The 54400-nt window shown below is 67.3% G+C and carries 65 protein-coding genes and 1 pseudogene (2 of these 66 running past the window's edge); 52 read left to right on the forward strand and 14 right to left on the reverse strand.

Annotation, left to right across the window (positions count from 1 at the left end; all coding sequences use genetic code 11):
• The 4 genes from tuf to TL10_RS02920 all read left to right on the forward strand — a co-directional run.
• Window positions 1-48, forward strand: the final stretch of a protein-coding gene (tuf, locus tag TL10_RS02905) for an elongation factor Tu (protein WP_043401684.1). 1143 nt of this gene lie to the left of the window's left edge; only the last 48 of its 1191 coding nucleotides appear in the window; its start codon lies beyond the left edge, outside the window; the stop codon is at window positions 46-48.
• A 226-nt stretch (window positions 49-274) separates the two neighbouring features.
• Window positions 275-994, forward strand: a complete 720-nt coding sequence (locus TL10_RS02910) for a PP2C family protein-serine/threonine phosphatase (protein WP_043401687.1) — start codon at window positions 275-277, stop codon at window positions 992-994.
• A 53-nt stretch (window positions 995-1047) separates the two neighbouring features.
• The gene (locus TL10_RS02915) at window positions 1048-1875 is read left to right on the forward strand and encodes an SHOCT domain-containing protein (RefSeq protein ID WP_043401689.1); all 828 of its coding nucleotides are present in this window, start codon (window positions 1048-1050) and stop codon (window positions 1873-1875) included.
• Window positions 1876-1965: 90 nt separating this feature from the next.
• Window positions 1966-2817, forward strand: a complete 852-nt coding sequence (locus tag TL10_RS02920) for a mycofactocin-coupled SDR family oxidoreductase (protein ID WP_043402174.1) — start codon at window positions 1966-1968, stop codon at window positions 2815-2817.
• Between the two features lies 1 nt (window position 2818).
• Here the strand turns inward: TL10_RS02920 and TL10_RS02925 are convergent, their stop codons facing one another.
• From TL10_RS02925 to ddaH, 3 genes are read right to left on the reverse strand one after another with little or no spacing between them, the layout of a single operon-like run.
• Complete coding sequence (locus TL10_RS02925; protein WP_110788937.1) at window positions 2819-3595, reverse strand: hypothetical protein; 777 nt, start codon at window positions 3593-3595, stop codon at window positions 2819-2821.
• 9 nt (window positions 3596-3604) lie between these two features.
• Entirely contained in the window at window positions 3605-4852 is a 1248-nt protein-coding gene (gene rocD / locus TL10_RS02930; RefSeq protein ID WP_043984439.1) for an ornithine--oxo-acid transaminase, read from the reverse strand.
• The gene (gene ddaH, locus TL10_RS02935) at window positions 4846-5724 is read right to left on the reverse strand and encodes a dimethylargininase (protein ID WP_192830164.1); all 879 of its coding nucleotides are present in this window, start codon (window positions 5722-5724) and stop codon (window positions 4846-4848) included. The genes rocD and ddaH overlap by 7 nt, the downstream gene beginning before the upstream one ends.
• 121 nt (window positions 5725-5845) lie before the next feature.
• On the opposite strand from ddaH, the gene TL10_RS02940 reads away from it, so the two are divergent.
• From TL10_RS02940 to TL10_RS02950, 3 genes are all read left to right on the forward strand, one after another.
• Window positions 5846-6310, forward strand: a complete 465-nt coding sequence (locus TL10_RS02940) for an Rv2324 family transcriptional regulator (RefSeq protein ID WP_043402182.1) — start codon at window positions 5846-5848, stop codon at window positions 6308-6310.
• A gap of 89 nt (window positions 6311-6399) precedes the next feature.
• The gene (locus TL10_RS02945; protein WP_043984440.1) at window positions 6400-7575 is read left to right on the forward strand and encodes an NAD(P)/FAD-dependent oxidoreductase; all 1176 of its coding nucleotides are present in this window, start codon (window positions 6400-6402) and stop codon (window positions 7573-7575) included.
• A 73-nt stretch (window positions 7576-7648) separates the two neighbouring features.
• The gene (locus TL10_RS02950) at window positions 7649-8725 is read left to right on the forward strand and encodes a tellurite resistance/C4-dicarboxylate transporter family protein (protein ID WP_043984441.1); all 1077 of its coding nucleotides are present in this window, start codon (window positions 7649-7651) and stop codon (window positions 8723-8725) included.
• On the opposite strand, the gene TL10_RS02955 is transcribed toward TL10_RS02950, so the two are convergent.
• Genes TL10_RS02955 through mftR form a run of 3 tightly spaced genes read right to left on the reverse strand, consistent with a single transcriptional unit; the run spans window position 8707 to window position 11180 of the window.
• On the reverse strand, window positions 8707-9981 hold the full coding sequence (locus tag TL10_RS02955) for a VOC family protein (RefSeq protein WP_043984511.1): 1275 nt from the start codon (window positions 9979-9981) through the stop codon (window positions 8707-8709). The two genes, TL10_RS02950 and TL10_RS02955, sit on opposite strands and share 19 nt — an antisense overlap.
• A gap of 2 nt (window positions 9982-9983) precedes the next feature.
• Entirely contained in the window at window positions 9984-10499 is a 516-nt protein-coding gene (locus TL10_RS02960; protein WP_043984442.1) for an RNA polymerase sigma factor, read from the reverse strand.
• A 48-nt stretch (window positions 10500-10547) separates the two neighbouring features.
• Window positions 10548-11180, reverse strand: a complete 633-nt coding sequence (gene mftR, locus TL10_RS02965; protein WP_043984443.1) for a mycofactocin system transcriptional regulator MftR — start codon at window positions 11178-11180, stop codon at window positions 10548-10550.
• 101 nt (window positions 11181-11281) lie between these two features.
• On the opposite strand from mftR, the gene mftA reads away from it, so the two are divergent.
• The 7 genes from mftA (at window position 11282) to mftG (ending at window position 17950) form a co-directional block, all read left to right on the forward strand.
• A complete protein-coding gene (gene mftA / locus TL10_RS29955; RefSeq protein ID WP_071287456.1) occupies window positions 11282-11377 on the forward strand; it encodes a mycofactocin precursor MftA in 96 nt (31 codons plus the stop codon).
• Window positions 11378-11403: 26 nt separating this feature from the next.
• Window positions 11404-11769 carry a mycofactocin biosynthesis chaperone MftB gene (gene mftB, locus TL10_RS02970; RefSeq protein WP_423136053.1) on the forward strand — a complete coding sequence of 122 codons (366 nt, stop codon included), beginning with the start codon at window positions 11404-11406 and terminating at the stop codon, window positions 11767-11769.
• Window positions 11766-12956: a mycofactocin radical SAM maturase gene (gene mftC, locus TL10_RS02975; protein WP_043401704.1), complete on the forward strand. Its 1191-nt coding sequence runs from the start codon at window positions 11766-11768 to the stop codon at window positions 12954-12956. Before mftB ends, mftC begins: the two co-directional genes overlap by 4 nt.
• 2 nt (window positions 12957-12958) lie before the next feature.
• Window positions 12959-14134, forward strand: coding sequence for a pre-mycofactocin synthase MftD (gene mftD / locus TL10_RS02980; RefSeq protein ID WP_043984444.1), 1176 nt, complete (start codon window positions 12959-12961; stop codon window positions 14132-14134).
• 138 nt (window positions 14135-14272) lie between these two features.
• Window positions 14273-15043 carry a mycofactocin biosynthesis peptidyl-dipeptidase MftE gene (mftE, locus tag TL10_RS02985; protein WP_043401709.1) on the forward strand — a complete coding sequence of 257 codons (771 nt, stop codon included), beginning with the start codon at window positions 14273-14275 and terminating at the stop codon, window positions 15041-15043.
• A gap of 13 nt (window positions 15044-15056) precedes the next feature.
• Window positions 15057-16475, forward strand: coding sequence for a mycofactocin biosynthesis glycosyltransferase MftF (mftF, locus tag TL10_RS02990; protein ID WP_043401712.1), 1419 nt, complete (start codon window positions 15057-15059; stop codon window positions 16473-16475).
• Window positions 16472-17950 (forward strand): mycofactocin dehydrogenase MftG, encoded by a 1479-nt coding sequence (mftG, locus tag TL10_RS02995; protein ID WP_043984445.1) that lies wholly within the window; start codon window positions 16472-16474, stop codon window positions 17948-17950. Before mftF ends, mftG begins: the two co-directional genes overlap by 4 nt.
• On the opposite strand, the gene TL10_RS03000 is transcribed toward mftG, so the two are convergent.
• Window positions 17947-19512, reverse strand: a complete 1566-nt coding sequence (locus tag TL10_RS03000; RefSeq protein WP_082067819.1) for an MFS transporter — start codon at window positions 19510-19512, stop codon at window positions 17947-17949. The genes mftG and TL10_RS03000 overlap by 4 nt on opposite strands.
• 83 nt (window positions 19513-19595) lie before the next feature.
• Here TL10_RS03000 and TL10_RS03005 point away from each other — a divergent pair, with 83 nt between their 5' ends.
• Entirely contained in the window at window positions 19596-20237 is a 642-nt protein-coding gene (locus TL10_RS03005) for a TetR/AcrR family transcriptional regulator (protein ID WP_082067820.1), read from the forward strand.
• Here TL10_RS03005 and TL10_RS03010 read toward each other — a convergent pair.
• Complete coding sequence (locus TL10_RS03010; protein WP_043984447.1) at window positions 20203-21453, reverse strand: cytochrome P450; 1251 nt, start codon at window positions 21451-21453, stop codon at window positions 20203-20205. The genes TL10_RS03005 and TL10_RS03010 overlap by 35 nt on opposite strands.
• A gap of 124 nt (window positions 21454-21577) precedes the next feature.
• Here TL10_RS03010 and TL10_RS03015 point away from each other — a divergent pair, with 124 nt between their 5' ends.
• Together TL10_RS03015 and TL10_RS03020 are read left to right on the forward strand one after the other, a co-directional pair.
• Window positions 21578-23215, forward strand: coding sequence for a carboxylesterase/lipase family protein (locus tag TL10_RS03015; protein ID WP_043984448.1), 1638 nt, complete (start codon window positions 21578-21580; stop codon window positions 23213-23215).
• A gap of 59 nt (window positions 23216-23274) precedes the next feature.
• Window positions 23275-23628: a nuclear transport factor 2 family protein gene (locus TL10_RS03020; protein ID WP_043401718.1), complete on the forward strand. Its 354-nt coding sequence runs from the start codon at window positions 23275-23277 to the stop codon at window positions 23626-23628.
• A 59-nt stretch (window positions 23629-23687) separates the two neighbouring features.
• On the opposite strand, the gene TL10_RS03025 is transcribed toward TL10_RS03020, so the two are convergent.
• Window positions 23688-24161, reverse strand: coding sequence for a hotdog fold domain-containing protein (locus TL10_RS03025; RefSeq protein ID WP_043984449.1), 474 nt, complete (start codon window positions 24159-24161; stop codon window positions 23688-23690).
• A 594-nt stretch (window positions 24162-24755) separates the two neighbouring features.
• Here TL10_RS03025 and rpsJ point away from each other — a divergent pair.
• The 28 genes and pseudogenes from rpsJ to rplO all read left to right on the forward strand — a co-directional run bounded on the left by rpsJ (window position 24756) and on the right by rplO (window position 42025).
• Window positions 24756-25061, forward strand: a complete 306-nt coding sequence (gene rpsJ, locus TL10_RS03030; protein ID WP_003883485.1) for a 30S ribosomal protein S10 — start codon at window positions 24756-24758, stop codon at window positions 25059-25061.
• Window positions 25062-25074: 13 nt separating this feature from the next.
• Entirely contained in the window at window positions 25075-25728 is a 654-nt protein-coding gene (rplC, locus tag TL10_RS03035; protein WP_043401723.1) for a 50S ribosomal protein L3, read from the forward strand.
• Complete coding sequence (rplD, locus tag TL10_RS03040) at window positions 25728-26375, forward strand: 50S ribosomal protein L4 (protein WP_043984450.1); 648 nt, start codon at window positions 25728-25730, stop codon at window positions 26373-26375. Before rplC ends, rplD begins: the two co-directional genes overlap by 1 nt.
• The gene (gene rplW / locus TL10_RS03045) at window positions 26375-26677 is read left to right on the forward strand and encodes a 50S ribosomal protein L23 (RefSeq protein ID WP_043401728.1); all 303 of its coding nucleotides are present in this window, start codon (window positions 26375-26377) and stop codon (window positions 26675-26677) included. The genes rplD and rplW overlap by 1 nt, the downstream gene beginning before the upstream one ends.
• Before the next feature lie 29 nt (window positions 26678-26706).
• On the forward strand, window positions 26707-27546 hold the full coding sequence (rplB, locus tag TL10_RS03050) for a 50S ribosomal protein L2 (RefSeq protein WP_043401731.1): 840 nt from the start codon (window positions 26707-26709) through the stop codon (window positions 27544-27546).
• A gap of 18 nt (window positions 27547-27564) precedes the next feature.
• Window positions 27565-27846 (forward strand): 30S ribosomal protein S19, encoded by a 282-nt coding sequence (gene rpsS / locus TL10_RS03055; protein ID WP_043401734.1) that lies wholly within the window; start codon window positions 27565-27567, stop codon window positions 27844-27846.
• On the forward strand, window positions 27846-28310 hold the full coding sequence (rplV, locus tag TL10_RS03060) for a 50S ribosomal protein L22 (protein WP_043401738.1): 465 nt from the start codon (window positions 27846-27848) through the stop codon (window positions 28308-28310). Before rpsS ends, rplV begins: the two co-directional genes overlap by 1 nt.
• Window positions 28310-29125: a 30S ribosomal protein S3 gene (rpsC, locus tag TL10_RS03065; RefSeq protein WP_043401741.1), complete on the forward strand. Its 816-nt coding sequence runs from the start codon at window positions 28310-28312 to the stop codon at window positions 29123-29125. The genes rplV and rpsC overlap by 1 nt, the downstream gene beginning before the upstream one ends.
• A 2-nt stretch (window positions 29126-29127) precedes the next feature.
• Complete coding sequence (gene rplP / locus TL10_RS03070) at window positions 29128-29544, forward strand: 50S ribosomal protein L16 (RefSeq protein ID WP_020101406.1); 417 nt, start codon at window positions 29128-29130, stop codon at window positions 29542-29544.
• Entirely contained in the window at window positions 29544-29774 is a 231-nt protein-coding gene (gene rpmC, locus TL10_RS03075) for a 50S ribosomal protein L29 (protein WP_043401744.1), read from the forward strand. The genes rplP and rpmC overlap by 1 nt, the downstream gene beginning before the upstream one ends.
• A 2-nt stretch (window positions 29775-29776) precedes the next feature.
• Window positions 29777-30073 (forward strand): 30S ribosomal protein S17, encoded by a 297-nt coding sequence (gene rpsQ / locus TL10_RS03080; RefSeq protein WP_043401747.1) that lies wholly within the window; start codon window positions 29777-29779, stop codon window positions 30071-30073.
• A gap of 119 nt (window positions 30074-30192) precedes the next feature.
• Window positions 30193-31365: pseudogene (locus tag TL10_RS03085) on the forward strand (cytochrome c biogenesis protein/redoxin); the annotation flags it as partial.
• A gap of 30 nt (window positions 31366-31395) precedes the next feature.
• On the forward strand, window positions 31396-31959 hold the full coding sequence (locus tag TL10_RS03090) for a sigma-70 family RNA polymerase sigma factor (protein ID WP_043984452.1): 564 nt from the start codon (window positions 31396-31398) through the stop codon (window positions 31957-31959).
• The gene (locus tag TL10_RS03095) at window positions 31956-32642 is read left to right on the forward strand and encodes an anti-sigma factor (protein WP_043984453.1); all 687 of its coding nucleotides are present in this window, start codon (window positions 31956-31958) and stop codon (window positions 32640-32642) included. The genes TL10_RS03090 and TL10_RS03095 overlap by 4 nt, the downstream gene beginning before the upstream one ends.
• A gap of 117 nt (window positions 32643-32759) precedes the next feature.
• Window positions 32760-35108: an arylsulfatase gene (locus TL10_RS03100; RefSeq protein ID WP_043984454.1), complete on the forward strand. Its 2349-nt coding sequence runs from the start codon at window positions 32760-32762 to the stop codon at window positions 35106-35108.
• Window positions 35109-35118: 10 nt separating this feature from the next.
• Window positions 35119-35829 carry a hypothetical protein gene (locus tag TL10_RS31595; protein WP_234711354.1) on the forward strand — a complete coding sequence of 237 codons (711 nt, stop codon included), beginning with the start codon at window positions 35119-35121 and terminating at the stop codon, window positions 35827-35829.
• A 175-nt stretch (window positions 35830-36004) separates the two neighbouring features.
• Window positions 36005-36130, forward strand: a complete 126-nt coding sequence (locus TL10_RS31910) for a hypothetical protein (RefSeq protein ID WP_260971229.1) — start codon at window positions 36005-36007, stop codon at window positions 36128-36130.
• A gap of 4 nt (window positions 36131-36134) precedes the next feature.
• Window positions 36135-37274, forward strand: coding sequence for a YeiH family protein (locus TL10_RS03110; protein ID WP_043984455.1), 1140 nt, complete (start codon window positions 36135-36137; stop codon window positions 37272-37274).
• Between the two features lie 227 nt (window positions 37275-37501).
• Window positions 37502-37870 (forward strand): 50S ribosomal protein L14, encoded by a 369-nt coding sequence (gene rplN / locus TL10_RS03115; protein ID WP_020101420.1) that lies wholly within the window; start codon window positions 37502-37504, stop codon window positions 37868-37870.
• Entirely contained in the window at window positions 37870-38187 is a 318-nt protein-coding gene (gene rplX / locus TL10_RS03120) for a 50S ribosomal protein L24 (protein WP_043401761.1), read from the forward strand. Before rplN ends, rplX begins: the two co-directional genes overlap by 1 nt.
• A 1-nt stretch (window position 38188) precedes the next feature.
• Window positions 38189-38752: a 50S ribosomal protein L5 gene (rplE, locus tag TL10_RS03125; protein ID WP_043401764.1), complete on the forward strand. Its 564-nt coding sequence runs from the start codon at window positions 38189-38191 to the stop codon at window positions 38750-38752.
• A 2-nt stretch (window positions 38753-38754) separates the two neighbouring features.
• Window positions 38755-38940, forward strand: coding sequence for a type Z 30S ribosomal protein S14 (locus TL10_RS03130; protein WP_005197641.1), 186 nt, complete (start codon window positions 38755-38757; stop codon window positions 38938-38940).
• A 402-nt stretch (window positions 38941-39342) separates the two neighbouring features.
• The gene (rpsH, locus tag TL10_RS03135; RefSeq protein WP_043401769.1) at window positions 39343-39741 is read left to right on the forward strand and encodes a 30S ribosomal protein S8; all 399 of its coding nucleotides are present in this window, start codon (window positions 39343-39345) and stop codon (window positions 39739-39741) included.
• A gap of 12 nt (window positions 39742-39753) precedes the next feature.
• Window positions 39754-40293 carry a 50S ribosomal protein L6 gene (rplF, locus tag TL10_RS03140; protein ID WP_043401772.1) on the forward strand — a complete coding sequence of 180 codons (540 nt, stop codon included), beginning with the start codon at window positions 39754-39756 and terminating at the stop codon, window positions 40291-40293.
• 2 nt (window positions 40294-40295) lie between these two features.
• Window positions 40296-40697: a 50S ribosomal protein L18 gene (gene rplR, locus TL10_RS03145; protein WP_043401775.1), complete on the forward strand. Its 402-nt coding sequence runs from the start codon at window positions 40296-40298 to the stop codon at window positions 40695-40697.
• 34 nt (window positions 40698-40731) lie between these two features.
• The gene (rpsE, locus tag TL10_RS03150; RefSeq protein WP_043401777.1) at window positions 40732-41400 is read left to right on the forward strand and encodes a 30S ribosomal protein S5; all 669 of its coding nucleotides are present in this window, start codon (window positions 40732-40734) and stop codon (window positions 41398-41400) included.
• Window positions 41401-41402: 2 nt separating this feature from the next.
• A complete protein-coding gene (rpmD, locus tag TL10_RS03155; RefSeq protein ID WP_020101428.1) occupies window positions 41403-41582 on the forward strand; it encodes a 50S ribosomal protein L30 in 180 nt (59 codons plus the stop codon).
• Window positions 41582-42025 (forward strand): 50S ribosomal protein L15, encoded by a 444-nt coding sequence (rplO, locus tag TL10_RS03160; protein ID WP_043401780.1) that lies wholly within the window; start codon window positions 41582-41584, stop codon window positions 42023-42025. Before rpmD ends, rplO begins: the two co-directional genes overlap by 1 nt.
• A gap of 121 nt (window positions 42026-42146) precedes the next feature.
• Here the strand turns inward: rplO and TL10_RS03165 are convergent, their stop codons facing one another.
• Window positions 42147-43373, reverse strand: coding sequence for an EstA family serine hydrolase (locus tag TL10_RS03165; RefSeq protein WP_043984456.1), 1227 nt, complete (start codon window positions 43371-43373; stop codon window positions 42147-42149).
• 107 nt (window positions 43374-43480) lie between these two features.
• Between TL10_RS03165 and sppA the strand changes: the two genes are divergently transcribed.
• A complete protein-coding gene (gene sppA, locus TL10_RS03170) occupies window positions 43481-45268 on the forward strand; it encodes a signal peptide peptidase SppA (protein WP_043984457.1) in 1788 nt (595 codons plus the stop codon).
• A gap of 9 nt (window positions 45269-45277) precedes the next feature.
• On the opposite strand, the gene TL10_RS03175 is transcribed toward sppA, so the two are convergent.
• Genes TL10_RS03175 through TL10_RS03190 form a run of 4 tightly spaced genes read right to left on the reverse strand, consistent with a single transcriptional unit; the run spans window position 45278 to window position 48982 of the window.
• Window positions 45278-46198, reverse strand: coding sequence for a class I SAM-dependent methyltransferase (locus tag TL10_RS03175; RefSeq protein ID WP_043984458.1), 921 nt, complete (start codon window positions 46196-46198; stop codon window positions 45278-45280).
• 5 nt (window positions 46199-46203) lie between these two features.
• A complete protein-coding gene (locus TL10_RS03180; RefSeq protein ID WP_043401790.1) occupies window positions 46204-47115 on the reverse strand; it encodes a class I SAM-dependent methyltransferase in 912 nt (303 codons plus the stop codon).
• Window positions 47116-47129: 14 nt separating this feature from the next.
• On the reverse strand, window positions 47130-48032 hold the full coding sequence (locus TL10_RS03185) for a class I SAM-dependent methyltransferase (protein WP_043984459.1): 903 nt from the start codon (window positions 48030-48032) through the stop codon (window positions 47130-47132).
• A 20-nt stretch (window positions 48033-48052) separates the two neighbouring features.
• Window positions 48053-48982 carry a class I SAM-dependent methyltransferase gene (locus TL10_RS03190; RefSeq protein ID WP_043984460.1) on the reverse strand — a complete coding sequence of 310 codons (930 nt, stop codon included), beginning with the start codon at window positions 48980-48982 and terminating at the stop codon, window positions 48053-48055.
• Between the two features lie 328 nt (window positions 48983-49310).
• Between TL10_RS03190 and secY the strand changes: the two genes are divergently transcribed.
• The 6 genes from secY to TL10_RS03220 form a co-directional block, all read left to right on the forward strand.
• Complete coding sequence (secY, locus tag TL10_RS03195) at window positions 49311-50633, forward strand: preprotein translocase subunit SecY (RefSeq protein WP_043401798.1); 1323 nt, start codon at window positions 49311-49313, stop codon at window positions 50631-50633.
• Window positions 50630-51175, forward strand: a complete 546-nt coding sequence (locus TL10_RS03200; RefSeq protein WP_043401800.1) for an adenylate kinase — start codon at window positions 50630-50632, stop codon at window positions 51173-51175. The genes secY and TL10_RS03200 overlap by 4 nt, the downstream gene beginning before the upstream one ends.
• Window positions 51176-51203: 28 nt before the next feature.
• Window positions 51204-52007 (forward strand): type I methionyl aminopeptidase, encoded by an 804-nt coding sequence (gene map / locus TL10_RS03205; protein ID WP_043984461.1) that lies wholly within the window; start codon window positions 51204-51206, stop codon window positions 52005-52007.
• A gap of 51 nt (window positions 52008-52058) precedes the next feature.
• The gene (locus tag TL10_RS03210; protein ID WP_043401806.1) at window positions 52059-52583 is read left to right on the forward strand and encodes a sigma-70 family RNA polymerase sigma factor; all 525 of its coding nucleotides are present in this window, start codon (window positions 52059-52061) and stop codon (window positions 52581-52583) included.
• Complete coding sequence (locus TL10_RS03215) at window positions 52580-53308, forward strand: anti-sigma factor family protein (protein ID WP_110788940.1); 729 nt, start codon at window positions 52580-52582, stop codon at window positions 53306-53308. The genes TL10_RS03210 and TL10_RS03215 overlap by 4 nt, the downstream gene beginning before the upstream one ends.
• 73 nt (window positions 53309-53381) lie before the next feature.
• Window positions 53382-54400 carry the 5' portion of a thiamine pyrophosphate-binding protein gene (locus TL10_RS03220; RefSeq protein WP_043984462.1) on the forward strand. The gene runs 697 nt beyond the window's last position, so only the first 1019 of its 1716 coding nucleotides appear in the window; its start codon is at window positions 53382-53384; the stop codon falls past the right edge of the window.

Raw genomic sequence — 54400 nt, forward strand, 5'->3', positions numbered from 1 at the left:
GGCGGTCGTACCGTCGGCGCGGGTCGCGTTACCAAGATCATCAAGTGATCTAGTTTTTCCAAGCGGAGCGCCGCTCACCCGAAAGGGTGGGCGGCGCTTTGCTTTTGCGTCGCCATCGTCGGCGTCGACTCGGCGGCTACGGCGCACCACGGTGAGTCCGGAGCGCCGCCGGCGAAGTCTCACCGGAGAGAAAGCGGTGTCGGCGCTCGGTAGTTGCGGGCAAGATGGCAGGATCGTTCGCGATGGAGGGGAACGCGATGAGGGGTGGCCTGTCGTGCGGGTGAACGTGCGGGCATTCACCGACACCGGACTACGTCGGAAGCGCAACGAAGATGCGGTGATGGTCGGCGGCTGGGTCAGCCAGACGCACAACGGTGTGCTGGTGGACATGCGGATGCAGCCGGGGTCCCCGTTCGTCTGCGCGGTGTGCGACGGCATGGGTGGGCACGTCGGCGGTGATGTCGCGAGCCGGACGGCGCTGAGCATGATCGCGACCATGTCGCCGGGCTGGACGGGTGGCGATGACATCACGTCGTCGCTGTCGTACGTCAGTGACTGGCTGTACGACATGGGCCGCGACACCGAGCTGGCCGGGATGGGCACCACCATCGCCGGCGTCTGCCTGACGGCCGACGAGGTCATCGTCTTCAACGTCGGGGACAGCCGGGTGTATTCGGTCGCCGGTGAGACGTTGACGCAGGTGTCGGTCGACGACGCCGTGCTCGACGCGGCGGGCCGGCCCACCAACATCATCACTCAGTCACTCGGCCAGGGCGTGCCGATCGCTGCCCACCTGACCGCGACGCCGCTGCAGCCGGGTAGCTACCTGATGTGCTCGGACGGGGTGCACGGTCAGATGGAGCATCACGATCTGCAGGCGGCCACGGCGTGCAACGACCGGGGTGACGGTTCGGCCATCATCATCGGGACGGCCCGGGCCAACGGTGCCGCCGACAATTTCTCGTTCATCCTGTTGGACGTCCTCGCCGACTGACGCGACACTAGAGTCTCTCGCAGCGGTTCAGCTGATCAAGGAGCGTGGCTCGAATGTTGGTGCGTTACCTCAAGGCGCAGGCCCTGGTGCTGTTGTGTGGCGGGTTGGTGGGCCCGATCTTCCTGGCGGTGTACTTCTTCTCCGGCCAGGACGAACTGATGAAGTGGATGTTCTGGACCGGTCTGCTGGTCACGGCTATCGACGTACTGGTCGCGCTGGGGTTGGCGGGCTTCGGCCAGATGCGGTCGGCGGAGCGCGAGGAGCTCGAGGCCAGCGGCGTGCTGGGGCTGGCCGAGGTCATCGGGATCGGGGAGACCGGTACCCGGGTCAATGACCAGCCGCTGGTGAAACTGAATCTGCACATCACCGGGCCGCAGCTGGCTCCGTTCGAAGCGCAGGACAAGGTGCTGGCGTCGGTGAGCCGGTTGCCGATGATCACGGCCCGCAAGCTCGTCGTGATGGTCAACCCGGCCACCAACAAGTTCCACATCGACTGGGAGCGAAGCGCATTGGTGTCGGGCATGATGCCGGTCCGGCTGACCTCGGAGCAGGACGGCCGCACCTATGACCTGACCGGCCGCGCGGGCCCGATCATGGACATCCTGCAGATCCTCAAGTCCAACGGGGTGGCGCTCAGCGGGATCGCCGACCTGCGGTCGAATCCGGCGGTGCGCCAACAGGTGATGGACGTGGTGCGGCGCGCTACCGCCGCCGAGCGGGAGCCCGCGGCGGCACCGGTCGCGGCGCCGCCGCCCGTCGTGCCGCAGCCGGCCGCATCGACCGCACAGCGGCTGCAGGAGATCGAGACGCTGCGCGCGATGGGCACCATCAGTGAGGCCGAGTACACCGCCAAGCGCGCCCAGATCATCGCCGAGTTGTAGCCGGCGGGCCACCTTCGGGGAGCCACTAGAACGCGTTCTAGTTTTGCTGCTAGCGTGGCGGTGGATTCCGGCGTGATGAAGGGACTGGCAATGACGGCAGGCGGAGCACTCGAAGGCAAGGTGGCGTTCATTACCGGGGCTGCCCGTGGGCAGGGCCGGGCGCATGCCATCCGGATGGCACGTGAGGGCGCCGACATCGTCGCCATTGACATCTGCGGGCCCGTCTCGCACACCATCACCTACCCGATGCCGACGTCGGACGATCTGGCCGAGACCGCGCGACTGGTCGAAGCCGAGGGCCGCAAGGTGCTGGCCCGCGAGGTCGACATCCGCGACCTGGCTGCCCAGCAGCAGGTCGTCGCCGACGCGGTCGAGCAGTTCGGTCGGCTCGACATCTTGGTCGCCAATGCCGGCGTGCTGAGCTGGGGACGTCTGTTCGAGATGGACGAAGACCAGTGGGACAGCGTCGTCAACGTCAATCTGTCCGGCACCTGGCGCACCATCCGGGCCGTGGTGCCCGCGATGATCGAGGCGGGCAACGGCGGGTCGATCATCATCGTGAGCTCCTCGGCGGGCCTCAAGGCGACGCCGGGCAACGGCCACTACGCGGCCTCCAAGTTCGGCCTCGTCGGTTTGACCAACGCACTGGCCCTCGAGGTGGGCGAATTCGGCATCCGGGTCAACTCGATCCACCCCTACTCGATCATGACGCCGATGATCGAGCCGGAGGCCATGGGCGCGATCTTCTCCAAGTACCCGAACTACCTGCACAGCTTCGCGCCGATGCCGTACAAGCCCGTCGCCCACGACGGTAAGGCCGGTCTGCAGGAATTCATGACGCCGGAAGAGGTCACCGACGTGGTGACCTGGTTGGCCGGGCCCGGCGCGGGGACCATCTCCGGTTCTCAGATCGCCGTCGACCGCGGCGTCATGAAGTACTGAGTTACGGGGCCACCTGCCCGACCAGCACGTCGGTGAATTCCGTTGTGCCGCCTGACACTCTGATCGCGGGCCGGCCGCAGCCGGGTGCCAGCGTGCGCCGCACTGCGGATTTTCCGTCGAGGTCGACCGATACCTCGCCAGTCTTGGTGATCGTCACATCGATTGCGTGCCAGTCGTTGTCGAGCGGTGTCGGGATCGGGCCGGAGTCCGTATCGGCGGGACTGGCGACAGCGGTGAGGCCGAGGGCGTAGCCGCCCGTCGCGCTGCGAACGCGTCCGGTGAACCGCAGTGAGCACGCCGGATCGCCGGGTTGGATCAGGCCCGCCCACGCCGGCTTCGGGGTGTCGACGGCGTCGTGCGGGTCGAGGCGCACCGCGCGGCCGTCGTTGGTGAACGTGGCGTCGACACCGCCGACGCGGGTCCAGGTGTTGAAGTTCGTCGGCTCCGGCGGGTGAGTCGGCACGATGGTCAGGCCGCTGAACGGTGTCGTCGGCTCGCCGCGGGCCGCACCGTCGCCGCGCGAGAGTTTCGTGGCGACGACCGTGCCGCCCGCGACCAGAGCCATTACCGCCAGCACCGCGCCGCCGATGATCCACCATTTCCGCGCGCCGGACCGATGCGGTGGCCCCGGTTCTGTTGGGGCGTAGCGTTGTTGGTCGTCCACCCAGAGCGCCCATCCCGCTGGTGGCGGGGGCCACGACGGATCCGGCTGCCAGTCCGGGTCCGGTCGCCAATCAGGTGGAAACGGCGGCCAGTTGGGCGGCGGATTGAAGCGCATTCTATGGGTTTACCACCGCGGCGCCGGTGGCGCGGCCAGTGCCTCGGCGAATCGGTCCATCGCCCAATCGATTTCGGCTGCGGTGATCACCAGTGGTGGGGCGAACCGCAGGGTCGGGCCATGAGTGTCCTTGGCCAGCACGCCGCGCTCGGCCAGCCGCAGGCTGACCTCCCGTCCGGTGCCGACCGCCGGGTCGAGGTCGACGCCCGCCCACAGGCCCAGCCCGCGAACGGCGGTCAGGCCGTGCCCGATCATCTCAGTCAGACGGGCGTGCAGGTGCCGGCCGAGTTCGGTTGATCTGGACTGGAATTCGCCGCGCTGCAGCATGCCGACCACCGTGGCGCCGATCGCGGCGGCCAGCGGGTTGCCGCCGAACGTCGACCCGTGCTCGCCGGGGTGCAGCACGCCGAGTGCATCGCTGTCGGCCACCACCGCCGAAAGCGGCACGATGCCCCCACCCAGTGCCTTGCCCAGCAGGTAGACGTCGGGCACGACGTCCCAGTGGTCGCACGCGAAGGTGCGGCCGGTGCGGGCCAGGCCGGACTGGATTTCGTCGGCGATCATCAGCACGTTGTGTTCGGAGCACAGCGCGCGTACGCGCGGCAGATAGTCATCGGGCGGCACGATGATTCCGGCCTCGCCCTGGATCGGTTCGATCAGCACCGCGGCGGTGTTGTCGTCGATGACCGCCGCGAGTGCGTCGGCGTCGCCGAACGGAACCGAGCGGAAGCCTGGTGTGTACGGGCCGAAGCCCCGCCGGGCCGTCTCGTCATCGGAGAAGCTGATGATCGTCGTAGTGCGGCCGTGGAAGTTGTTGTGCGCCACAATGATGTTCGGATCGGTCAGCCCTTTGACGTCCCGACTCCACTTGCGCGCGACCTTGATCGCGCTCTCGACGGCCTCGGCGCCGCTGTTCATGGGCAGCACCAGGTCCTTGTCGCACAAGTGGGCGAGGGCGGCGCAGAACGGGCCCAGGCGGTCGGAGTGGAACGCGCGACTCACCAATGTCACGGTGTCCAGCTGGGCGTGGGCGGTCGCGAGGATCTCGGGATTGCGGTGGCCGAAGTTGACGGCCGAATACGCCGCCAGGCAGTCCAGGTACCTGTGGCCCTCGGGGTCGGTGATCCACACCCCATCGGCGGACGCGGCGACCACCGGCAGCGGCGCGTAGTTGTGCGCGGCGTAGCGGTTGTCGAGGTCGATCAGCTCAGCCGTGCCTCCGGATTTTTCCGGTGTTCCCGCAACGGCTTTCAGCATGACGTCGGGTACACCTCCAGCGTGCAGCATTTCACCGAGCCGCCGCCCTTGAGCAACTCGGACAGATCCACACCGACCGGCCGGAAACCGGCGGCGGCGAGTTGTGCGGCGAAGCCGGTGGCTGCGGCCGGGTGCACGACGTTCAGCCCGTCCGACACCGCGTTCAGGCCGAGCACGTGGGCGTCGGCATCCGCGACCTCGATGGCACCCGGAAACATCTTGCGCAGCAACGCCACCGACGTGGCGCCGAACGCCGGGGGATAGAACGCGATGGTGTCGTCATCGAGCACGGCGAGTGCGGTATCGAGGTGGTAGAAGCGGGGATTGACCAGCTGCAGGCTGGTCAACGGCAGACCGGACAGCTTGGCGACCTCGTCGTGCGACTGGCGGTCGGTGCGGAATCCATAGCCGGCCAAGATCTTTGAGCCGACGATCAGCAGGTCGCCCTGGCCCTCGTTGGTGTGCTCGGTGTACAGCGGGCAGTAGCCGTGGTCGAGCAGCCACCCGGCGTAGGCCACCGATTCCCCGGTCCGCTGGGGGTAGGTGAAGCGGGCGATGATGGCGACCTTCTCGAACCCGTCATCGAGGACCAGTCCGCCGTTGGCGGCGTACACCATGTCGGGCAGTCCCGGGATCGGGTCGACCAGTTGGACTGTGTGACCGAGGCTCCGGTAGGTCTGGACCAGGTGCTCCCACTGGCGCACCGCCAGTGCGGTGTCGACGCTGGCGGAGGTGTCCATCCAGGGGTTGATCGCATATTCGACGGCGAAATGCGTCGGCCGGGTCATCACATAGTGCCTGGGGCGGGCTACCCGGTCTGGTCGCCAACCTGAATTTGGTGTCGCCATCTTGACGACATCAGTAATCGTCATAATCCGATGGTAGGAGCACTTGTGCACGCAAGCAATCGATGCTTGTTGCGCGTGTGTAACAGATCTATTGTGTGATCACTCGCGATTCGGCAATCTATTGCGTGAGGGAGGTGTGCGGCCGGTGGAAAGCGTCGATGAGACGGACGAGCGCATCCTGGCCGAATTGGCGGACAACGCGCGCGCCACGTTCGCCGAGATCGGTGAGCGGGTGGGCCTGTCGGCGCCCGCGGTCAAGCGACGGGTCGACCGACTGCTCGCCACCGGCGTCATCCGCGGTTTCACCACGGTCGTCGACCGGAACGTGATCGGTTGGGGGACAGAGGCATACGTCCAGGTTTACTGCCAGGGCACCATCACGCCGGCCCAGCTGCGCGAGGCCTGGGAGGGCATCCCCGAGGTGGTCTCGGCCGCTACGGTGACCGGCACCTCCGACGCCATTTTGCATCTCCTGACCCGGGACATGAGGCACCTGGAGGCTGTGCTGGAGCGCATCCGCGGCAGCGCGGCGATCGAGCGCAGCGAAAGCATCGTGGTGCTGTCCAACATCGTCGAGCGCGGGGTACGGGGAAGCTGGGGGCAGGGCTGACCCCGAGTCGGCACTGCCTGGTGGTCTGCTGAGCAACCAAGCACAGGGTGGCCTACCTGGCACCGACAGCATCGTGTAAGAAAGCCCACGTGACTACAAACGGAGGCATCGTCATTGTCGGTGGCGGTCTGGCCGCCGCGCGCACCGCCGAGCAACTGCGCAAGGCCGAGTACGCCGGGCCGATCACGCTGATCAGCGATGAGGTCCATCTGCCGTACGACCGGCCGCCGCTGTCCAAGGATGTGCTGCGGGCCGAGGTCGACGACACGACACTCAAGCCGGCCGAGTTCTACGACGAGAACAACATCACGCTGCTGCTGGGCTCGGGCGCGGCCAAGCTCGACACCGGCGCCCAGACGGTGACCCTCGCGAACGGTGAGGTCGTCGCTTACGAGGAGTTGGTCATCGCCACGGGCCTGGTGCCCAGGACCATTCCGTCGCTGCCGGCCCTCGACGGGATTCGGGTGCTGCGTACCTACGACGAGTCGCTGGCACTGCGCGAGCACGCCGGTGCGGCCAAGCGCGCCGTGGTCATCGGCGCCGGGTTCATCGGGTGTGAGGTGGCGGCCAGCCTGCGCAAGATGGGCGTCGAGGTGACCATCGTCGAGCCGCAGCCGACGCCGCTGGCGTCGGTGCTCGGTACCGAGATCGGTGAACTGGTGGCGCGGCTGCACCGCGCCGAGGGCGTCGACGTGCGGTGTGGCGTCGGGGTGACCGGCGTGACCGGCACCGGCCACGTCGAGAAGGTGCAGCTGGCCGACGGTTCTGAACTGGACGCCGACGTCGTCGTCGTCGGGATCGGATCGCGCCCGTCCACCGACTGGCTCGAGGGCAGTGGCATCGCGGTCGACAACGGCGTCGTGTGCGACGCCGCCGGCCGCACCAGCGCCCCCAATGTGTGGGCCATCGGTGACGTCGCCTCCTGGCGCGACGGCGCGGGACACCAAGTGCGGGTGGAGCATTGGAGCAACGTGGCCGAGCAGGCGCGGGTCATCGTGCCGGCGATGCTGGGCCAGGATGCCACCGCCGCGGTCGTGGTGCCGTACTTCTGGAGCGACCAGTACGACGTCAAGATCCAGTGCCTGGGTGAGCCCAAGGCCGGCGACACCGTGCACATCGTCGAGGACGACGGCCGCAAGTTCCTGGCGTTCTACGAGCGCGACGGTGCGGTCAGCGGCGTCGTCGGCGGCGGCATGCCGGGCAAGGTCATGAAGAACCGGGCCAAGGTCGCGGCCGCGGTGCCGATCGCCGACGTCCTGGGCTGACGTTCTCCGCGATTTGTGCACGAAAGTCCGCGTTCAGCGCGGAAAATCGTGCGCAAATCGCGAGAATCAAAGCATGAGTTCTGACGCGCGGGCCGGTATCCGCGAGGCGGTGCGCACGCTCGAGCCCGGCTACTTCGCGCTGGTCATGGCGACCGGCATCGTGTCGACGGCGACGTGCCTGCTGAAACTGCACGCGTTGTCGGCGGTGCTGCTGTGGATCGCCGGCGTCGCCTATGCGGTGCTGGTGGCCGGCAACGTCGCGCGAATCACGGTGTTCGGTAACGATTTTCGGGCCGATCTGGCCGATCCTGAGCGCAGTTTCACGGTGTTCACCTTCGTCGCGGCGACCGATGTGCTGGGCGCCCGGCTGTTGCTGGACGGCCACGTCACGCCCGCTGGGTGGCTCGCGATCGTCGGGGGTGTGGCCTGGCTGGTCCTCGGGTACCTCATCCCGTGGACGGCGGTGCTCAGCCATCCGGACCAGCCGGCGCTGTCCCGCGTCAATGGCACATGGTTTCTCGCTGTGGTCGCCGCCCAATCGGTTGCGGTCATGGCCGCAGGGCTGCAGCCCCTGCTCGGCGACACGAACCGTCCGCTGGCCCTGCTGGCCGTGCTCTGCTGGTCGGTCGGCGTCTTCTTGTACGCGGCCGCGGGCATCCTGGTCGCGCTGCGGATGCTGACGTATCCCGTCAGTGCGCAGGAGCTCACCCCGCCGTACTGGATTGCCATGGGCGCCACGGCGATCACCGTGTTCGCGGGCGCCCGCATCGTCCAGATGGCCGACACCCCCGTGGTCGTGGCCACCCGCGGCCTGATCGCCGGGGTGGCCGTGTTGTTCTTCGCCTTCGGCACGTGGCTGATCCCGATGCTGATCGCGGCCGGTTTCTGGCGGCACCTCGTCCGGCGGGTGCCGCTGCGGTACAACACCGCGCTCTGGAGCATGGTGTTCCCGCTCGGGATGTACGGCGTGGCCGGGCACTATCTCGGACGGGCTGACGGCCTGCCCGCGCTGACCGACATCGGCGATCTCGCGAGCTGGATCGCCTTGGGTGCGTGGGTCTTGACGTTCCTCGCGATGTGTGGCGCGTTGGCCGCGAAAGCCCGCGGCAGGCGCGGACTTTCGCGGACTGATCAGAACGCGCCGAGGTAGAACCGGGCGCCCTGGTCGTCGGCGCACAGCGCTGACATCCCGTACGGCTGGCGCGAGGGTTCGTCGATGACGGTGCCCCCGGCCTCGCGGACCCGCGCCACCGCGGCGTCGACATCGGGCACTGTCCACATCGGGACGGCGACGGTCTGCGCGGCGCCGCCGGCCAGCCCGGACATCGGCTGGCACTCTTGCACCGCCCACCCGTCATCGACGCGGCCGGGCTCGAATGTCCAGGACAGCACGTGTCCGTAGAAGTCCTTGAATGCCGCTGAGTCGGCCACTTCGTGGGTCAGGTACGAAAGTTCGCCTGGCCCTGCACCGTTGAGCTCGGGCCGGGGAATGTCCGGCGTCGGCTGGAACACCGCGAAATCGGTGCCGAGCACGTCGGTGGCGTCGAGGGTCGCCCCCCATTCGTGGTTCTCCGGCGTGCCCACCTGTCCGCCCGCGGCCAGGATGGCCTGCCGCGCCGCGTCGAGATCGGCGACCGCGTAGCAGCAGAACACCGTCTGTGGGCCGGTGGTCTCGAAGATGCCGGTGTGCATTCGGTTGCTGGTCACCTTGCGCGTGTCCGGGTCGTAGGTCCAGCCCAGCACGTGGCCGTAGAAGGCGGCTGCCCGCTCGGCGTCCGGCGTCTGCACCGATATGTAGCCGATGTCGCCGTGCCGGATCGGGACGACGGCGCCGGGGTCAGGACCGGTGAGCATCCAGCGGTGACCGAATGGGTCGATCACCACCGCGGTCCGCGCGCCGTGGGCATCGTACGGTTCTCGCTGCACCTGCGCGCCGCCTTGCCTGGCCTGTGCGAGGGCGGCGTCGGTATCCGGCACCGCCAGCATCAGGCTCACCGAAACAGATTGGGGTGCCGGTGCTTTCAGTCCGAGCTCCGGGAACTCGTCGGCCAGGTAGAGCACGCCGCCGGCCAGCGCCAGCTCGGCGTGGCCGATCCGGCCGTCGTCCATGACGATCGGTTCGCCGACGACGACGGCGCCCAGGGCGTCGCCGTACCAGGCGATGGCGGCGCGCGCGTCGGCGACGGCCAGGTAGGGCAGGGCCGCCGGCCGGGGCACCGGGGCCGCCGCGGTGGCGGGTGCGTTCAGGTCGGCGATGGCGGTGTCGGTTCCACTCATGACAATTCCTTTCGGGAGGCTGACGGCGGCCTCCAAGCGCGCCCGCAGCCGGGCCGCGAAGGCCGGGTCGGGCTGCACGGGGAGTTCACCGCCGGCCAGGACCGTCAGCGGGTCGTGACTGTTGTGCAGGGTCATGACGCACCTCCGTCCTGGTATTCGGTTCGGAATGCCCGCCGCGCCCGCACCAGTAGGGCTTCGGTGGCGTGCACGGTGCGTCCGATCAACTCGGCGCATTCGGGCACGGGGCGGTCATCCAGATATCGCAGCGTCAGCACCACGCGGTGCTGTTCGGTCAGCCGGGCCAGCGCGGCCTCGGCGACCAACCGGTCCAGCTCGGCGTCCCAGTCGTCGAAAGGCTCTGCGGGCTCGGGTGTTTCGGGTACGGACACGGTGAAGCGGTCGTGCCTGCGGCGGTAGTGATCGGCCAGCTTGTGCCGGGCGACGCCGATCAGCCACGGCACCGAGATCACCGGCGGTGCCGTACGACGGGCAGCGTCCATCGCCGCCAGAAACGTCTCCGACGTCAGGTCTTCCGCGGTGCCCCGATCACCGCAGCGCCGCACGAAGTACCCGTAGACCACGGGCAGCGCCGAGTCGTACAGCGCCAGCAGCGTCTGCGGAGCATCACCGTCTGATTCGCCGCTCACACCCTTATCGTCGCGTCGGGCGGCCGTTTTCCGACGCCCTCGCCGAAATTAGATGGAAATCAGTCCTTGGCGGACGATGTCGAAGGCTTGGCCCAAGGCATCGGGCAGCGAGACGGTCTCGTCTGCCAGCCATTGTTCGTAGGCGGTCAGCGCCACGCCGAGCACCGTCCACGCCACGGTCTGCGGCACGAGTTCGGTCGGTTTGGCGTCCAAGCGGCGCGCGACGAAGGAGGCGATCACGCCGCGCCAGCCCGCGTACATCGTCATCGAGTAGGCCTGCAGCGCGTCGGTCTGCAGGATCACCTGCATCCGGCGGCGGTGCCGGGGTGTCTCGGATTCGTCAAAGCTGTTGAATTCCAACAGTGCTGACCGCAGCGCGGCGTCCAGCGGCACGTCGTGGGGGACGGCGTTGAGCAGGTCCCGCAGATTGGTCAGACTCGCGTCGAAGTCGGCCCACGGGATGGCATTCTTCGACGAGAAGTAGCGGAACAGGGTGCGCCGGGAGATGCCGGCGGCATGGGCGACGTCGTCGACGCTGACGTCGTCGAAGCCGCGGGTGGCGAACAGCTCGAGCGCCACATGGGTGATGTGGTCGCGCGTGGTGGAGCGGCGCCGGCCCACCCGGCCGTGCTGTGGAACGGCCCCGGCGTCGCGCTCGGGAGGCTCCGATTCGGTCCTCATCAGACCCGCCCTTCCTTTTCGGCACTCGATGCCATATTCTTGCGACTTGGATCACAGTTGTCGAGTACCGGCAACTGCCACGGTAGCGAAAGGGGCGATCCATGGACTCGAATCAGCAGGTTGAGACCGGTACCGAATTGGTCACCGAGACTCTGGTCGAAGAGGTCTCGATCGACGGTATGTGCGGGGTCTACTGACCGTGTCTGCACCAGCCGCGGCCCGGATGGAGTCAGCAGGGGCCGAAACCTCGGACCCGCCGGCAGGGGCCGGATTGCCGGCTCCGCCGGCGCTGGCCTTCGATCCTGACCGCGGCTGGCGCCTGCACCACCAGGTCGCCGTCCGCCCCGAACCATTCGGTGCGCTGCTGTATCACTTTGGTACGCGCAAACTTTCGTTCCTGAAGAACCGCATCATCGTCGAGATCGTCAACACGCTGGCCGACCATCCGGACGTCCGCAGCGCCTGCCGCGCCGCCGGCATCGACGATGACCAGCAGGGGCCGTATCTGCACGCGTTCGGCGTGCTGGTCCAGTCCAAGATGCTGATCCCGGCAGACCAGAACAGCCCAGAAGGATCCACCGCTTCATGACCGCAACGGCACCCGTGCCCCGGCTGATCGAGCAGTTCGAGCATGGCCTCGACGCGCCCATCTGCCTCACCTGGGAACTCACCTACGCCTGCAACCTGTCCTGTGTGCACTGCCTGTCGTCGTCGGGCAAGCGCGACCCGCGCGAGCTGAGCACCCAGCAGTGCAAGGACATCATCGACGAGCTCGAGCGCATGCAGGTGTTCTACGTGAACATCGGCGGCGGCGAGCCGACGGTGCGGTCGGATTTCTGGGAGCTCGTCGACTACGCCACCGAGCATCACGTCGGCGTCAAGTTCTCCACCAACGGTGTGCGCATCGACGAGGCCGTCGCTGCCAAGCTCGCCGCGAGTGACTATGTGGACGTTCAGATTTCGCTCGACGGCGCCACCGCGGAGATCAACGACGCAGTGCGCGGCCCGGGTTCGTTCGCCATGGCCATTCGGGCACTGGAAAACCTGAAGAACGCGGGCTTCAAGGACGCCAAGATCTCGGTCGTGGTGACCCGCCACAACGTCGACCAGCTCGACGATTTCAAGGCCCTCGCCGACAACTACGGCGCCACCCTGCGCATCACCCGGCTGCGTCCGTCCGGCCGCGGCGCCGACGTGTGGGACGACCTGCACCCCACCGCCGAGCAGCAGGTCCAGCTGTACAACTGGCTGGTCGCCAAGGGTGAGCGGGTGCTCACCGGTGACTCGTTCTTCCACCTGTCGGGCCTCGGCGAGCCCGGCGCGCTGGCCGGCCTGAACCTCTGCGGCGCCGGTCGTGTCGTCTGCCTGATCGACCCCGTCGGCGATGTGTACGCGTGCCCGTTCGCCATCCATGAGCGCTTCCTGGCCGGAAACATCCTGAGCGATAACGGTTTCCAGCACGTCTGGCAGGACGCCCCGCTGTTCCGTGAACTGCGGGAACCGCAGTCGGCCGGTGCCTGCGGCAGCTGTGGGCACTACGACAGCTGCCGTGGCGGCTGCATGGCGGCAAAGTTCTTCACGGGTCTGCCCATGGACGGCCCGGACCCCGAGTGCGTGCAGGGCTTCGGCGAGCCCGCGCTGGCACTCGACCGCGACAAGCCCAAGTCGCACCTCGACCACTCCCGCAGCGGGGGCCGCAAAGGACCCGTCCCGCTCAAGCTCCTGGCCATGCCGGCCAAGGCTCCGCAAAAATTCTGTAACGAAAGTCCGCTCTGATCATGGCTCGTGATACCTGGTTCGAAACCGTCGCCATCGCGCAGGAGCGCGCGAAGAAGCGGCTGCCCAAGTCCGCCTACTCCTCGCTGATCTCGGCGAGTGAGAAGGGTTTGACCGTCGCCGACAACGTCGCGGCATTCGGCGAGCTCGGCTTCGCGCCGCACGTCATCGGCGCGCTGGACAAGCGCGAGATGGCGACAACGGTTATGGGTCAAGAGATTTCACTGCCCGTGATTATCTCTCCGACCGGCGTGCAGGCGATCAACCCCGACGGCGAGGTCGCCGTCGCCCGCGCCGCCGCGGCCCGTGGCACCGCGATGGGCCTGTCGTCGTTCGCCAGCAAGCCGATGGAAGAGGTCATCGCGGCGAACCCCAAGACCTTCTTCCAGATCTACTGGCTCGGCGGCCGTGACGACATCGCCGCCCGGGCCGAGCGGGCCCGCGCGGCCGGCGCCAAGGGCCTGATCGTCACCACCGACTGGAGCTTCAGCCACGGCCGGGACTGGGGCAGTCCCAAGATTCCGGAAAAGATGGATCTCAAGACCATCATCAAGATGAGCCCCGAGGTCATCACCAAGCCGCGCTACATGTGGACCTGGGGCAAGACTCTGCGTCCGCCCGAGCTGTCGGTGCCCAATCAGGCCATCAACGGCCAGGCCCCGCCGCCCTTCTTCGACGCCTATGGCGAGTGGATGGGCACCCCGGCGCCGACCTGGGAGGACATCGCCTGGCTGCGCGAGCTGTGGGGCGGGCCGTTCATGCTCAAGGGCGTCATGCGCATCGACGACGCCAAACGTGCTGTGGACGCGGGTGTTTCGGCGATCTCGGTGTCCAACCACGGCGGTAACAACCTGGACAGCACCCCGGCGTCGATCCGGGCGCTGCCGGCCATCGCCGAGGCCGTCGGCGACCAGATCGAGGTTTTGCTGGACGGCGGTATCCGCCGAGGCAGCGACGTGGTCAAGGCGCTGGCGCTCGGTGCCCGTGCGGTGATGCTCGGCCGGGCCTACCTGTGGGGGCTGGCGGCCGAGGGACAGGCCGGCGTCGAGAACGTGCTCGACATCATGCACGGCGGTATCGACTCGGCGCTGCGTGGTCTGGGCAAGGGCTCGATTCACGACCTCGGGCCGGACGACATCCTGGTGCCGGAGGGCTTCACCCGGCGGCTGGGCGGCTAACGCCGCTGGGCGCCGGCGCCTGATTCGACGGGTCCGCTGATACGTGCGGTGCTGACGTGGCTGCCGTGATGGTCAATGGGGTCTTGACAACCGCGACAATTTGACCATCCGCTACGAATTGTTGCGTATACGGCAACAATTGGCGCACAGCGGGCAAATTCGGCTTACCATCGGCGGGTGCCTTTCCCCAGCGAGCTCGGGAACTCGACGTCGAGGCAGTTGCAATCCATGCAGCCTTCGTTGATCGTCCCGCTTGGTTCCACCGAGCAGCATGGGCCGCACCTGCCGCTGGATACCGACACCCGGATCGCTGAGGCGGTGTCGCGGTCCGTGGCCGCGCAGCTGCGTGAGTCGACGCCCGGCGTCGGTCAGCCCACGTGGCTGGTGGCGTCTGCCATCAGCTACGGCGCGAGCGGTGAGCACGAGAGCTTTCCCGGCACCATCTCGATCGGCCTGGCGGCGCTGGAGCATTTGCTGGTCGAGTTCGGCCGGTCGGCCTGCAACTGGGCCGGCCGGATCGTGTTCGTCAACGGTCACGGCGGCAATGTGGCGGCGCTGACGGCAGCGACCACGCTGTTGCGGGCCGAGGGGCGCGATGTGACCTGGTGCCCGTGTACGGCCGTCGGTGCCGACGCCCACGCCGGCCATACCGAAACGTCTGTACTGCTGCATCTTTCACCGGCGGACGTCTGGGTCGACGAGAGCGTCGTCGGCAACACCGCGCCGTTGCCGGAGCTGCTGCCGGCATTGCGCAGTGGCGGAGTGGCCGCGGTCAGCCCGGTGGGGGTGCTGGGCGATCCGACGACTGCCACCGCGGACGAGGGGTCCCGTATCTTTGCAGAAATGGTCGGGAGCTGTGTGCGCAGGATCGGCACGTGGCAGCCCGGCCCGGGGGGAATGCTCGCGTGACGGGGGTGGGACAGTGACGGGGCCGAGGCTGCCCGACGGCTTTGCCGTCCAAGTGGATCGTCGGGTCAAGGTGCTGGGGGAGGGCGCCGCACTGCTCGGTGGATCGCCGACGCGATTGCTGCGCCTGGCTCCGGCGGCGCAGACCATGCTCGACCGCGGCCGCTTGGAGGTCCACGACGCGCAGAGTGCGCAGCTGGCCCGCACCCTGCTCGACGCCACGGTCGCCCACCCGCGGCCGGCGACCGGGCCGTCGCACCTCGACGTCACCGTCGTTGTTCCGGTACGCGACAACGCAGTTGGCGTCGCCCGGTTGGTGCGGTCCCTGCGCGGCATGCGCGTGGTGGTCGTCGACGACGGCTCCGTGGTGCCGCTGCAGGCCGCGGACTTCTGCGACCTGGCCGGCCACTGCGACGTCCGCGTGCTCAGGCATGACGTCAGCCGCGGGCCCGCGGCGGCCCGCAACACCGGACTGGCCGCCTGCGAGACGGATTTCGTGGCGTTCCTGGACTCGGATGTGGTGCCGCGTCGCGGGTGGCTGGAAGCGCTGCTGGGGCACTTTTGCGACCCGGCCGTCGCGTTGGTCGCGCCGCGCATCGTGGGTCTGCACGAGCCCGACAATCTGATCGCTCGCTACGAGGCCGTGCGCTCGTCACTGGACCTCGGCATGCGGGAAGCACCGGTGGTGCCGTACGGCATGGTGGCCTATGTGCCGAGCGCAGCCATCGTCTGCCGGCGCGCGTCGCTCGACCAGGTGGGCGGTTTCGACGAGTCGCTGCAGTCCGGTGAGGACGTGGACCTGTGCTGGCGGTTCATCGAGGCCGGGGCCCGGCTGCGGTACGAACCGATCGCGCTGGTCGGCCACGATCACCGCACCGCGTTGGGAGAGTGGTTCGCCCGCAAGGCCTTTTACGGTTCCTCGGCTGCGCCGCTGTCGGTGCGACACCCGGGCAAGACCGCGCCGTTGGTGATCTCCGGCTGGACCCTGGTGGTCTGGGTGCTGCTGGGCATGGGGTCCGGGGTGGGCTACCTCGCCTCGACCATCGCCGCCGCGATCACCGGCCGGCGCATCGCAAACTCGCTGCGATCGATCGACACCGAACCGCGGGAAGTCGCCGCCGTGGCCGCGCAGGGGCTATGGGCTGCGGCCCTGCAACTCGCTGCGGCGCTGTGCCGGCATTACTGGCCGGTGGCGCTGGTGCTGGCGGTGTGTTTCCGGCGTTGGCGGCAAGTGGTGTTGATCGCCGCGATCGTGGACGGCGTCGTCGACTGGGCCCGCCGCCACCACACGGTGGACGACAACACCCAGCGCGTGGGCCTGCTGGCCTACCTGCTGCTCAAGCGCCTCGATGACATCGCCTACGGTCTCGGACTGTGGGGCGGCGTGGTGCGCGAGCGGCATCTGGGTGCGCTCAAGCCGCAGATCCGGACTTGATCCCGCGCCGCGATGACGTCCTGATCGTCGGGGCCGGTAGCGCCGGCTGTGTTCTGGCCGAGCGTCTTTCGGTCGATCCCGCCTGTCAGGTGACACTGCTCGAGACCGGCGGCACCGTCCGTCCGGAGCCGGGCTGGGTGCTGCCCATCGGCGTCGACAGCACCGTCACGCGACAGCACCGGACGACGCTGACGCAGAATCCGGCGCGGTCTGCGGACATCGTGCGGGGGCGGGTGCTGGGCGGGTCCGGGGCGATCAACGGCGGCTATTTCTGCCGGGCCTGGCCGTCGGACTTCGACGCCTGGGCGGTGCCGGGCTGGGCCTGGTCCGACGTGCTGCCGCACTATCGCGCCATCGAGACGGACCACGACTTCGGCGGTGCCGAACATGGATCGAGCGGCGGTGCCGAACATGGATCGAGCGGCGGTGCCGAACATGGATCGAGCGGCGGTGCCGAACACGGTTCGGCCGGTCCGGTGCCGGTGCGCCGTATCAGCGAATTCGCAGCGTCCTCACAGGCTTTCCGTGACGCGGCCGGGGCTCGGTACCCGTGGGTCGACGATCTCAATGCCGCGGCCGGGATGCGGCCCGGCCTCGGTGCGGTGCCGCTGAACATCGACGACACCGGTCACCGGCACGGTCCGGGTGAGGTCTATCTGGCGGCCGCGCGCGGCCGGGACAACCTGACGGTGCTCACCGGGACGCGCGTGCTGCGGCTGTTGTTCGACGGGGCCCGCGCGGTGGGGGTGCGCTGCCTGGGCCCCGATGGTCCGGTCGACCGGTATGCCGATCGGATTGTGTTGTGCGCCGGGGCAATTGAATCCGCACATCTGTTGATGCTGTCCGGGATCGGCCCGGCCGCGCAGCTGCGGGGCGTCGGCGTACCGGTGGTGGCCGACCTGCCGGTGGGCGTCGCGTGCGCCGATCATCCGGAATGGGTCGTGCCGACCACCTGGCCCGCGGATCCCGGCCGTCCGCCGCTCGAATTGCTGCTCACCACCGAGCAGCTGGAAATCCGGCCGTACACCTGGGGATTCGCGGCCATGACCGGTGGTGCCGCCGGTGGTTCGGATCCGGTGCACCTCGGGATCTCGCTGATGCGGCCGCGCGCGCAGGGCAGGGTTCTGCTGGTATCGGACGACCCCGACGTGCGGCCCACCATCGAGCACCGCTACGACTCCGACCCGGCTGATGCCGCCGCGCTACAAGTCGGTTACGAATTGTGTCGGGACCTGTTCGGCGATGCCGTCATCGACGGCGAACCCGCCTGGTCCACCGCGCAGCATCTGTCGGCCACGGCGCCGATCGGAGCGGACGGCGACGAGCGCGCCGTCCTCGATCCCCGCTGCCGGGTACGCGGCATCGACGGGCTGTGGGTGGCCGACGGTGCCGCGCTGCCCGGCATCACGGGACGGGGCCCGCATGCGACGGTCGTCATGCTGGCGCATCGCGCGGCCCGATTCATCGTGTCCTAGCGGCTATTCGGTGGTGTGTGCTCGCGACCGGGCGCCCACAACGCGATCAGCACGCCGGCGACCGCGGTGATCGATGCCAGCACCACCAGTGACGTCTGCATGGCATGCAGGAACGCCACCCGGGCCACGGCCACGAGCTGACCACCGACCGGTCCCAGATGCGGCGCGGCGGCTACGGCGCCGGCCAGCGAGCCGCGCGCGGCGTCGCCGACCGGGGCGGGGAAGCCGGCTACCGCGGGCCCGATGTGCTTGGTGTAGCCGGCGGCCAGGAGTGAGCCGGTCAACGCAATGCCGAGGGCCGCTCCTACCTCTCGGGTGGTGTCGTTGACCGCTGACGCCACGCCTTGCTTGTCGTCGGGCGCTGACGTCATGATCGCTGAAGTCGTTGGGGCGGTGAATATTCCGACTCCGGTGCTGACCACCAGCAGCGGCCATGCCAATTCCCAGTACGACGAATCCACTCGCACCAGGCACAAGCACAGCAGGCCCGCGGACAGCAGCCACAGGCCGGCGAATACCACGAGGCGCAGCCCCAGCTTGGGCAGATACCAGGACGACAGCGGAGAGAGGATGAGCATCGGGACGGCGAGGGGAGACAGCGCGAGTGCGGTCCCGATCGGGCTGTAACCCATGACCAGTTGCATGAATTGCATCGACAGATAGAAGAAGCCGAACATCACCAGGAACAGCACCGTGATGGCAGCGGCCCCGGTGCCGAACTGGCGATCGAGGAAGAGCCGGACGTCCAACAGCGGATACCGGGTACGTAACTCGACGACGGCGAATGCCACCGCCAGGAGCACCCCGCCGGCGATGCCGCCAAGGACCACCGGATGCGTCCAGCCCCGGTCGGGGGCCGACAGGATGCCGTACACCAGCAAGGCCACGGCCGCTGCGATGACCAGCGCGCCGGGCACATCCAGCGGCCGGGCCTCCGGATCGCGCGAACTTGCGATGGTCGCGGTCAACGCCATGAGAGCGAGGCTGGCTCCGGTGAATGCCCAGAAGATGGACTGCCATGGCCAGAAGTGCAGCAGCACACCGGAACCCAGCATGCCGAACACCCCGCCGCAGCCCGCGATGCCGGCCCAGACGCCGACTGCTTTGGTGCGCTCCGCAGCCGGGTACGAGGCGGTGATCAGGGACAGCGTCGCGGGCATCACGAACGCGGCACCCACGCCGGCCACCGCCCGGGCGGCGATGATGTGCACGGGTTGAGTGCTCAGCGCCGGAACGATCGAGGCCAGCGCGAAGACAGCCAGCCCGAACAGTAGGGCGCCGCGGCGGCCGTAGCGGTCGCCGATGGCTCCGGCCGGCAACAGCAGGCAGGCCAGGACCAGGGTGTAGCTGTCGATGATCCAGGTGAGCTGGGTCTGGTTCGCTGACGTGGCCATCGCGATGTCGCCGAGCGCGGTATTGAGCGCCACCATCGACGAAATCACGAGCAGCACACCGCAACACGCCACATATAGGGTCCAGGCTCGGCGACGGGAGGTCGGTGGTGTGGCCGTCGCGGGGAGGATTTCCACGTCGGGGCTCACCGTTCGCGCCTTGTCGACCATTCGCAGACCTTCCGGTAGCTTCAAGACCGATGGTCTTGAAGCGAGACTAACAGTCTCGTTTGTTATCCGGAGGTGATTCGGCGGTGTCCAGCGAACACGGTGATCCCCGGCCGGCGCGCTCCCGGGCGCGCTTGCTGGAGGCGGCTACTGCCTTGCTGCGTTCCGGTGGCCCCAGCGCCGTGACTGTCGATGCGGTGATTCGTGCGTCCAACGTGGCCCGGGCCACCCTCTATCGGCACTATCCCAGTGGAAATGACTTGCTGGCAGCGGCATTTCACGCACTCATTCCCCCGGCCCCAGTGCCGCCCGCGGAGGGGGAGTTACGCGAGCGGTTGATCGCGCTGGTGTACGCGCAGGCGAAACTGATCGCCGAGGCGCCGGTGAGTCTGACGGCCATGTCCTGGCTGGCGCTCGGCAGCAACCTCGAACACGTGCCCTGGGTGGCGACGGGTACCGAGAGCGCCGAGATCCGGAACCTGCGAGAGCGGGTGGCTGAGCAATACGCGGCGCCGTTCGAGGCGGTGCTGTCCAGTCCCGCGGCCATCGCCGAACTCGGTGACGTCGACCGGCTGCGGGCCACGGCCCTACTACTCGGGCCGATCGTGCTGGGCAAGCTCAGCACGCTGCCCGATTTCGACTACCGGCAGATCGCCGTTGCTGCCGTCGACGGATTCCTGGCGACCCACCGGATCAGCGGAGTGAATACCGAATCGGCAGGTGCTTGAAGCCGCCGACGAACGTCGTCGCGGAAAGCGTTGGCGAACCGGCCAATTCGATCGAATCCAGCCGGGGCAGCAGCTCGGTGAACAGGCTGTTCATCTCCATGCGGGCCAGCGCCGCACCCAGACAGAAATGCACGCCGTAGCCGAATGCCAGGTGCTTGTTCGGCTCGCGCCCGACGTCGAAGCGGAACGGGTCGGTGAACACCTCTTCGTCGCGGTTGCCGGAAACGTAAGCGAGATAGACGGATTCGCCTTCGGCGATCGGCACACCGCGCACGACGGTGTCGGCGGTCGCGGTGCGCATGAATTCCTTCACCGGCGTGCTCCACCGGATCATTTCCTCGACGGCGGTGGGCATCAGGTCTGGATTCGCCTTCAGCCGGGCCAGCTCGCCGGGATTCTCGATCAGCGCATGCAACCCGCCGGAGATGGCGTCCTTGGTGGTGTCGTGTCCGGCGGTGGCGACGATTACGTAGTAGGACGCGGTGTCCATGTCGCTGAGCGGTTCGCCGTCGATGCGGCCGTTGGCGATCGCCGACGCCAGGTCCTCGGTGGGGTTGGCCCGCCGCGACGCGGTCAGCGTGGCGAAGTACCCGAAGAAGTCGAGCAGCACGCTGAACAGTTCTTCGGGGGACTGGCCGCGGCTGTACTCGTCGTCGTCGCCGCCGAACAGCTGCTGCGTCAGGGTGTGCATGCGGTCGTAGTCCTCCTCGGGCAGGCCGAGTAGCGACATGATCACGTAGAGCGGGAACTGGATCGCGATCTCTTCGACGAAGTCGCATTCCGGTCCGGCGTCGCGCATCCGGTCGACGTGCCGCTTGGCCAGTTCGTCGACGCGGACCTTGAGGTCGCGCATCGCCTTCGGCCGGAACCAGTCGGCGCCGATCGCCCGGATCTTGCGATGGTGCGGATCGTCCATGTGGATGAGTGTGCGCAACCCCATGCCGGCGTCGGCCTGTGCCTTCAGCAGGTCTTCGTCGTCGGCCTTCATGAGCAGTGGGCGCGGCTCGCTGATGAACAGGTTGTTGTCGCGCTCGATGGCCATGATGTCGGCGTGCTTGGTGACCGCCCAGAACGGCCGATACGGTGGATTGTCCACCCAGGCAACGGGATTGGTAGCTCGCAGCCGAGTGAGTGCCGTGTGTAGCCGGTTGTCGTCGGCGTAGGCGGTTGGGTCGGCGAGAACCTTGGCGGCCTCGTCGGTGATGGGTGCACTCATTGAACTCCTCACACAGGCGCGTACTTGACAGCTGTCAAGCGGAGTCTAGGTCGTTCGATGCGCTGTGGGGAGGGGGTCGCCGCAAATATTTATCGGCCGCGTTCGGCCGAGTTCAGTACGCTGGGTGCTCGTGTCGTCCGCCCACCTACGCAGACTGCTGCAGCGCGCTGCAGCAGTGGCTGGGGCAGTGCTGCTGGTGGCCGGCTGCGGCCTGGACTCGCACAGTGACGGTGCCACCGCCGTGGCGCCCGATGCGGTGACAGCTGATCCGGCGCTGGTGCACACCGCGACGGGGACCGTCCGCGGGACGGTCAATCCAGATCTGCGCTTCTTCGGTGGAATCCCTTATGCGGCACCGCCGTTGGGTCCGCTTCGCTTCCGTCCGCCGGCTCCCGCGCCGACGTGGGACGGGGCGCGCGATGGTGCGAAGCCGGGCGCGCGCTGCATCCAGGACCCCAAGGGGGATCTGGAGATGGGGCGCAACAGTAGCGAGGATTGCCTGACCCTCAACGTCTGGACGCCACCGGTGCAGGCTTCTGGCGAGCGTCGACCAGTGCTGGTGTGGCTGCACGGCGGTGGGTTCATCAATGGCTCCAGCAGTATCTACAACTCGACGCGGCTGACCACCCGCGGCGACATCGTGGTGGTGACGGTCAATTACCGGCTGGGCGCTCTGGGATTCCTGGCTCACCCCGCTTTGGGCACCGGCCCCGACGTCGGCAACTACGGCCTGGCCGACCAGCAGGCGGCGCTGCGCTGGGTGCGCGACAACATTGCCGCGTTCGGCGGCGATCCCGGCAAGGTGACCATCGCCGGTGAGTCGGCCGGCGGGATGTCGGTGTGCGACCACCTCGTCGCGCCAGAGTCGGCCGGCCTGTTCCGGGGTGCCATCATCGCCAGTGGGCCGTGCCAGGCCCAGGGTGCGCTAGCCGAGGCCACGCGGTCCAGCCTCGCCTACGCCAGTGCCGCGGGATGTGGCGATCCGGCGGTCGCTGCTGACTGTCTGCGCGGTCTGCCGGTGGACAAATTGCGAAAGCCGGTGTGGTACTACGGAATCGGCGAGAACATGCTCAGTGGGCCGGTCTCGGGGACGACGTTGCTGCCGGTCGATCCGATGCGGGCCATCAGCACCGGCGGTGCCGCTCGGGTCCCGGTGATGATCGGCACCACCCGCGATGAGTTCACCCTGTTCGTTGCCCTGCAGTATCTGCGTGCGGGCAAGCGCTTCCATGCCGACGGCTACCCGCACCTGCTGCAGTCCACGTTCGGCGCCGACGCCGCCGCGGTGGCAGAGCGCTACCCGCTGAACCGCTACGGCGGCAGCGCGGCGGTCGCCTATTCGACCGCGGTCACCGACGGTGCATTCGCGTGTGTGGCCGACCGCATCGGCGACGCGTTGGTCGCGGACGCCCCGGTATATGGGTACGAGTTCGCCGATCCGGCGCCGCCGACGCCGGACCCGCTGCGCCACTTGCCTTTCCCCGTCGGTGCGAGCCATTCGCTGGATCTGCGCTACATCTTCAACATGGGCGGAGCGCCGCCGCCCGCGCCGGAGCAGGTCGCCCTGTCGGATCAGATGATCGACTACTGGAGTTCGTTCGTCCGCGACGGCCGGCCCAGTGCTGACGGGGCACCGGAATGGCCGCAGCTGACCGGCGGTGACCACGACAGCCGGATGTCGCTGCGCCCCGACGGCAGCCGTTTGGTCACTGACTACGACCAGGTGCATCAGTGCGCGTTCTGGGCGAGTCTGCAGCATTGACGTCTCGCGCCCGAAAATGGCTTGCCTGCCCAGGCGCGCGTCGACTTCGATAGGGCGGCATGACGATTCCCGATGCCGAGGCCTTCGCCCGCGACTGGTGCCAGGCGTGGAACGCCCACGACGTCGAGGCGGTGCTCGCCCATTTCCACGACGACGTCGTCTTCACCTCACCCGTCGCGGCGCGCGTCGTGCCGGAGTCCGGGGGAGTGGTGCGGGGTAAGGACGCGCTCCGGCGGTATTGGACCACTGCGCTGGCGGCGCTGCCCGAACTGCACTTCGAGATCGTGGCCACCTATGTAGGGACGCAGGCTCTCGTCATCAACTACCGGAATCACCGCGGCCAGTTGGTCAACGAGGTGCTGATCTTCGACGGCGATCTGGTGCGCGAAGGTCACGGCACCTATCTCGACTGAGGTCCGATTTACCCGACTCCTCATCGCGGCTCGTGCCTCGCCGCTTGATCGTCGTCAGGCTATGCGGGCGTCACCCACGTCGTGATGTCGGCGTGCACGACTTCCTCGCCGGCGGCGTCGACCACGGAGACGGATACGACGACGTCGGTGCCCTTGGTCAGGGTCTCGAAGTCGGGGATGTCGACGCGGGCGTGCGCCCGCAGCGAGGTGGTGGCCTTGGCGAGGTACTGGACGTTCATGGCCTTGGGTATCCAGCGGTGGGTCGTCGGCACGGTCGCTTCCATCGCCATGCCCATCGCGGCCTCCGCCGCGTTGCACGACGCGATCGCGTGCACGGTGTGCAGATGGTTGTAGACGAAGAACCACTTCGGCACCGCCACCTCGGCGTAGCCCGGCTCCATCGTCACCACTCGGGGGAGGACCGACGCGAAGTACGGCACTCGCACCATCGCGGCGGCGGAGAACATCAGGCCGCCGCCGGGCCGTCCGGAGAGTTGCTTCCAGGCGCGGTAGGTGGGGCTGAGTGTCGACATGTCGCTATCTTACTCAAAAGTAAGTTCGGTGCGTCCGCCGATTCGGGAACCATGGCGCTCACCAAACGCAATTTTCAGCCATGGATACCGGGTCAACACGAAAGCCGGCCGGGCAGGCGTTGACCCTGAACTCAGGGTCCCCGCCACTCGCAGTTTTGCGCCGCCAGTGCGGGATCAACGAGACCCCGCTATTGACTCTGTAACCAGGGCGGCAGCCACTCGAACACCCTCGCCGTCGCCGCGGAATCAGTGCAGGACCGGCGGTGAAACCCGGGCGCGGCGGACGGCTCCGCAGCGGATTTGGAGCAAGCCCGGATCTGGGGCATACTGTTCGGGTTGCCTTGCGCCGGGTTCGCCCGCCGCGGGCAGACGACCGGCGCCCATCTCGGGCGCATCCGGTCCCAGCATCGCCCGAGATGGAATTTCCAGCGCGGACGACTGTGCGCAAAGGCGACACGCCCGAGCGCGGGGGTCGGTGAACCACAGAAACGTAAAGAGCGGCGGCATAGCCAGCGCGCGTCATCGGGTGTCCCGGGACGTGCGTATTGAAGACCAGGCCCGAGCACGGGCCCGTGACAGTTAGGTAGGAGAAGCGTGGCGGGACAGAAGATCCGCATCAGGCTCAAGGCCTACGACCACGAGGCGATTGACGCCTCGGCGCGCAAGATCGTTGAGACGGTCACCCGTACGGGAGCAAGCGTGGTCGGCCCGGTGCCGCTGCCGACCGAGAAGAACGTGTACTGCGTTATCCGGTCTCCCCATAAGTACAAGGACTCGCGGGAGCATTTCGAAATGCGTACCCACAAGCGCCTTATCGACATCCTCGACCCCACGCCGAAGACCGTTGACGCCTTGATGCGCATCGATCTGCCGGCGAGCGTCGACGTCAACATCCAGTAGGAGACCCAGAAAAATGGCACGCAAAGGCATTTTGGGCACCAAGCTGGGCATGACGCAGGTGTTCGACGAGAACAACAAAGTCGTCCCGGTCACGGTCGTGAAGGCCGGCCCCAACGTGGTGACCCGCATCCGCACCCCCGAGCGGGACGGCTACAGCGCCGTGCAGCTCGCCTACGGTGAGATCAGCCCGCGCAAGGTGAACAAGCCGGTTACCGGTCAGTTCGCCGCTGCAGGCGTCAACCCGCGTCGGCACCTGGCCGAGCTTCGTCTCGAAGACGAGGCCGCGGTCGCCGAGTACGAGGTCGGTCAGGAACTGACCGCCGAGATCTTCGCCGACGGCGCGTACGTCGACGTGACCGGCACCAGCAAGGGCAAGGGCTTCGCCGGCACCATGAAGCGCCACGGCTTCAAGGGCCAGGGCGCCTCGCACGGTGCCCAGGCTGTGCACCGTCGTCCCGGTTCGATCGGTGGCTGCGCCACCCCGGGCCGTGTCTTCAAGGGCACCCGCATGTCCGGCCGGATGGGTAGCGACCGCGTCACCACCCAGAACCTGAAGGTTCACAAGGTCGACGCCGAGAACGGTGTGCTGCTCATCAAGGGCGCCATCCCGGGCCGCAATGGTGGACTGGTGGTTGTCCGCACCGCAGTTAAGCGAGGCGAGAAGTAATGACTCTCAAGATTGACGTCAAGACCCCCGAGGGCAAGAAGGACGGCTCTGTCGAGCTGCCCGCCGAGCTGTTCGACGTCGAGCCCAACATCGCGCTGATGCACCAGGTGGTGACGGCCCAGCTGGCCGCCGCTCGCCAGGGCACCCACGCCACCAAGACCCGGGCCATGGTGTCCGGTGGTGGCAAGAAGCCGTACCGCCAGAAGGGAACCGGCCGCGCCCGTCAGGGTTCGACCCGCGCCCCGCAGTTCACCGGTGGTGGTGTCGTCCACGGCCCGCAGCCGCGTGACTACAGCCAGCGGACCCCGAAGAAGATGATCGCTGCTGCCCTGCGCAGCGCGCTGTCGGACCGGGCCCGCAACGAGCGCATCCACGCGATCACCGAGCTGGTGGCCGGTCAGAGCCCGTCGACCAAGAGCGCCAAGTCGTTCCTGGCGTCGCTGACCGACAACAAGAAGGTGCTCGTCGTGATCGGCCGCAGCGATGTGGTCAGCGCCAAGAGCGTCCGCAACCTGCCTGGCGTGCATGTGATCTCGCCGGATCAGCTGAACACCTACGACGTGCTGAACGCCGACGATCTGGTGTTCTCGGTGGAGGCGCTCAACGCCTACATCACCGCCAACACGAAAGAGGAGGTGTCGGCCTGATGGCTACCGTGACTGATCCTCGCGACATCATCCTGGCCCCGGTCATCTCGGAGAAGTCCTACGGACTCATCGAGGACAACACGTACACGTTCATCGTGGCACCGGAGTCCAACAAGACGCAGATCAAGATCGCGATCGAGAAGATCTTCGACGTGAAGGTCGACTCGGTGAACACCGCGAACCGGAAGGGCAAGCGCAAGCGCACCCGCACCGGTTTCGGCCAGCGCAAGAGCACCAAGCGCGCGATCGTGACCCTGTCCGCCGGCAGCAAGCCGATCGAACTGTTCGGAGCTCCGGCCTGATCGGCCGGGAGTTAAGGGATTAACTGATAATGGGAATTCGCAAGTACAAGCCGACGACCCCGGGTCGTCGCGGTTCGAGCGTCTCCGACTTCGCCGAGATCACTCGTTCGACTCCGGAGAAGTCGCTGATCCGTCCGCTGCACGGCACTGGTGGTCGTAACGCGCATGGCCGCATCACGACTCGTCACAAGGGTGGCGGTCACAAGCGTGCCTACCGCGTCATCGACTTCCGTCGCCATGACAAGGACGGCGTCAACGCCAAGGTCGCGCACATCGAGTACGACCCCAACCGCACCGCGAACATCGCGCTGCTGCATTTCGTGGACGGCGAGAAGCGCTACATCCTCGCCCCCAAGGATCTGAAGCAGGGCGACGTCATCGAGCAGGGGCCGAACGCCGACATCAAGCCGGGTAACAACCTGCCGATGCGCAACATCCCGGCCGGTACCGTCATCCACGCCGTGGAGCTGCGTCCGGGCGGCGGTGCCAAGCTGGCCCGCTCGGCCGGTGTCAGCATCCAGCTGCTCGGTAAGGAAGGCGCCTACGCCACGCTGCGTATGCCGTCCGGTGAAATCCGTCGCGTCGACGTGCGCTGCCGCGCCACCGTCGGCGAGGTCGGCAACGCCGAGCAGGCGAACATCAACTGGGGTAAGGCCGGCCGTATGCGGTGGAAGGGCAAGCGCCCGACCGTCCGTGGTGTCGTGATGAACCCGGTCGACCACCCGCACGGTGGTGGTGAGGGTAAGACCTCCGGTGGTCGCCACCCGGTCAGCCCGTGGGGCAAGCCTGAGGGCCGTACCCGCAAGCCGAACAAGCCGAGCGACAAGCTCATCGTCCGCCGCCGGCGCACCGGCAAGAACAAGCGCTAGGCCGGAAAGGAATAGACGATGCCTCGTAGCCTCAAAAAGGGTCCGTTCGTCGACGACCATCTGCTCAAGAAGGTCGACGTTCAGAACGAGAAGAACACCAAACAGGTCATCAAGACCTGGTCCCGTCGGTCGACCATCATCCCCGACTTCATCGGTCACACCTTCGCCGTCCACGACGGTCGCAAGCACGTGCCGGTGTTCGTCAGTGAGGCGATGGTCGGGCACAAGCTCGGCGAGTTCGCCCCGACGCGGACCTTCAAGGGTCACATCAAGGACGACCGGAAGAGCAAGCGCCGCTAATGACTACCGTTACTGAATACCCGTCCGCGAGCGCCACGGCGCGCTTCGTGCGTGTGTCGGCGAGCAAGGCCCGCCGGGTCATCGACCTGGTCCGTGGCAAGAGCGTCGAAGAGGCGCTCGACATCCTGCGGTGGGCGCCGCAGGGTGCCAGCGAGCCGGTCGCCAAGGTGATCGCGAGCGCTGCCGCCAACGCGCAGAACAACGAGGGCCTGGACCCGACGACGCTGGTGGTTGCGACCATCCACGCCGATGAGGGTCCGACCGCCAAGCGCATCCGGCCGCGCGCCCAGGGGCGTGCGTACCGAATCCGCAAGCGCACCAGCCACATCACCGTGGTCGTCGAGAGCCGTCCCGCCAAGGACAAGGGCTCGAAGGGCGCTACGGCCGGTGCCGCTCGCGCTCGTCGTGCGCAGGGCAGCAAGGCCGCCGCGGCCAAGACCGAGACGAAGGGAGGCTCGGAGTAGTGGGCCAGAAAATCAACCCCCACGGCTTCCGCCTCGGTATCACCACCGAATGGAAGTCCCGTTGGTACGCCGACAAGCAGTACGCGGACTACGTCAAGGAAGACGTCGCGATCCGCAAGCTGCTGGCCACCGGCCTGGAGCGCGCCGGCATCGCCGACGTGCAGATCGAGCGCACGCGTGACCGCGTCCGGGTGGACATCCACACCGCACGTCCGGGCATCGTCATCGGTCGCCGTGGCACCGAGGCCGACCGCATCCGCACCGACCTGGAGAAGCTGACCGGCAAGCAGGTTCAGCTGAACATCCTCGAGGTCAAGAGCCCCGAGGGCGTCGCACAGCTGGTGGCGCAGGGCGTTGCCGAGCAGCTGAGCAACCGTGTCGCGTTCCGTCGTGCCATGCGCAAGGCCATCCAGTCGGCCATGCGCCAGCCCAACGTCAAGGGCATCCGGGTGCAGTGCTCGGGCCGCCTCGGCGGTGCTGAGATGAGCCGTTCGGAGTTCTACCGCGAAGGTCGCGTGCCGCTTCACACGCTGCGCGCCGACATCGATTACGGCCTGTACGAGGCCAAGACCACATTCGGCCGTATCGGCGTGAAGGTGTGGATCTACAAGGGCGACATCGTCGGTGGCAAGCGTGAGCTGTCCGCCGCCGCTCCCGCCGCCGACCGTCCCCGTCGGGATCGTCCGTCCGGTACCCGTCCGCGTCGCAGCGGTTCGTCGGGTACCACCGCGACGAGCACCGAGGCCGGCCGCGCCGTGGATGTTGCTGTTGAGACCCCCGCCGGCGATGCGCCGACGGAAGCAACGGAGAGCTAGTCATGCTGATTCCCCGCAAGGTCAAGCACCGCAAGCAGCACCACCCCGAGCAGCGCGGTATCGCCAGCGGCGGCACCTCGGTCAGCTTCGGTGACTACGGCATCCAGGCCCTGGGCCACGCCTACATCACCAACCGGCAGATCGAGTCCGCTCGTATCGCCATCAACCGGCACATCAAGCGTGGCGGCAAGGTCTGGATCAACATCTTCCCGGACCGCCCGCTGACCAAGAAGCCTGCCGAAACCCGCATGGGTTCCGGTAAGGGTTCGCCGGAGTGGTGGGTCGCCAACGTCAAGCCGGGTCGCGTGCTCTTCGAGCTCAGCTACCCCGACGAGAAGATCGCCCGGGAGGCGCTCACCCGCGCCATCCACAAGCTGCCGATCAAGGCACGCATCGTGACTCGAGAGGAGCAGTTCTGATGGCAGTTGGAGTTTCGCCTGGTGAACTGCGTGAGCTCACCGAGGAAGAGCTGACCACGCGTCTGCGCGAGTCGAAGGAAGAGCTGTTCAACCTTCGCTTCCAGATGGCGACCGGTCAGCTGTCGAACAACCGCCGGCTGCGTACCGTGCGGCAGGAGATCGCGCGGGTCTACACCGTCCTGCGTGAACGCGAGTTGGGCCTGGCATCCGGGCCGGTTGGTAAGGATTAGTCATGGCAGAAACCAAGGGCCCCAAGCACACGCCGGCCACTGAGACCGAGCGCGGCCGTCGCAAGACCGCCATCGGTTACGTGGTGTCGGACAAGATGGAAAAGACCATCGTGGTCGAGCTGGAGTCCCGCAAGAGCCACCCGCTCTACGGGAAGATCATCCGGACCACCACCAAGGTCAAGGCGCACGACGAGAACGGCGATGCCGGTATCGGCGACCGCGTCTCGCTGATGGAGACCCGTCCGCTGTCGGCGACCAAGCGCTGGCGTCTGGTCGAGGTGCTCGAGAAGGCCAAGTAGCCTTCGCACTTCCACTGCGCGAGCAGACATAGAACTGCCCCTCTTCTTCGGAAGAGGGGCAGTTTTGTGTTCGGCGGAATCGGACCAATCCGGATCGGGGCCGGCTCCGAAGACCTGGCATGTACACATTCGTGCTCATCGGATTTCTGGGCGGACTCATCACCGCCATCTCGCCGTGCGTGCTGCCGGTGCTGCCCGTGGTGCTGTTCTCCAGTGCCGGCCGCGCACCCTACCGGGTGATCGCGGGGTTGGTCCTCAGCTTCAGCCTGGTGACACTGGTGGGGACGGTGGTGCTCCAGCAGTTGCACCTGCCGGCAGGCGTCATCCGCTGGATCGGCCTACTGGCACTGACCGCCATCGGCGTCGGGCTGATCTTCCCGCGCATCGAGCGGCTGCTGGAAGCGCCGTTCGCGCGGATACCGCAACGGGACATCGCCGGCAGCCGAAAGGGATTCGGCCTCGGGCTGGCGCTGGGTGTCCTGTATGCGCCGTGTGCGGGACCGGTGCTGGCAGCCATCGTGGTGGCCGGAGCGACGGGCCATATCGGCCTGGACACCGTCGCGCTGACCGTGTCATTCGCGGTTGGCACCGCCCTGCCGCTACTGCTGTTTGCCATCGGCGGGCAGCGAGTTGCCGAGCGCATCAAGGCCTTTCAGAACCGGCAGCGGCAGATTCGGGTCGCCGCCGGGGTGGTCATGCTCGTGGCCGCGGTGGCGTTGGTGCTGAACCTGCCCGCCACGGTACAACGGAAGATCCCCGACTACACCGCGACGTTGCAGGCCCGCATCGCACCGGCCGGCGGCGGCCTGTCGAGCTGCGTTGAGGGCGCGAGCCGGCTGCAGGACTGCGGTACCGCTCCGGACATTGTCGGTATCGACAGCTGGTTCAACACTCCGGGAGACGCGCCGCTGGACCTGAAGTCCTTGCGCGGCAAGGTGGTTCTCGTCGACTTCTGGACCTACACCTGCATCAACTGTCAGCGCGCGATCGAGCACGTCGCCGGTTGGTACGACCGGTACAAGGACCAGGGCTTCACTGTGATCGGTGTGCACACTCCGGAGTACCAATTCGAGCACGACCGCGCCGGCGTCATCAAAGGGGCGGCCGACCTGCATATCAAATACCCCGTCGCGCTGGACAACTCGTACGACACCTGGCACAACTACCAGAACCAGTACTGGCCGGCGAGCTACCTGATCGACGCCGATGGTGTGGTGCGGCACCTCAAGTTCGGAGAAGGCGACTACGACGTCACCGAAGGGATGATCCGGGAACTCCTGGCTCAGCCGAAGCGCTGACGGTGCGGCTAGGCTGCTCAGACGATGCCCCCGTCGTCTGAGCCCACCCCCGATCTCGGTGCGTTGCTGCATCGTGTCGCCGGCGGGGATACCGACGCGTTCGCATCGTTCTATGACGCGACCTGCGCCCGGGTCTTCGGCCTGATCCTGCGGGTGCTGCGGGATACCGGCTACAGCGAGGAGACAACGCAGGAGGTGTACGCCCAGGTGTGGAGGTCTGCAGCCGGTTTCGATCCCGCCAAGGGGTCGCCGCTGGCCTGGGTGATGACGCTGGCACACCACCGGGCTGTTGATCGGGTGCGTGCGGAGGTTGCGCACAGTCACCGTGAATGGGCATACGGCACAACACATGTCGATACCGATTCGGATGTGGTGGCCGAAGCGGTGGTCCTGGGCGATGACCGTCGTCGCGTCGTGGGTTGCCTCGGCATCCTGACCGACACCCAGCGTCAGGCGATCGAGTTGGCCTATTACGACGGCCTGACCTACGTGCAGGTCTCCGAGCGGCTGGCCACGAGTCTCGGCACGGTGAAAACGCGGATGCGGGACGGGCTGCGCAAGCTCCGTGATTGTCTGGGGGAGTCATGAGCGATCCGTCGGAATTCGAACTGCTGGAGTTGGCGGTGCCGTACGCGCTGGATGCCGTCTCCGACGCCGAGCGTGCCGAGATCGAGCGGCGCCTGGTCGAGGCGCCGGTGCCAGTCGCCGAGGCGTTTCGGAATCAGGTGGCCGAAACCCGCGAGACCCTTGGGACCCTGTCGGCCGGCACCGCGGTGCCGCCGCCGGCGGCGCTGAGAGCTCGGGTCCTGCAAGGCAATCGGCGCCTGGTTCGCGAACACCGTTGGCGCAATGCGGTTCTGGCGGCGGCGGCCGTCGTCGCAGTCGGGGGCGGTGCCTTCGTGGCGGGCTGGATGTTGCGTCCGCCGGCCGCGCCGCCGGTCGCCGAGCAGGTGATGACGGCTCCTGACGTTCGCACTGTTTCCACCGTCCTGCGGTCCGGGGGCACGGCGACCGTCGTGTACTCGCGGACACGCGGCGACGGGATGGTGGTCTTCGACGGTGTTGCCGCGCCGCCGCCGGGGATGACCTACCAAGTGTGGTTGATGCAAGACGGTGTCCCGGTCTCGTCGGGTCCGGCGATCCGGGATCCGCGCACCGTCACGGTCACGAACATCGGACGGGCATCGGCGTTGGGCCTGACTGTTGAGCCGCTGGGCCGCGCAGCGGACGCACCACCCGGTGACATGGTGGGGCGGGTAGTGCTGCCGTGACGCGGCCGGCCGCGCACCGCGTGCGCGGCCGTCAATATCCGGGGCGCGGGCCTGCCGGCGGGTGTAATCTCCGGGCGGGCCGCCGATATCGGCGAATACTGACCGGGACGAGGCGTCATGGCAACTGAATTCCAGGGCAAGATCAAACTCGACATCCGCGACTCCGAGGCCGACTGGGGCCCGTACGCGGCACCGACGGCCCCGCCCGACGCGCCCAATGTGCTCTACCTGGTGTGGGACGACACCGGCATCGCCACCTGGGACTGCTTCGGGGGCCTGGTCGACATGCCGGCCATGCGCCGAATCGCGGACAAGGGTGTGCGGCTGTCCCAGTTCCACACCACCGCGCTGTGTTCGCCGACCCGGGCCTCACTGCTGACCGGCCGCAATGCCACCTCGGTCGGCATGGCAACCATCGAGGAATTCACCGACGGGTTCCCGAACTGCAACGGCCGCATACCTTTTGAGACGGCGCTGCTGTCCGAGGTGCTGGCCGAACAGGGCTGGAACACCTACTGCGTCGGCAAATGGCACCTGACGCCGCTGGAGGAGTCCAACCTCGCCTCGACCAAACGGCACTGGCCGTTGGCTCGGGGCTTCGAACGGTTCTACGGCTTCATGGGCGGCGAGACCGACCAGTGGTACCCGGAGCTGGTGTACGACAACCATCCGGTCGCCCCGCCGGCCACTCCCGAGCAGGGCTATCACCTGTCAAAGGACCTGGCGGACAAGACCATCGAGTTCATCCGCGATGCCAAGGTGATCGCCCCGGACAAGCCCTGGTTCTCATACGTCTGCCCGGGCGCCGGGCACGCGCCGCACCACGTGTTCTCCGAATGGGCCGACAAGTACGCCGGCAAGTTCGACATGGGCTATGAGGCGTACCGCGAACTCGTGCTGGAGAACCAGAAGCGGCTGGGCATCGTGCCGCCGGACACCGAGCTCTCGCCGATGAATCCGTACCTGGACACCAAGGGCCCGAACGGAGAGCCCTGGCCGTGGCAGGACACCGTGCGGCCGTGGGATGGGCTGAACGACGACGAAAAGCGGCTGTTCGCGCGGATGGCCGAGGTATTCGCCGGATTCCTGTCCTACACCGATGCGCAGATCGGCCGGATCCTGGACTACCTGGAGGAGTCCGGTCAGCTCGACAACACGGTCATCGTCGTCATCTCCGACAACGGAGCCAGCGGTGAAGGTGGGCCCAACGGGTCTGTCAATGAGGTGAAGTTCTTCAACGGCTACATCGACACCGTCGAAGAGAACATGCGCTACCTCGACACCCTCGGATCGCCCGACACCTACAACCATTATCCGATCGGCTGGGCGATGGCCTTCAATACGCCCTACAAGCTGTTCAAGCGGTACGCCTCCCACGAGGGTGGCATCGCCGACACCGCAATCATCAGCTGGCCCAACGGAATCCGGGCGCATGGCGAGGTGCGGGACAACTATGTCAACGTAGCGGACATCACTCCGACGGTCTACGACCTGCTGGGTATCGAACCGCCCGCCGCGGTACGCGGGGTTCCCCAGCGGCCGCTCGAGGGCGTGAGTTTCAAAGCCGCGCTGGATGACTCGACGGCCGACACCGGCAAGGCGACGCAGTTCTACGCGATGCTGGGTACCCGTGGCATCTGGCATGAGGGCTGGTTCGCCAACACCGTGCACGCCGCGAGCCCGGCCGGCTGGTCGCACTTCGACCAGGACCGGTGGGAGCTGTTCCACATCGAATCCGACCGCAGCCAGTGCCGTGACCTGGCGACCGAGAATCCAGCGAAACTGGCTGAAATGCAGGAACTCTGGTTCGCGGAGGCGGCCAAGTACAACGGTCTGCCGCTGGCTGACCTGAACATGTTCGAAACCCTGCTGCGGGAACGGCCCTACCTGTCCCGCGATCGGCAGACCTTCACGTACTACCCCGACAACGCCGAGGTGGGCATCGGCGCCGCGGTCGAGCTACGCGGACAGTCGTTCTCGGCGTTCGCTGAGGTCGACCTGGGCGAGGATGCGGCAGGCGTGCTGTTCAAACAGGGCGCGGGACACGGCGGCCACGTGCTTTTCGTGAAAGACGGCCGGCTGCAATACGTCTACAACTTCATGGGCGAGGACGAGCAGACTGTGATCGCCGCCGACCCACTGCCCACCGGTCGCCACGTCCTCGGTATCCGGTACGACCGGACCGGCACGGTGGAGCACAGCCATACCCCGCTCGGCGACGTGACGCTGTACATCGACGGTGCCGCGGCGGCCACCCGGGTCGGGGTGCGTACCCATCCGGGCACCTTCGGCCTGGCCGGCGGCGGGGTCAAGGTCGGCAGCAATACCGGGCAGGCGGTGTGCAGCGCGTACCAGGCTCCGTTCGCCTTCTCGGGTGGCACCATCGCAAAGGTGGTGATCGACATTTCCAGTACGCCGTATCTCGATGTCGAACAGGAACTGGCCCAGGCATTTTCGAAGGATTAGAGGACTGTTGATGAGCGCAACGATCATCCGTTGTGTCACCGCGGTATCAGCGGTGGCGCTGCTGGCCGGCTGTGGCAACGGCGGCGAGAAGGCGACCAGCACAACGACATCCAGCTCTTCGACGAGCACGACGACCAGTTCGTCCGCCCCGTTGTCCACGGCGTCGTCGTCGAAGATGCCGGACCTACCGACGTACGGCGTGGTCGAGACCACCAAGCGCGCCCTCGCGGCGGGGGAGCAGACCTGCGACGCGCCCGCTGCGCCCGCGCAGACCATGACTGCCACCACCGGAGCCCCCGGTTCGCCGACCGTCATCGTCGCGGTGCCCGACGGATTCACGCCGGGGGCACCGGCGTCCGGCGACGTCGCGCTGAATCTGACCGGACCGGACGGCCTGACCGGCACCGTGCGGATCACCCCGACCACCCAGGACGCGGCCGCCGCGTTCCAGCAGTACACCGACGCACGCACCGCGGGCCACGAATTCAACAGCGTCAGCGTGCTGCCCGACGAGCTGTGTGGCTACAGCGGCCAGAAACTGATGGGCGTCCTCGCCGACAAGCCCGGCTCCGGCAGCGACTACGTCGACCGCATCGTGCATGTGTGGACCAACAACGGGGACTACCTCGTCGCGCTGCAGCTGCAGGGGCCGACCGGGTCGAAGGGCCTCGATGTGGCCAAGCCGGTCCTGTTGGGGGACTTCGGTATTCGGATGGGCTGAGCGGGCTTCTCAATCTGCGCCGAGAAGGACCGAATGGTCGTGGTCGCAGGACTTACAGCGACCATTTGATCCTTCTGGACGCATCGGACGCCGCTAGATTCAGCACGATTCCATCGGTGGTCCGGAAGCTGTCGTTGTCGCACCATGAGCCGAACATCGGCGACAGGAGACGACAGTGACGAATGAGACGGGGGCGACGAGCTGGGTGAGCCGCGTCGGGACCGATTGGTGGGCAACGATTCTGGGCCTCGCCGTGACCGCGCTCGCGGTGGCGGGCGTGCTGCCGAAGATCGGTTGGTGACGCGATGAGTGTGGACACGGCCGGCGCGGCCGACCAGGTCGAGCCGGCAGCTGAGGACGACCTCGAAGAGCACACCGGCGCCCGTCGATTCGTCGACTACCTGCCCGGCCTGCTGCTGTTGGTGGCGGTGGGCCTGGCGGGCAAGTACGCCCAAATCGGCTGGCTGGCATTGGCCAAGCACGAGCACTGGCGCGTGCCCGACATCGAATACGTCCTGTGGGCCATCGTTTTCGGGCTGGTGATCACCAACACCGTTGGCCTGCACCGGATCTTCCGCCCGGGCGTTGGCACCTACGAGTTCTGGCTCAAGGTCGGCATCGTCCTGCTGGGCGCCCGATTCGTGCTCGGCGACGTCCTCAAGCTCGGCGCCACCAGCCTGCTGCAGATTCTCATCGACATGACGGTCGCGGGCGCGATCATCATCGCCGCGGCCCAGTGGTTCGGCCTGTCGGGCAAGCTCGGCTCGCTGCTGGCGATCGGGACGTCGATCTGCGGGGTGTCGGCGATCATCGCGGCCAAGGGCGCCATCCGGGCGCGCAATTCGGAAGTCAGCTACGCGATCGCGTCGATCCTGGCGCTCGGCGCCGTCGCCCTGTTCGTGCTGCCGCCGCTGGGCCACGCCATCGGCCTGACCGATCACGAGTTCGGGCTGTGGGCCGGCCTCGCGGTGGACAACACGGCCGAGACGACGGCCACCGGGTACCTCTTCTCCGACGAGGCCGGCAAGACCGCCGTCCTGGTGAAGTCGGTGCGCAACGCGCTGATCGGGTTCGTGGTCCTCGGCTTCGCCATCTACTGGGCCGCCCGGGGCGAGGCCGACGCCGTCGCCTCCGGGGTGCGCGCCAAGGCGGCCTTCATCTGGCAGAAGTTCCCGAAGTTCGTGCTCGGCTTCCTGGCGGTATCGGCAGTCGTCACCGCCGGGCTGCTCAGCAAGGGGCAGGTCGCGAACCTGGCCGCGGTGTCCAAATGGGCGTTCCTGCTCACCTTCGCCGGGGTGGGGCTGTCCACCGACTTCCGGCAGATCGCGCGCACCGGCTGGCGCCCGCTCGTCGTCGCGGTGATCGGTCTGGTCGTGGTGGCGACGGTGTCGCTGGCGTTGGTGCTGCTGACGTCGCGGGTGCTGGGCTGGGGTGTCGTCGGCTGACCGACCGCGAGATCGACGAACTGGTCGTTGCCATGGCAGCGGCCATTTCGTCTGTTTCGGGGTGGATTGAGCAGCGATTTGGAGCGTTATGGCTGCTCGCCTAGTATGTAGGGGTTGCCCAGGGCAGACCCCGGTCATCACGTGACTTCGCGTGCCTTTGGACAACAAGACCGCGCACGTCCAGGTCGGTATCTGGCGTGCATACAAAATCCAGGTCAGGAGATCGAGTGATTCAGCAGGAATCGCGACTCAAGGTCGCCGACAACACGGGCGCAAAGGAAATCCTTTGCATCCGCGTGCTCGGTGGCTCGTCGCGGCGCTACGCCGGCATCGGCGACATCATCGTGGCGACCGTCAAGGACGCCATCCCGGGCGGCAACGTCAAGCGTGGTGACGTGGTCAAGGCCGTCGTCGTGCGCACCGTCAAGGAGCGCCGCCGGCCGGACGGCAGCTACATCAAGTTCGACGAGAACGCCGCCGTCATCATCAAGAACGACAATGACCCCCGCGGTACCCGCATCTTCGGGCCGGTCGGTCGCGAACTGCGCGAGAAGAAGTTCATGAAGATCGTCTCGCTGGCCCCGGAGGTTTTGTGATGAAGGTGCACAAGGGCGACACCGTGCTGGTTATCGCCGGCAAGGACAAGGGTGCCAAGGGCAAGGTCATCGAGGCCTACCCGACCCGCAACAAGGTGCTCGTTGAGGGCGTCAACCGGATCAAGAAGCACACTGCGCAGTCTCAGAACGAGCGCGGTGCATCGTCGGGTGGCATCGTCACCCAGGAGGCGCCGATCCACGTTTCGAACGTGATGGTGGTCGACTCCGACGGCAACGCCACCCGCATCGGCTACCGCGTCGATGAGGAGAACGGCAAGAAGGTCCGTATCTCGAAGCGCAACGGCAAGGACATCTGAGATGACCACAGTGGAAAAGACTCAGCCCCGGCTGAAGACGCGCTACCGCGAAGAGATCCGCGACGCGCTCACCAATGAATTCAACTACGCCAACGTCATGCAGATCCCCGGCGTGGTCAAGGTTGTCGTCAACATGGGTGTCGGTGACGCCGCCCGCGACGCCAAGCTGATCAACGGCGCGGTCAGCGACCTGACGCTGATCACCGGCCAGAAGCCGGAAATCCGCAAGGCCCGCAAGTCCATCGCGCAGTTCAAGCTGCGTGAGGGCATGCCCATCGGCTGCCGCGTCACCCTGCGTGGCGACCGCATGTGGGAGTTCCTGGACCGCCTGATCTCGATCGCACTGCCCCGTATCCGCGACTTCCGCGGTCTGTCGGCCAAGCAGTTCGACGGCAGCGGCAACTACACCTTCGGCCTCAACGAGCAGTCGATGTTCCACGAGATCGACGTCGACTCGATCGACCGCCCCCGCGGCATGGACATCACGGTCGTCACCTCGGCCACCACTGACGACGAAGGCCGTGCGTTGCTGCGGGCCCTGGGCTTCCCGTTCAAGGAGAACTGACAATGGCAAAGAAGGCTCTGGTCAACAAGGCCAACAAGAAGCCGAAGTTCGCGGTGCGTGGCTACACCCGCTGCAACAAGTGCGGTCGCCCGCACTCGGTGTTCCGCAAGTTCGGCCTGTGCCGAATCTGCCTGCGGGAGATGGCCCACGCCGGCGAGCTGCCCGGTGTGCAGAAGTCCAGCTGGTGACTCTGCCCGTCTCATGACGCTGTAGAAAGCTGTAGAAAGCCGCCCCGGTCCTCGTGACCGGGGCGGTTTTTTCTGCGTCGAGAGTGGGGGATTGCGCGGAAATCCGGCCGGAAAACCGCGTCAACCCCCACGCTCGGCGCCGATTCGCACGGATTTGGCCCTGAGCTGCGGATTGTCTACACTGGGCAGGTTGCCATGGGCTTTTCAGCCCAATGGCCGATCGGCATGTGCCTTCTGAAACTGGATTGCACTACCGATGCACGGCCCCTGACCGACCTCGGTCAGATACGGGAAAACACTTCGTAGCAGGCCCACGATGTGACGTGCCGAGCCACCGCAAGGTGGGACCGACACGGGCGTGATGCATGGGAACCGCAGCGAGAAAGGTTGATCAACGCTGTCATGACAATGACGGATCCGATCGCAGACTTCTTGACACGTCTGCGCAACGCCAACTCGGCGTACCACGACGAGGTGACCCTGCCCCACTCGAAGATCAAGGCGAACATCGCCGAGATCCTCAAGAAGGAGGGTTACATTACCGACTACCGCACAGAGGACGCCCGCGTGGGCAAGAGCCTCATTGTGTCCCTCAAGTACGGCCCCAGCCGCGAGCGCAGCATCGCCGGCCTCCGCCGGGTGTCCAAGCCCGGTCTGCGGGTGTACGCGAAATCCACCAACCTGCCGCGGGTTCTGGGTGGCCTTGGCGTGGCGATCATCTCCACGTCCTCTGGCCTGCTCACCGACCGCCAGGCAGCTCGACAAGGCGTGGGCGGCGAAGTCCTCGCTTACGTCTGGTAGGGGGCAGAAAACATGTCGCGTATTGGAAAGCAGCCGGTTCTCATTCCGGCCGGTGTCGATGTGACCATCGAAGGCCAGAGCATCGCCGTGAAGGGCCCCAAGGGCACCCTGGCGCTCGACGTTGCCGAGCCCATCGAGGTGTCGCGTAACGACGAAGGTGCCGTTGTGGTCTCCCGTCCGAACGACGAGCGTCGTAACCGCTCGCTGCACGGACTGTCCCGCACGCTGATCGCCAACCTGGTGACCGGTGTGACGCAGGGCTACACCACCAAGATGGAAATCTTCGGCGTTGGTTACCGCGTGCAGGCCAAGGGCTCGAACCTGGAGTTCGCGCTCGGCTACAGCCACCCGGTGCTGATCGAGGCCCCAGAGGGCATCACGTTCGCAGTCGAGACCCCGACGAAGTTCTCGGTGTCCGGCATCGACAAGCAGAAAGTCGGCCAGATCTCGGCAGTCATCCGCCGCCTGCGTCGCCCGGACCCGTACAAGGGCAAGGGCATTCGCTACGAGGGTGAGCAGATCCGCCGCAAGGTCGGAAAGACAGGTAAGTAGCAATGGCCAACACTGAGACTGACAAGCGTAAGCCGTTGGGCCAGAACATCTCTGAGACCCGTCGGGTGGCGCGTCTGCGTCGTCACGCCCGTCTGCGCAAGAAGGTCGCCGGCACGTCCGAGCGTCCGCGCCTGATGGTCAACCGCTCTTCGCGGCACATCCACGTCCAGGTGATCGACGACCTGACCGGCACCACGCTGGCCGCCGCGTCGTCCATCGAGGCCGACGTGCGTGCCGTCGACGGCGACAAGAAGGCCGTCAGCACCCGGGTGGGTCAGCTGATCGCCGAGCGCGCCAAGGCAGCCGGCATCTCCGAGGTGGTGTTCGACCGTGGTGGATACACCTACGGCGGCCGGATCGCCGCTCTCGCCGACGCCGCTCGTGAAGGCGGGTTGACGTTCTAATGACTTACTTCAAGAAGACCGGAAGGACTGCATAATGGCCGAGCAGGCTGGCGCCGCTTCGGCGCAGGACAACCGTGGCGGTCGTGGTGACCGTGACGGCCGCGGTCGCCGCGATGACCGCGGTGGCCGTGGTCGCGGCGACGACCGTGGTGAGAAGAGCAACTACATCGAGCGCGTTGTCACCATCAACCGCGTTTCGAAGGTGGTCAAGGGTGGTCGGCGCTTCAGCTTCACCGCCCTGGTGATCGTCGGTGACGGCCACGGCATGGTGGGCGTCGGCTACGGCAAGGCCAAGGAAGTTCCGGCCGCCATTGCCAAGGGTGTCGAGGAGGCTCGCAAGAGCTTCTTCCGGGTCCCGCTGATCGGCGCCACCATCGTGCACCCGGTTCAGGGCGAGGCCGCTGCCGGTGTCGTGATGCTGCGTCCGGCCAGCCCGGGTACCGGTGTCATCGCCGGTGGCGCTTGCCGCGCGGTGCTGGAATGCGCCGGTGTGCACGACGTCCTGGCCAAGTCGCTGGGCAGCGACAACGCGATCAACGTGGTGCACGCCACCGTTGCCGCGTTGAAGATGATTCAGCGTCCCGAGGAAGTGGCGGCCCGTCGTGGCCTGCCCATCGAAGATGTTGCGCCGGCCGGCATGCTGCGGGCCCGGCGTGAGGCAGAAGCGCTGGCCGCATCGGCAGCGCGTGAAGGATCGGCATAATCATGGCTGAACTGAAGATCACCCAGGTGCGTGGCACCGTGGGTGCCCGGTGGAAGCAGCGCGAGAGCCTGCGGACGCTGGGACTGCGCAAGATCCGCCAGTCCGTCGTTCGCGAGGACAACGCGCAGACCCGTGGTCTGCTCGCGGTGGTCAACCACCTCGTCACCGTCGAGGAGGCGTAATGAGTGTCATCAAGCTGCACGACCTGAAGCCGGCCAAGGGGTCCAAGAAGGCCAAGACCCGCGTCGGTCGTGGTGAGGGCTCCAAGGGTAAGACCGCTGGCCGTGGTACCAAGGGCACCAAGGCCCGCAAGAACGTCCCCGTGACGTTCGAGGGTGGCCAGATGCCGATCCACATGCGTCTGCCGAAGCTCAAGGGCTTCCGCAACCGCTTCCGCACGGAGTACGCGGTGGTGAACGTCGGCGATCTCGCCAAGGCGTTCCCGCAGGGCGGCACCGTCGGCGTGGACGAGCTGGTGGCCGCTGGCCTGGTTCGCAAGAACAACCTGGTCAAGGTCCTCGGCGACGGCAAGCTGGCCGTCAAGCTCGACGTCACCGCCAACAAGTTCAGCGGTAGCGCCCGTGAGGCGATCACCGCTGCCGGTGGTAGCGCGACCGAGCTGTAATTGCTCCACAGAGAAGGGCCCTCGCTTCGGCGGGGGCCCTTCTTCGTTGTGTCGATCCTGTCCTGCGGGCGGGCACCACTCGGACTTTTGCGCCCTCGGTACAGGATCGACGTCGACGGGACTAGGTCTGCACCCGGGCGCCGAGGACGTCGCGGAAGAGCGCCTGGCGCACCGCGAGTTCACGCGGATCGCTGACCAGATGGAAGCCCAGCCGGTTCATCACGTAGCCGAACCCGACGCCGGTGTCCGGGTCGGCGAAGCCGAACGAGCCGCCGAACCCGGGCGTGCCGAAGGCCTTGCCCGAGGAGCCGAAGTCGAAGGTCGGGATGGGTTTGCAGAAGCCGAGCGCATATGCGATCTCGGCACGCATCACCTTGTCCCGCGTCCCGCCTGACGGGTTTCTCGGCGGCGCGGCCAAGGCGTCGAAAGTCTCTGGGGTGAAACCTATTTCGGTCCCGCCGACTGCCGCGGCACCGTAGAGGCCGGCCAGTGCGCGGGCGGTCCCGGTGCCGTTGGCCGACGGAATCTCGACGCGGCGCACCCGGTCGGTGTTGTAGTCGCCGGCGTAGGGGTCGATGTCGGCCGGGATCGCCGCGGTCCTGGCCAACAGCCCCCGCGGGTTCAGGCTGCCGAGCAGGAACCCCGCCGGCATGACATTCAGATGCTTCAGCGATTCGTAGCGCTGCCAATGGTGCAACGTGGCAAGCCGGCCTCGATCGACAGAGTCGGGCAGTCCGATGTACAGGTCGAGGCCCAACGGCCCGGTGATCTCCTCGGCGAGGTAGCGGCCGAGGGTACGGCCGTCGGTGCGACGGATCAGTTCGGACTCGTACCAGCCGATGGTGATGGCGTGATACCCGTGCCGGGTGCCCGGCGTCCACGCCGGTTTCTGGGCGGCCAGGATGGCGGAGAGCCGCACCGGATCGGCGATGTCGGACAGCAGTGGGTTGGGGGTCAGGACACACAGCCCGGCCTGGTGAGCCAGCAGCTGACGTACGGTGACCTCGTCCTTGCCCTGTGCGGCGAACTCGGGCCAGTACTCGGCCACCCGCTTGTCGTAGTCGAACAGTCCCTTCGACGCTGCGTGCGCAACGGCAAGGGCTGCAACACCTTTCGTCGACGAGAACATGTTGACCATGGTGTCGGCCTGCCACGGCGTCTTGCTGACCCCGTCGCGGTAGCCGCCCCACATGTCGACCACCTTGCGGCCGTCGCGGTAGACGCACAGGGCCGCGCCCACCTCGCTGCCCGCCGCGAAGTTGGCCCGGAACGCATCGGCGACCTTGCCGTAGCCGTCGTCGGCATCGCCGTGGACCAGGTCGGGGGAGACGGAGACTTTCAGCACCATGGACCTGATCCTCTCCCGTGAGCAGTCGTGAATGTCCCCGAATCGGCGGCATTCGCGGGACATTTGCGTCTGCTCGGCACTCGGCGGCGAGTCGGTAGGCTCGGAAGATGTTTGCTTTCCGGCCCAGTCTGCCCGGTCTTCCCGGCCCCGATGAGTTGCGTGCTCTTGTCCGCAAGGTCGACACCGCGCGTCACCACGGCGTGCCGAACGGCTGCGTGCTGGAACTCGACCTGCAGGCCGTGCCGCCGGAGACCGCCGGCTTCGACCCGATTGCCTTCGTCATGGGCAACTCCCGGCCCCTGGTGCTGCGCGACGCCGTCGCCGCCATCCACCGCGCGGCCGACGACAAGCGCGTGGCCGGGCTGATCGCCCGGGTCCAATTGCCCGCTGCCGCAGCCGGTCCGGTGCAGGAACTGCGCGACGCCATCGCCGCGTTCAGCGCCGTCAAACCGTCCGTGGCCTGGGCCGAGACCTACCCCGGCACCATGTCGTACTACCTGGCCTCGGCGTTCCGCGAAGTGTGGATGCAGCCGTCGGGCACGGTCGGGCTGGTGGGTTTCGCCACCAACGCGTTGTTCCTGCGCGACGCGTTCGACAAGGCGGGCATCGAGGCACAGTTCGTGGCGCGCGGTGAGTACAAGTCGGCGGCCAACATGTTCACGCAGGACCGCTACACCGAGCCGCACCGCGAGGCCGACGGCCGGCTCATCGAGAGCCTGCACGCCCAGGTGCTGGCCGCCATCGCCGCATCCCGCGACGTCGACGCCGACGAACTCGACACCCTGGTCGACCGGGCGCCGCTGCTGCGCGACGACGCGCTGGCAGCCAAGCTCGTGGACCGCATCGGTTTCCGGGACGAGGCCTATGCCCGGGTCGGTGAATTGATCGGCGGCACAGCCGAAGCCGACGGGAAGGACGCGCCGCCACGGTTGTTCCTGTCCCGGTACGCCAAGGCCACCGCCGGGCATACCCTGCCCGAGGTGCCGCCGCTGCCGGGCATCAAGCACAAGCCGACCATCGCCGTCGTCACCATGGCCGGGCCGATCGTCAGCGGTCGCGGCGGCCCGAGCGCGTTCCCGCCCGGCCCGTCGAGCGTCGGTGGCGACACCATCGCCGCGGCCCTGCGCGAAGCCGCCGCCGATGACGACGTCGCGGCCGTCGTGCTCCGCGTGGACAGCCCCGGCGGCGCGGTCACCGGTTCGGAAACCATCTGGCGTGAGGTGGTGCGGCTGCGCGAGGCCGGCACGCCCGTCGTCGCGTCGATGGGTGCGGTCGCCGCGTCGGGCGGCTACTACGTGTCGATGGCGGCCAACCACATCGTCGCCAACGCCGGCACCATCACCGGATCCATCGGCGTGGTGACGGGCAAGCTCGTCACCAAGGGCCTCAAGGAACGGCTCGGTGTCGGTTCGGATGCCGTGCGTACCAACGAGAATGCCGACGCCTGGTCCGCGAACCAGCCCTTCACCGAGGCCCAGCACGCGCACGTGGTGGCCGAGGCCGACCTGTTCTACACCGACTTCGTCGAACGCGTCGCCGACGGCCGCAACCTGCCGGTCGAGGCCGTCGAGCAGGTGGCGCGCGGCCGCATCTGGACCGGCGCCGATGCGCTGGAACACGGCCTGGTCGACGAGCTCGGCGGGCTGCGGACCGCCGTGCGCCGGGCGAAGGTGCTGGCCGGCCTCGAACCCGACGCGACCGCCAAGGTCGTCAACTACCCGGGTTCGTCGCTGCTGGACCACGTGCGGCCCAAGGCCTCATCGCAACCTGCGGCGGCGTCGTTGCCGGACGCGGTGGCGGCACTGCTCGGCCGTTCACTCGTCGGCGCGCTCGGTGCGGCCGAGCGATCGCTGACCGGGGTCAGCGCGCTCTGGCTGGGTGACTACCGCTTCTAGGCGGCGGGCTCAGCCGAGAGTGCCGCTGATGTAGATGATCTCGCGCATGGGATCGTCGCCGCCGAGATCTGCTGCCGCCAGCCCGTACCCGGCATACAGGTCGGACCGGCCGACGCCGGTCGTCTGCCAGCCCTTGGCTGCCAGATAGTCTGCGGCGGAATGCCTTTCGCCGTGGTAGACCAGCGACGGCATGTCCAAGTTCAAGCCGAGCTGCGCGAACCCCGCGGCGGCTTCACGAGCCTTGTCAGCGTCGAAATCCTTGAGCCCGGGCACGAATTCGGTGGCCACGGCGCTACCGGGTGCGCTGAGCTCGTGAATGTTGTCGAACAGCTTGTCCTGGGCCTCCGGCGGCAGGTAGATCAGCAGACCTTCGGCCAACCACGCCGTCGGCCGGCTGGGATCGAAACCGGCGGCCTGCAGCGCCGCCGGCCAGTCTTCGCGCAGATCGATCGCGACGGTCCGCCGCTGCGCGGTCGGCGCCGCGCCGAGGCCGGCCAGGGTCTGCGTCTTGAATTCGATGACGTCCGGCTGGTCGATCTCGTAGACCACGGTGCCGTCGGGCCAGGGCAGCCGGTAGGCGCGGGAGTCCAGTCCGGAGGCCAGGATGACGGCCTGCCGGATGCCGCCGTCGGTCGCCGTCAAGAGGTAGTCGTCGAAAAACCGGGTACGAACGGCCATTTCGTCGATGTTGGCCCGGGCCCGAACCGCGGCATCGGGCGCAAAGGCTTCGAGAGCGGCGAGGTCCAGTACCCCGTCGACCATGTTGGTGAACGCCTCGATCCCGACGGCGCGCACCAGCGGCGCCGCGAACGGATCGTTGATCAAACCGTGTGGGTGGGTGCTGGCAATCGCCCGCCCGGTCGCGACCAGGGTGGCCGTCGCGCCCACGCTCGATGCCAGATCCCAGCTGTCCCCGTGTGTCCGTGCCATCGCGGTTACGCCTTCCGGTTCAGGACTGCGCGGACGTACTTCAGCTGCGTCCAGGCCCGGGACAGTTCGTCGTCCGGGTACTGGAAACCGTTGTCGGTGTGCGCCTCTTCGACCGACCGCGCGGTGACGTCCCAGCCGAGTCCGGTCAGGTAGTCGGTGACGTGGTTGCGGTCGCCCTGGTAGATCAGGTCGGCGATCTCGATGTTCGAACCGAGCGCCTTCATCCGCTCACGCATCGCCTGCATCCGCTCGTCGTCGAACGCGCTGCTCAGGTCGCCGACCTGCTCGGCGGCCACGAAGCTGCCGGGTGCCGACAGCGCGGTGATGTTGTCGAACAGCCGGTCCTGGGCCTCCGGCGGCAGGTAGATCAGCAGCCCTTCGGCGATCCACGCGGTGGGCGCCGCGGGGTCGAAACCGTTGTCCCGCAGTGCCTGCATCCAGTCGTCGCGCAGGTCGACGGCGACGGTGCGCCGGGTGGCGGTGGGGGCGGCGCCCAGGTCGGCCAGGGTCGTGGACTTGAACTCGATGACCTCGGGCTGGTCCACCTCGAAGACGACGGTGCCGTCGGGCCAGGGCAGCCGGTAGGCGCGCGCATCCAGACCGGCAGCCAGGATCACCGCCTGCCGGACACCGGCGGCGGCCGCATCGAGGAACAACTGGTCGAACCAGCGGGTGCGCACCGTCATGCCCTCCGCCGCGCGGCGCGGGGTGAAGGCCGGGTTCACGTCACCGAAGTCGATCTCGCCGTCCAGCGCTTTGGTGAAGAAGTCCAGTCCGACGGCCCGGACCAGCGGCTCGGCGTACGGGTCGTCGATCAGTTGCTCGCGGTGGGCGAGGGCACGCTGCCCTGCGACCATGGTGGCGGTGGCCCCGACGCTGGAGGCCAGGTCCCAGGAATCTCCGTCAGTTCGTGTCATTTTTCTCCCAGCTCCTAGTTCTTGATGGCCGTCACGGAAAGTGAATTACGCAGTGCAGCAGTGTCTTCGGTCTCGGCGAGGGGGCGGCCGTACTCGGCGAACACTTCGAGTCGCGGGCGGGCCGTGGTGTGCCAGCCACTGGCATCCAGGTGCTCGACCACCGAGGTCCGGTCGCCCTGGTACCAGAGGTCGGTCAGGTTGAGGTCAAGGCCGGCGCCGCGCCACCGCTCGCTCATGGCCGCGCCGCGCTCACGCATGCCCGCGCCGTGGTCGGTGTGGAACTCGGTGGCCAGCCGGCTGCCGGGCGCCGACAGCGCGGTGATGTTGTCGAAGAGTTTGTCCTGTGCCTCGGGCGGCAGGTAGATCAGCAGTCCCTCGGCGATCCAGGCCGTCGGCGCCGAAGAATCGAACCCGACGGCGCGCAGTGCGGCGGGCCAGTCCTCGCGTAGATCGATCGCGACCGTGCGGCGTTCGCAGGTGGGTGTGGCCCCGATCTGAGCCATGGTCCCGGTCTTGGCGGCGATCACCTCGGGCTGGTCGATCTCGTAGACGACGGTGCCCGCCGGCCAGTCCAGCCGGTAGGCCCGCGAGTCGAGGCCGGCGGCGAGGATGACGGCCTGCCGGATGCCGGCGGCAGTCGCCGAAGTAAAGAAGTCGTCGAAGAACTTCGTCCGCACCGCCATCAGATTGGTCATCATGGCGGCGGCCGTCCCGACCTCGCCGGTGAGATCGATCTGCCCGTCGAGCAGATTGATGAAGAACTCGACGCCGACGGCCCGCACCAGCGGATCGGCATACGGATCGCTGATGAGCGGCTCCGCTTCCTTGGTGGCCAGGGCGCGGGCGGTGGCCACCATGGTCGCGGTCGCGCCCACGCTCGAGGCCAGATCCCAGGTGTCGCTGTCGGTCCGGGTCATTGGTTCACTCCTATCAGGGATCAGCGCAGCGCGGTGACGTAGTTGACCTCGCCCATCGTGGGATGGTCGCTGTCGGGGTCGACCTCGACCGGGGCCAGGCCGTTGCGGATCAGCAGGTCATTGGCGGTGATGGCGGTCGTCTGCCAGCCATGGCCCTGCAGGTAGGTGGCTACCTCGGCCCGGTCGCCCAGATAGACCAGATCGCTGAAGTCCAGGTCGAAGCCCTGCTCGCGCCAGTGCTCCGAGGCCGATTTCATGCGTTCCCGCACGGCGTCCTCGTCGAGGTCCGGCGTGGCCGGTACGCCTTCGGCGCCCATCCGGCTACCCGGTGCGGACAGCTCGGAGATCTGGTCCAGCAAGCGGTCCTGGGCCTCCGGCGGCAGGTAGCCGAACAATCCCTCGGCGATCCAGGCCGTCGGCTTGCTCGGGTCGAAACCCGCGGCCTGCAGCGCGGCCGGCCAGTCGTCGCGCAGATCGATCGCCACTGCGCGCCGCTCGGTGGTCGGCCCGGCGTTCAGTTCGGACAGGGTTCTGGTCTTGAACTCGATGACGTCGGGCTGGTCCAGTTCGTAGACGACGGTGCCCGCGGGCCAGGCCAAGCGGTAGGCCCGGGCGTCGAGGCCGGCCGCCAGGATGACGGCCTGCCGGATGCCGGCCTTGCCGGCGTCGTGGAAGAAGTCGTCGAAGAATCGGGTGCGGGCCGCCATGCCATTGGTCAGTTGCGCCATGGTCGGGCCGTAGCCGGCGCCGAACTGGGCCGGATCGGTGGCGCCGTCGACCAACTTGGTGAAGAACTCGACCCCGACGGCGCGGACCAGGGGAGCGGCGAACGGATCGTCGATGATCGGATCCTCGGAGTGGGTGGCGAGGGCGCGAGCGGCGGCCACCAGGGTCGCGGTCGCTCCCACGCTCGATGCCAGGTCCCAGGTGTCGTTGTCAGTGCGTGCCATCGCGTCATTCCTGTCGTGTGTTACCCGGCGAAAGGGCCGGTAGTTAGCTCATGTAACAACCTCTCGGCGACTGTACGCGCCCTTCCTGAACGCGGCAGAAATGCCGGGTGGCGGCAGGTTTCGACCGGTCCGGGCTGGGTGGGACGGGTCCGGCGCCGAGCGGATGCAGGTCGGGGGGACGGCAACTGTTATTCTCGGAGACTGATTTGACGGCGCGTCCAGACAGGTCGGGTACCTGCTGTTGGTCGCGCACGGAATTAACCAAACGCTGGACCTGACCAGCCCCATCAGCACGCCGCGGCCCGAGCTCGGCTGCGCAGGAGGAAGAGTGCTTTCGGCTTTTATCTCGTCCCTGCGGACGGCCGATCTGCGACGCAAGATCCTCTTCACGCTGGGTGTAGTCATCCTGTATCGGGCCGGTGCTGCATTGCCGTCCCCCGGGGTGAACTACCCGAACGTGCAGAAGTGCATCGAGCAGGTCAGTGGCGGTGACGCAGCGCAGGTCTACTCGCTGATCAACCTGTTCTCCGGCGGTGCGCTACTGCATCTATCGGTGCTGGCGGTCGGCGTGATGCCATACATCACCGCGAGCATCATCGTGCAGCTGCTGGTCGTGGTCATCCCACGCTTCGAACAGCTCCAGAAGGAAGGTCAGTCCGGTCAGGCCAAGATGACGCAGTACACGCGTTATCTCGCGATCGCGCTGGCCGTTCTGCAGGGCACTTCGATCGTCGCGATGGCCGCCAGCGGCAACCTGCTACAGGGCTGCACGCTGAACATCATCCAGGACCAGAGCATCTTCACCCTCGTGGTGATCGTGCTGGTCATGACCGCGGGCGCCGCCCTGGTCATGTGGATGGGCGAGCTGGTCACCGAGCGTGGCATCGGCAACGGCATGTCGCTGATGATCTTCGCCGGTATCGCGGCCCGTATCCCGTCCGAAGGCCAGTCCATCCTGGAGAGCCGCGGCGGCGTGGTCTTCGCGTCGGTCCTGGCCGCAACGCTGATCATCATCGTCGGTGTGGTCTTCGTCGAGCAGGGCCAGCGCCGTATCCCGGTGCAGTACGCCAAGCGCATGGTGGGACGTCGCATGTACGGCGGCACTTCTACTTACCTGCCGCTGAAGGTCAACCAGGCCGGCGTCATCCCCGTCATCTTCGCCTCGTCGCTGATCTACATCCCGCACCTGATCACCCAGCTGGTCACCGCGGGCGATCCGAACGCGTCCAACGGCTGGTGGTCCAAGGCGATCGCCAAGTACCTGACCAACCCGGCCGACCCGGTCTACATCGCGATCTACTTCGGCCTGATCATCTTCTTCACGTACTTCTACGTGTCCATCACGTTCAACCCCGATGAGCGGGCGGACGAGATGAAGAAGTTCGGTGGCTTCATCCCGGGCATCCGGCCGGGCAAGCCGACGGCGGACTACCTGCGGTACGTCCTGAGCCGGATCACGCTGCCGGGCTCGATCTACCTCGGTTTGATCGCTGTGTTGCCTAATCTGTTCCTGCAGGGCGGCGGAGGCAGCGCTCAGAACTTGCCGTTCGGCGGTACGGCCGTGCTGATCATGATTGGCGTGGGTCTGGACACGGTCAAGCAGATCGAGAGCCAGCTCATGCAGCGCAACTACGAAGGGTTCCTCAAATGAGAATGGTTCTGCTGGGACCGCCGGGAGCAGGCAAGGGCACTCAGGCCGAGAAGCTGGCCGAGAAGTTCGGCATCCCGCAGATCTCCACGGGTGATCTGTTCCGTAGCAACATCAGCAAGGGCACCCCGCTCGGTGTCGAGGCCAAGAAGTACCTCGACGCCGGTGACCTGGTCCCGGCAGAGCTGACCAACGCGCTGGTCGACGACCGTCTCGACGCCGACGACACCGCCGCCGGGTTCATCCTCGACGGGTTCCCCCGCTCGGTCGAGCAGGCCGTCGCGCTGCGCGAGATGCTGGCCAAGCGCAGCCTGAAGCTGGACGCGGTGCTGGAGTTCCGTGTGTCGGAGTCCGAGCTGCTGACCCGGCTGAAGAGCCGCGGCCGCGCCGACGACACCGAAGAGGTCATCCTCAACCGCATGAAGGTGTACCGGGACGAGACCGCCCCGCTGCTCGACTACTACCAGGACGAGCTCGTGTCGGTCGACGCCGTGGGCAGCCTGGACGAGGTTTTCGCCCGCGCCCTGCAGGCGCTCGGCGGCTAAGCCGCCGATCCGGCTGAAGTAGTTATCGATGATTGGTCTACCTCGACGCGGCCGCAAGGTCGTCCCGCAGCGCACTCCCGGCGAACTGGACGCCATGGCGGCTGCCGGCTCCCTGGTGGCGGCCGCGCTGAAAGCAGTTCGTGAGGCCGCCGCGCCCGGGGTGTCCACCCTCGACCTGGACCAGATCGCCGAGTCCGTCATCCGCGATGGCGGCGGCATCCCGTCCTTCCTGGGCTATCACGGTTTCCCGGCGACCATCTGCGCGTCGGTCAACGACCGCGTGGTGCACGGGATTCCGACCGCCGACGAGGTGCTCGCCAGCGGTGATCTGGTGTCCATCGACTGCGGCGCCATCTTGAACGACTGGCACGGCGACTCGGCGGTGACGTTCGGCGTCGGCCCGCTGATCGACGCCGACCAGAAGCTGTCCGACGCCACCCGCGAGTCCATGGAGGCGGGTATCGCCGCCATGGTGCCCGGCAACCGGCTGACCGACGTCTCGCACGCCATCGAGGTGGCCACCCGCGCCGCATCCGCCCGCTATGACCGCAAGTTCGGCATCGTCGCAGGCTACGGCGGCCACGGCATCGGCCAAGAGATGCACATGGACCCGTTCCTGCCGAACGAGGGATCGCCCGGTCGGGGCCCGTTCCTGGAACCCGGCTCGGTGCTGGCGATCGAACCGATGCTCACCTTGGGCAGCTCCAAGACGGTCATCCTCGAAGACGAGTGGACAGTGGTCACCAAGGACGGCTCTCGTGCCGCACACTGGGAACACACCGTTGCGGTCACCGAGGACGGACCCAGAATTCTGACCCTCCTGCGCGACTGATTCGGTGAACCGGATCGCCCCTGATCTCGTGTCAATGACGGAGGTTGGTGCATGAGCGATCCGGAGGCCGCCATGATGCGGGTGCTTTATGACGAGCACGCTGGCGCCCTTTGGCGTTATGCCCTGAGACTGACGCAGGACTCGGCGCGTGCCGAGGACGTCGTGCAGGAGACACTGCTGCGGGCGTGGCGGCATCCCGACGTCGTGTCCGACACCGACCAGTCCCCGCGGGCCTGGCTCTACACCGTCGCCCGCAACCTGATCATCGATGAGCAGCGCAGCGCCCGGCGCCGGCACGAAACCACCTCGTCAGAGGTGGTGGAGGCCGAGGACCGGACGGACCCGAAGGCTACCGATGAAGTGGATATCACCTTGGATCGGATGTTGCTCGGGGGCGCCCTGAGTCAGCTCTCCGTCGACCATCGCGCCGTGATCGAGCGCGCGTACTACCGGCAGTTGAGCGTCGCGCAGATTGCGGCGGAGCTTCAGATCGCCGAGGGCACAGTGAAGTCGAGGCTGCATTACGCGGTCCGGGCGCTGCGCCTGAATCTGCAGGAAATGGGGGTGACTCGGTGAGCGCACACCTGATCGAGTCCATCGGACCCTTTGACGGCGACCGGTACGAAACCTGGGACGCCGCCTACGTGCTGGGCTCGCTGTCCAGCGCGGAACGCCGCGAGTACGAGGCGCACCTGCATAACTGCGCGCGATGCCGCGATGCGGTCTCTGAGATCAGTGGCATGCCGGCCCTGCTGGGGCTACTGCAGTTGGCTGATGTGCAGGAGATCAGTGCCGAGCAACCGGAACCGCCGTTGCGCCCCGAGGTGCTCGATTCGGTGTTGGCCAAGGTGCGGTGGCGCCGGCGCCGGACCCGCTGGGTGACGACGGCAGTGGCCGGCCTGGCCGCAGCGGTACTGGCAGTCGGTGCGGTGGCCGTGGTACAGCCGGAGTTCTTCGGCGGCGGCCAGGCTCAGGAGCAGGCGCAGCAGCTGCCCATGCAGCACGTGGCACCCACTCCGTTCAACGCCACCATCGCGCTGAGCAGTTTCGGTTGGGGCACCCGGATCGACATGGCGTGCAGCTATGGCGACTGGTCCAGCGGACCGGCAGCCCCGCCGACCAACCTGGGTATGGTCGTGGTGGGCCGCGACGGCAGCCGTGCGCAGATCGCCACGTGGTTCGGTATGTCTGGAGCCACCGCGTTGCCGAGCGGTAACACGCCGATGCAGGTTTCGGAAATTGCTGCGGTACAACTGGTTTCCGCTGACAGCGGCAAGGTGCTGCTCGAGCGCAATTTGTAGATTTTCCCGGCGGCGTTGAACCATCCGGCGCTCCGCTTCGTGTCTTGGTTAGACGAGCGGAAGCAGGTGGCAGATGGTCGGCAGGCATCGGGTGGTGGATCACATCATCACGCAACTTGCGGCGTCGGGCATCGAATATTTCTTCGGTGTCGACGGGGCAAACATCGAGGACCTGTTCGACGCGGCGTTCTTGAGCGACGACATCACCGCGATCCTGGCGAAACACGAGTTCTCCGCGGCCACCATGGCCGACGGCTACAGCCGTGCGGTGTCCCGGGTCGGGGTGGTGGCCGCGACATCGGGTGGCGGATCGCTGAATCTGGTTGCGGGACTGGGTGAATCACTGGCGAGTCGAGTGCCGGTGCTGGCGTTGGTGGGGCAGGCGCCGACCGGTTTGGACGGCCGTGGCAGCTTTCAGGACACCAGTGGGCGCTCCGGGTCACTCGATGCGGTGGCGCTGTTCTCCGCGGTGTCGGTGTACTGCCGTCGCGTGACGGCACCCGAGGACATCGTGCCGGCGCTGGCGGAGGCGCTGGCCGCGGCCGACAGTGGCGGCCCGGCAGTGCTGCTACTGCCGAAGGACGTCCAGCAGGCGATGATCGACATGGTCAATCCCGTTGCTGCGGTTCAGGATTCGCTGTTGGCCGATCCCGGGCCGATCGCCGAGGTGCTGCGCCGGGCCCTGGGGCCGGTCACCATCATCGCCGGCGAGCAGGTGGCCCGCGACGACGCCCGCCGTGAACTCGAGGAGCTGCGGTCGGTGCTGCGGGCCTGGGTCGCCACGGTTCCCGATGCCAAGGATGTCAGCGGCTCTCCAGGCTTGGGCCAGTCGTCGTGGCTGGGAGTCACCGGTGTGATGGGTCATCCGCGGGTGGTCGACGCGATCTCCCGTAGCGCGGTGTGCCTGGTCGTCGGAACACGCCTGTCGGTGACGGCACGCGCTGGTCTCGACAGCGCCCTGGCCGGAGTACAGGCCGTCTCGCTCGGTGCGCAGCGGCCGTACGTCCCGACAACACACGTGAATTCGACCAACCTGCGGGCGTCACTCACGGCGCTCACGCGGTCGTTGACGGGAGCCGGCCGGCCCCACGG

It is taken from the genome of Mycolicibacterium llatzerense, assembly GCF_000878195.1.
GTDB lineage: Bacteria > Actinomycetota > Actinomycetes > Mycobacteriales > Mycobacteriaceae > Mycobacterium > Mycobacterium llatzerense.

Coding starts and splice junctions, on each gene's coding strand:
- TL10_RS02915 (WP_043401689.1), top strand. CDS start 1,048: ATGTTGGTGCGTTACCTCAAGGCGCAGGCCCTGGTGCTGTTGTGTGGC.
- TL10_RS02920 (WP_043402174.1), top strand. CDS start 1,966: ATGACGGCAGGCGGAGCACTCGAAGGCAAGGTGGCGTTCATTACCGGG.
- TL10_RS02925 (WP_110788937.1), bottom strand. CDS start 3,595: ATGCGCTTCAATCCGCCGCCCAACTGGCCGCCGTTTCCACCTGATTGG.
- rocD (WP_043984439.1), bottom strand. CDS start 4,852: ATGCTGAAAGCCGTTGCGGGAACACCGGAAAAATCCGGAGGCACGGCT.
- ddaH (WP_192830164.1), bottom strand. CDS start 5,724: ATGACGATTACTGATGTCGTCAAGATGGCGACACCAAATTCAGGTTGG.
- TL10_RS02950 (WP_043984441.1), top strand. CDS start 7,649: ATGAGTTCTGACGCGCGGGCCGGTATCCGCGAGGCGGTGCGCACGCTC.
- mftR (WP_043984443.1), bottom strand. CDS start 11,180: ATGAGGACCGAATCGGAGCCTCCCGAGCGCGACGCCGGGGCCGTTCCA.
- mftA (WP_071287456.1), top strand. CDS start 11,282: ATGGACTCGAATCAGCAGGTTGAGACCGGTACCGAATTGGTCACCGAG.
- mftB (WP_423136053.1), top strand. CDS start 11,404: ATGGAGTCAGCAGGGGCCGAAACCTCGGACCCGCCGGCAGGGGCCGGA.
- mftC (WP_043401704.1), top strand. CDS start 11,766: ATGACCGCAACGGCACCCGTGCCCCGGCTGATCGAGCAGTTCGAGCAT.
- mftD (WP_043984444.1), top strand. CDS start 12,959: ATGGCTCGTGATACCTGGTTCGAAACCGTCGCCATCGCGCAGGAGCGC.
- TL10_RS03000 (WP_082067819.1), bottom strand. CDS start 19,512: ATGGTCGACAAGGCGCGAACGGTGAGCCCCGACGTGGAAATCCTCCCC.
- TL10_RS03010 (WP_043984447.1), bottom strand. CDS start 21,453: ATGAGTGCACCCATCACCGACGAGGCCGCCAAGGTTCTCGCCGACCCA.
- TL10_RS03020 (WP_043401718.1), top strand. CDS start 23,275: ATGACGATTCCCGATGCCGAGGCCTTCGCCCGCGACTGGTGCCAGGCG.
- TL10_RS03025 (WP_043984449.1), bottom strand. CDS start 24,161: ATGTCGACACTCAGCCCCACCTACCGCGCCTGGAAGCAACTCTCCGGA.
- rplC (WP_043401723.1), top strand. CDS start 25,075: ATGGCACGCAAAGGCATTTTGGGCACCAAGCTGGGCATGACGCAGGTG.
- rplD (WP_043984450.1), top strand. CDS start 25,728: ATGACTCTCAAGATTGACGTCAAGACCCCCGAGGGCAAGAAGGACGGC.
- rplW (WP_043401728.1), top strand. CDS start 26,375: ATGGCTACCGTGACTGATCCTCGCGACATCATCCTGGCCCCGGTCATC.
- rplB (WP_043401731.1), top strand. CDS start 26,707: ATGGGAATTCGCAAGTACAAGCCGACGACCCCGGGTCGTCGCGGTTCG.
- rpsS (WP_043401734.1), top strand. CDS start 27,565: ATGCCTCGTAGCCTCAAAAAGGGTCCGTTCGTCGACGACCATCTGCTC.
- rplV (WP_043401738.1), top strand. CDS start 27,846: ATGACTACCGTTACTGAATACCCGTCCGCGAGCGCCACGGCGCGCTTC.
- rplP (WP_020101406.1), top strand. CDS start 29,128: ATGCTGATTCCCCGCAAGGTCAAGCACCGCAAGCAGCACCACCCCGAG.
- rpmC (WP_043401744.1), top strand. CDS start 29,544: ATGGCAGTTGGAGTTTCGCCTGGTGAACTGCGTGAGCTCACCGAGGAA.
- rpsQ (WP_043401747.1), top strand. CDS start 29,777: ATGGCAGAAACCAAGGGCCCCAAGCACACGCCGGCCACTGAGACCGAG.
- TL10_RS03090 (WP_043984452.1), top strand. CDS start 31,396: ATGCCCCCGTCGTCTGAGCCCACCCCCGATCTCGGTGCGTTGCTGCAT.
- TL10_RS03095 (WP_043984453.1), top strand. CDS start 31,956: ATGAGCGATCCGTCGGAATTCGAACTGCTGGAGTTGGCGGTGCCGTAC.
- TL10_RS03100 (WP_043984454.1), top strand. CDS start 32,760: ATGGCAACTGAATTCCAGGGCAAGATCAAACTCGACATCCGCGACTCC.
- TL10_RS31595 (WP_234711354.1), top strand. CDS start 35,119: ATGAGCGCAACGATCATCCGTTGTGTCACCGCGGTATCAGCGGTGGCG.
- TL10_RS03110 (WP_043984455.1), top strand. CDS start 36,135: ATGAGTGTGGACACGGCCGGCGCGGCCGACCAGGTCGAGCCGGCAGCT.
- rplX (WP_043401761.1), top strand. CDS start 37,870: ATGAAGGTGCACAAGGGCGACACCGTGCTGGTTATCGCCGGCAAGGAC.
- rplE (WP_043401764.1), top strand. CDS start 38,189: ATGACCACAGTGGAAAAGACTCAGCCCCGGCTGAAGACGCGCTACCGC.
- TL10_RS03130 (WP_005197641.1), top strand. CDS start 38,755: ATGGCAAAGAAGGCTCTGGTCAACAAGGCCAACAAGAAGCCGAAGTTC.
- rpsH (WP_043401769.1), top strand. CDS start 39,343: ATGACAATGACGGATCCGATCGCAGACTTCTTGACACGTCTGCGCAAC.
- rplF (WP_043401772.1), top strand. CDS start 39,754: ATGTCGCGTATTGGAAAGCAGCCGGTTCTCATTCCGGCCGGTGTCGAT.
- rplR (WP_043401775.1), top strand. CDS start 40,296: ATGGCCAACACTGAGACTGACAAGCGTAAGCCGTTGGGCCAGAACATC.
- rpsE (WP_043401777.1), top strand. CDS start 40,732: ATGGCCGAGCAGGCTGGCGCCGCTTCGGCGCAGGACAACCGTGGCGGT.
- rpmD (WP_020101428.1), top strand. CDS start 41,403: ATGGCTGAACTGAAGATCACCCAGGTGCGTGGCACCGTGGGTGCCCGG.
- rplO (WP_043401780.1), top strand. CDS start 41,582: ATGAGTGTCATCAAGCTGCACGACCTGAAGCCGGCCAAGGGGTCCAAG.
- TL10_RS03165 (WP_043984456.1), bottom strand. CDS start 43,373: ATGGTGCTGAAAGTCTCCGTCTCCCCCGACCTGGTCCACGGCGATGCC.
- sppA (WP_043984457.1), top strand. CDS start 43,481: ATGTTTGCTTTCCGGCCCAGTCTGCCCGGTCTTCCCGGCCCCGATGAG.
- TL10_RS03175 (WP_043984458.1), bottom strand. CDS start 46,198: ATGGCACGGACACACGGGGACAGCTGGGATCTGGCATCGAGCGTGGGC.
- TL10_RS03180 (WP_043401790.1), bottom strand. CDS start 47,115: ATGACACGAACTGACGGAGATTCCTGGGACCTGGCCTCCAGCGTCGGG.
- TL10_RS03185 (WP_043984459.1), bottom strand. CDS start 48,032: ATGACCCGGACCGACAGCGACACCTGGGATCTGGCCTCGAGCGTGGGC.
- TL10_RS03190 (WP_043984460.1), bottom strand. CDS start 48,982: ATGGCACGCACTGACAACGACACCTGGGACCTGGCATCGAGCGTGGGA.
- TL10_RS03200 (WP_043401800.1), top strand. CDS start 50,630: ATGAGAATGGTTCTGCTGGGACCGCCGGGAGCAGGCAAGGGCACTCAG.
- map (WP_043984461.1), top strand. CDS start 51,204: ATGATTGGTCTACCTCGACGCGGCCGCAAGGTCGTCCCGCAGCGCACT.
- TL10_RS03210 (WP_043401806.1), top strand. CDS start 52,059: ATGAGCGATCCGGAGGCCGCCATGATGCGGGTGCTTTATGACGAGCAC.